The organism is Nocardiopsis alba DSM 43377 (genome assembly GCF_000341225.1).
In the GTDB taxonomy this organism is placed as follows: Bacteria; Actinomycetota; Actinomycetes; order Streptosporangiales; family Streptosporangiaceae; genus Nocardiopsis; species Nocardiopsis alba.
This window is the reverse complement of sequence record NZ_ANAC01000009.1, coordinates 1-57,671: the sequence shown is the minus strand read 5'-3', so window position 1 is coordinate 57,671 and position 57,671 is coordinate 1. Positions and strand designations below refer to the sequence as shown.

46 protein-coding genes are annotated in these 57,671 nt (G+C 69.8%); 32 read left to right on the top strand and 14 right to left on the bottom strand.

The features are described from left to right. Window positions 1-18: 18 nt before the first annotated feature. Window positions 19-789 carry a polyphosphate--glucose phosphotransferase gene (gene ppgK / locus D451_RS0106970; RefSeq protein ID WP_014910967.1) on the bottom strand — a complete coding sequence of 257 codons (771 nt, stop codon included), beginning with the start codon at window positions 787-789 and terminating at the stop codon, window positions 19-21. A gap of 199 nt (window positions 790-988) precedes the next feature. Here ppgK and D451_RS26310 point away from each other — a divergent pair, with 199 nt between their 5' ends. The 3 genes from D451_RS26310 (at window position 989) to dop (ending at window position 5,785) form a co-directional block, all read left to right on the top strand. Next, a complete protein-coding gene (locus D451_RS26310) occupies window positions 989-1,927 on the top strand; it encodes a tRNA (adenine-N1)-methyltransferase (RefSeq protein ID WP_017533885.1) in 939 nt (312 codons plus the stop codon). A 270-nt stretch (window positions 1,928-2,197) separates the two neighbouring features. Continuing rightward, complete coding sequence (gene arc, locus D451_RS0106960; RefSeq protein WP_081536535.1) at window positions 2,198-3,967, top strand: proteasome ATPase; 1,770 nt, start codon at window positions 2,198-2,200, stop codon at window positions 3,965-3,967. 294 nt (window positions 3,968-4,261) lie between these two features. Then, a complete protein-coding gene (gene dop, locus D451_RS0106955) occupies window positions 4,262-5,785 on the top strand; it encodes a depupylase/deamidase Dop (protein ID WP_036567840.1) in 1,524 nt (507 codons plus the stop codon). Between the two features lie 192 nt (window positions 5,786-5,977). On the opposite strand, the gene D451_RS0106950 is transcribed toward dop, so the two are convergent. Next, window positions 5,978-7,132: a S1 family peptidase gene (locus D451_RS0106950; RefSeq protein ID WP_014909500.1), complete on the bottom strand. Its 1,155-nt coding sequence runs from the start codon at window positions 7,130-7,132 to the stop codon at window positions 5,978-5,980. Between the two features lie 550 nt (window positions 7,133-7,682). On the opposite strand from D451_RS0106950, the gene D451_RS0106945 reads away from it, so the two are divergent. The 6 genes from D451_RS0106945 to D451_RS0106920 all read left to right on the top strand — a co-directional run bounded on the left by D451_RS0106945 (window position 7,683) and on the right by D451_RS0106920 (window position 13,658). Then, window positions 7,683-7,886, top strand: coding sequence for a ubiquitin-like protein Pup (locus tag D451_RS0106945; protein ID WP_014910028.1), 204 nt, complete (start codon window positions 7,683-7,685; stop codon window positions 7,884-7,886). A gap of 183 nt (window positions 7,887-8,069) precedes the next feature. Then, window positions 8,070-8,915, top strand: a complete 846-nt coding sequence (prcB, locus tag D451_RS0106940) for a proteasome subunit beta (RefSeq protein WP_017533884.1) — start codon at window positions 8,070-8,072, stop codon at window positions 8,913-8,915. A 56-nt stretch (window positions 8,916-8,971) separates the two neighbouring features. Continuing rightward, window positions 8,972-9,730, top strand: a complete 759-nt coding sequence (gene prcA, locus D451_RS0106935) for a proteasome subunit alpha (RefSeq protein WP_014912290.1) — start codon at window positions 8,972-8,974, stop codon at window positions 9,728-9,730. 107 nt (window positions 9,731-9,837) lie between these two features. Then, window positions 9,838-11,196 carry a Pup--protein ligase gene (gene pafA / locus D451_RS0106930; RefSeq protein ID WP_014912838.1) on the top strand — a complete coding sequence of 453 codons (1,359 nt, stop codon included), beginning with the start codon at window positions 9,838-9,840 and terminating at the stop codon, window positions 11,194-11,196. 167 nt (window positions 11,197-11,363) lie between these two features. Continuing rightward, on the top strand, window positions 11,364-12,464 hold the full coding sequence (locus D451_RS0106925) for an FKBP-type peptidyl-prolyl cis-trans isomerase (protein ID WP_187294480.1): 1,101 nt from the start codon (window positions 11,364-11,366) through the stop codon (window positions 12,462-12,464). Between the two features lie 156 nt (window positions 12,465-12,620). After that, on the top strand, window positions 12,621-13,658 hold the full coding sequence (locus tag D451_RS0106920; protein ID WP_014911045.1) for a methionyl-tRNA formyltransferase: 1,038 nt from the start codon (window positions 12,621-12,623) through the stop codon (window positions 13,656-13,658). A gap of 5 nt (window positions 13,659-13,663) precedes the next feature. Here the strand turns inward: D451_RS0106920 and D451_RS0106915 are convergent, their stop codons facing one another. Beyond that, window positions 13,664-14,761: a DUF3866 family protein gene (locus D451_RS0106915; protein WP_014911750.1), complete on the bottom strand. Its 1,098-nt coding sequence runs from the start codon at window positions 14,759-14,761 to the stop codon at window positions 13,664-13,666. Between the two features lie 96 nt (window positions 14,762-14,857). Between D451_RS0106915 and D451_RS0106910 the strand changes: the two genes are divergently transcribed. The 5 genes from D451_RS0106910 (at window position 14,858) to D451_RS0106885 (ending at window position 22,738) form a co-directional block, all read left to right on the top strand. After that, complete coding sequence (locus D451_RS0106910; protein WP_017533883.1) at window positions 14,858-16,861, top strand: helix-turn-helix transcriptional regulator; 2,004 nt, start codon at window positions 14,858-14,860, stop codon at window positions 16,859-16,861. Between the two features lie 354 nt (window positions 16,862-17,215). After that, on the top strand, window positions 17,216-17,539 hold the full coding sequence (tatA, locus tag D451_RS0106900) for a Sec-independent protein translocase subunit TatA (RefSeq protein ID WP_014911188.1): 324 nt from the start codon (window positions 17,216-17,218) through the stop codon (window positions 17,537-17,539). Window positions 17,540-17,848: 309 nt separating this feature from the next. Further along, a complete protein-coding gene (gene tatC / locus D451_RS0106895) occupies window positions 17,849-18,688 on the top strand; it encodes a twin-arginine translocase subunit TatC (protein ID WP_014908968.1) in 840 nt (279 codons plus the stop codon). Window positions 18,689-18,985: 297 nt separating this feature from the next. Further along, window positions 18,986-19,882: a diacylglycerol/lipid kinase family protein gene (locus D451_RS0106890; protein WP_014908414.1), complete on the top strand. Its 897-nt coding sequence runs from the start codon at window positions 18,986-18,988 to the stop codon at window positions 19,880-19,882. Window positions 19,883-19,894: 12 nt separating this feature from the next. Continuing rightward, entirely contained in the window at window positions 19,895-22,738 is a 2,844-nt protein-coding gene (locus D451_RS0106885; protein ID WP_017533882.1) for a DEAD/DEAH box helicase, read from the top strand. Here the strand turns inward: D451_RS0106885 and D451_RS0106880 are convergent. Then, window positions 22,720-24,075 (bottom strand): flavin monoamine oxidase family protein, encoded by a 1,356-nt coding sequence (locus D451_RS0106880; RefSeq protein WP_017533881.1) that lies wholly within the window; start codon window positions 24,073-24,075, stop codon window positions 22,720-22,722. The genes D451_RS0106885 and D451_RS0106880 overlap by 19 nt on opposite strands. A 96-nt stretch (window positions 24,076-24,171) precedes the next feature. After that, window positions 24,172-25,293 (bottom strand): DNA alkylation repair protein, encoded by a 1,122-nt coding sequence (locus tag D451_RS0106875; RefSeq protein ID WP_017533880.1) that lies wholly within the window; start codon window positions 25,291-25,293, stop codon window positions 24,172-24,174. Window positions 25,294-25,555: 262 nt separating this feature from the next. Between D451_RS0106875 and panD the strand changes: the two genes are divergently transcribed. From panD to D451_RS0106860, 3 genes are all read left to right on the top strand, one after another. After that, a complete protein-coding gene (panD, locus tag D451_RS0106870) occupies window positions 25,556-25,960 on the top strand; it encodes an aspartate 1-decarboxylase (RefSeq protein ID WP_014912032.1) in 405 nt (134 codons plus the stop codon). 129 nt (window positions 25,961-26,089) lie between these two features. Continuing rightward, the gene (locus tag D451_RS26305) at window positions 26,090-26,437 is read left to right on the top strand and encodes a hypothetical protein (protein WP_241463294.1); all 348 of its coding nucleotides are present in this window, start codon (window positions 26,090-26,092) and stop codon (window positions 26,435-26,437) included. A 306-nt stretch (window positions 26,438-26,743) separates the two neighbouring features. Then, window positions 26,744-27,445, top strand: a complete 702-nt coding sequence (locus tag D451_RS0106860; RefSeq protein ID WP_014908657.1) for a DUF4352 domain-containing protein — start codon at window positions 26,744-26,746, stop codon at window positions 27,443-27,445. Between the two features lie 7 nt (window positions 27,446-27,452). Here D451_RS0106860 and D451_RS0106855 read toward each other — a convergent pair whose 3' ends face one another. After that, window positions 27,453-28,313, bottom strand: a complete 861-nt coding sequence (locus D451_RS0106855; RefSeq protein ID WP_014912510.1) for a (2Fe-2S)-binding protein — start codon at window positions 28,311-28,313, stop codon at window positions 27,453-27,455. 343 nt (window positions 28,314-28,656) lie between these two features. On the opposite strand from D451_RS0106855, the gene D451_RS0106850 reads away from it, so the two are divergent. Then, window positions 28,657-29,451, top strand: coding sequence for a TetR/AcrR family transcriptional regulator (locus D451_RS0106850; RefSeq protein ID WP_014908181.1), 795 nt, complete (start codon window positions 28,657-28,659; stop codon window positions 29,449-29,451). A gap of 60 nt (window positions 29,452-29,511) precedes the next feature. On the opposite strand, the gene D451_RS0106845 is transcribed toward D451_RS0106850, so the two are convergent. From D451_RS0106845 to D451_RS0106830, 3 genes are all read right to left on the bottom strand, one after another. Then, a complete protein-coding gene (locus D451_RS0106845) occupies window positions 29,512-30,714 on the bottom strand; it encodes a JmjC domain-containing protein (RefSeq protein ID WP_017533878.1) in 1,203 nt (400 codons plus the stop codon). A 270-nt stretch (window positions 30,715-30,984) separates the two neighbouring features. Next, entirely contained in the window at window positions 30,985-33,081 is a 2,097-nt protein-coding gene (locus tag D451_RS0106835) for a prolyl oligopeptidase family serine peptidase (protein WP_026124879.1), read from the bottom strand. 195 nt (window positions 33,082-33,276) lie between these two features. Then, the gene (locus D451_RS0106830; RefSeq protein ID WP_014913088.1) at window positions 33,277-34,497 is read right to left on the bottom strand and encodes an ABC transporter ATP-binding protein; all 1,221 of its coding nucleotides are present in this window, start codon (window positions 34,495-34,497) and stop codon (window positions 33,277-33,279) included. A gap of 613 nt (window positions 34,498-35,110) precedes the next feature. Here D451_RS0106830 and lnt point away from each other — a divergent pair. The 3 genes from lnt to D451_RS0106815 all read left to right on the top strand — a co-directional run bounded on the left by lnt (window position 35,111) and on the right by D451_RS0106815 (window position 37,976). After that, window positions 35,111-36,766, top strand: a complete 1,656-nt coding sequence (lnt, locus tag D451_RS0106825; protein WP_017533875.1) for an apolipoprotein N-acyltransferase — start codon at window positions 35,111-35,113, stop codon at window positions 36,764-36,766. Between the two features lie 96 nt (window positions 36,767-36,862). Continuing rightward, window positions 36,863-37,450, top strand: coding sequence for an FxsA family protein (locus D451_RS0106820; protein WP_014912352.1), 588 nt, complete (start codon window positions 36,863-36,865; stop codon window positions 37,448-37,450). A gap of 199 nt (window positions 37,451-37,649) precedes the next feature. Further along, on the top strand, window positions 37,650-37,976 hold the full coding sequence (locus D451_RS0106815; RefSeq protein WP_017533874.1) for a nuclear transport factor 2 family protein: 327 nt from the start codon (window positions 37,650-37,652) through the stop codon (window positions 37,974-37,976). 169 nt (window positions 37,977-38,145) lie between these two features. Here the strand turns inward: D451_RS0106815 and D451_RS0106810 are convergent, their stop codons facing one another. Both D451_RS0106810 and D451_RS26300 read right to left on the bottom strand, forming a co-directional pair. Further along, entirely contained in the window at window positions 38,146-38,718 is a 573-nt protein-coding gene (locus D451_RS0106810; RefSeq protein WP_014913028.1) for an NUDIX domain-containing protein, read from the bottom strand. Between the two features lie 200 nt (window positions 38,719-38,918). Further along, on the bottom strand, window positions 38,919-41,438 hold the full coding sequence (locus D451_RS26300) for an HAD-IC family P-type ATPase (RefSeq protein WP_051067456.1): 2,520 nt from the start codon (window positions 41,436-41,438) through the stop codon (window positions 38,919-38,921). Window positions 41,439-41,716: 278 nt separating this feature from the next. Between D451_RS26300 and D451_RS0106800 the strand changes: the two genes are divergently transcribed. The 4 genes from D451_RS0106800 (at window position 41,717) to mshC (ending at window position 44,996) form a co-directional block, all read left to right on the top strand. After that, the gene (locus tag D451_RS0106800) at window positions 41,717-42,511 is read left to right on the top strand and encodes an NRDE family protein (RefSeq protein WP_017533873.1); all 795 of its coding nucleotides are present in this window, start codon (window positions 41,717-41,719) and stop codon (window positions 42,509-42,511) included. Between the two features lie 471 nt (window positions 42,512-42,982). Then, a complete protein-coding gene (locus tag D451_RS0106790; protein ID WP_017533872.1) occupies window positions 42,983-43,297 on the top strand; it encodes a hypothetical protein in 315 nt (104 codons plus the stop codon). A gap of 206 nt (window positions 43,298-43,503) precedes the next feature. Beyond that, window positions 43,504-43,665 carry a hypothetical protein gene (locus D451_RS28235; RefSeq protein WP_014911312.1) on the top strand — a complete coding sequence of 54 codons (162 nt, stop codon included), beginning with the start codon at window positions 43,504-43,506 and terminating at the stop codon, window positions 43,663-43,665. A 104-nt stretch (window positions 43,666-43,769) separates the two neighbouring features. Beyond that, a complete protein-coding gene (gene mshC, locus D451_RS0106780; protein ID WP_014910624.1) occupies window positions 43,770-44,996 on the top strand; it encodes a cysteine--1-D-myo-inosityl 2-amino-2-deoxy-alpha-D-glucopyranoside ligase in 1,227 nt (408 codons plus the stop codon). A gap of 64 nt (window positions 44,997-45,060) precedes the next feature. Here the strand turns inward: mshC and D451_RS0106775 are convergent, their stop codons facing one another. Continuing rightward, a complete protein-coding gene (locus D451_RS0106775) occupies window positions 45,061-45,600 on the bottom strand; it encodes a nitroreductase family deazaflavin-dependent oxidoreductase (RefSeq protein WP_017533871.1) in 540 nt (179 codons plus the stop codon). Between the two features lie 229 nt (window positions 45,601-45,829). Here D451_RS0106775 and D451_RS0106770 point away from each other — a divergent pair, with 229 nt between their 5' ends. The 4 genes from D451_RS0106770 to D451_RS0106755 all read left to right on the top strand — a co-directional run bounded on the left by D451_RS0106770 (window position 45,830) and on the right by D451_RS0106755 (window position 50,339). Further along, entirely contained in the window at window positions 45,830-46,654 is an 825-nt protein-coding gene (locus D451_RS0106770; RefSeq protein WP_017533870.1) for a helix-turn-helix domain-containing protein, read from the top strand. Beyond that, on the top strand, window positions 46,651-48,762 hold the full coding sequence (locus D451_RS0106765) for a HelD family protein (protein WP_017533869.1): 2,112 nt from the start codon (window positions 46,651-46,653) through the stop codon (window positions 48,760-48,762). Before D451_RS0106770 ends, D451_RS0106765 begins: the two co-directional genes overlap by 4 nt. 91 nt (window positions 48,763-48,853) lie before the next feature. After that, window positions 48,854-49,810: a hypothetical protein gene (locus D451_RS0106760; RefSeq protein WP_036567846.1), complete on the top strand. Its 957-nt coding sequence runs from the start codon at window positions 48,854-48,856 to the stop codon at window positions 49,808-49,810. Window positions 49,811-49,913: 103 nt separating this feature from the next. Next, window positions 49,914-50,339 carry an ABATE domain-containing protein gene (locus tag D451_RS0106755; RefSeq protein WP_014909143.1) on the top strand — a complete coding sequence of 142 codons (426 nt, stop codon included), beginning with the start codon at window positions 49,914-49,916 and terminating at the stop codon, window positions 50,337-50,339. A gap of 86 nt (window positions 50,340-50,425) precedes the next feature. Here the strand turns inward: D451_RS0106755 and D451_RS0106750 are convergent, their stop codons facing one another. Next, window positions 50,426-51,577, bottom strand: a complete 1,152-nt coding sequence (locus D451_RS0106750; protein ID WP_017533867.1) for a glycosyltransferase family 4 protein — start codon at window positions 51,575-51,577, stop codon at window positions 50,426-50,428. 236 nt (window positions 51,578-51,813) lie between these two features. Then, window positions 51,814-52,653: a PAC2 family protein gene (locus D451_RS0106745; RefSeq protein WP_014912367.1), complete on the bottom strand. Its 840-nt coding sequence runs from the start codon at window positions 52,651-52,653 to the stop codon at window positions 51,814-51,816. A 284-nt stretch (window positions 52,654-52,937) separates the two neighbouring features. On the opposite strand from D451_RS0106745, the gene metH reads away from it, so the two are divergent. From metH to D451_RS0106730, 3 genes are all read left to right on the top strand, one after another. Further along, window positions 52,938-56,411 (top strand): methionine synthase, encoded by a 3,474-nt coding sequence (gene metH / locus D451_RS0106740; protein ID WP_081536536.1) that lies wholly within the window; start codon window positions 52,938-52,940, stop codon window positions 56,409-56,411. Window positions 56,412-56,514: 103 nt separating this feature from the next. Further along, window positions 56,515-57,207, top strand: a complete 693-nt coding sequence (locus D451_RS0106735; protein ID WP_017533866.1) for an HAD family hydrolase — start codon at window positions 56,515-56,517, stop codon at window positions 57,205-57,207. Between the two features lie 121 nt (window positions 57,208-57,328). Next, window positions 57,329-57,671: hypothetical protein (locus tag D451_RS0106730; RefSeq protein ID WP_017533865.1), on the top strand; the 343-nt coding region annotated here is incomplete at its 3' end.

The following is a 57,671-nucleotide window of genomic DNA, read 5'->3' as shown; positions in this document are numbered from 1 at the left end:
AGACCCGGCTCCACCGTCCTAGGCGTGTCGGGCGTGGTCCTCGGTCGCGGCCAGGGCCGCGCCGACGATCCCGGCGGTGTTGCGCAGCGTCGCCGGCACGATCGGGGTGCGGATGTCCAGGTGGGGGAGGAAACGGTCGGCCTTGCGGCTGACCCCGCCGCCGACCACGATCAGGTCGGGCCACAGCAGGTCCTCGATCACCCGGTAGTAGCGGTTCAGGCGTTTTCGGGCCCACGCCTGGTAGGACAACTCGTCCCGTTTCCTGGCGCCGGACGAGGCTCGTGTCTCCGCGTCGTGCCCGTCGATCTCCAGGTGGCCGAACTCGGTGTTGGGGACCAGCCGCCCGTCCACCACCAGCGCCGTACCGATCCCGGTGCCCAGGGTCGTCATCAGGACCGTGCCGAGCACGCCCTTCGCGGCCCCGTAGCGGGCCTCGGCCAGAGCGGCGGCGTCGGCGTCGTTGAGCACGCGGACCGGCCGCCCGGTGGCCTGGGAGAACAGGGCCCGCGCGTCGGTCCCCACCCAGGGGCCGGGCAGGTTCGCGGCGGTGCGCACCGTCCCGTTCTGGACCACGCCGGGGAAGGTGACGCCGAGCGGGGTGCCCGCGGCCTCCGGGAAGTGGTCGGCGATCTCGGCGACGATCGCCGCCACGGCCTCGGGGCCGGGACGTTCGGGGGTGAGGATCTTGAGGCGATCGCGGAGGAACTCCCCGGAGTCCAGGTCGACCGGGGCCCCCTTGATACCGCTGCCGCCGATGTCGATTCCCAGGCCCGTGGTCGGCTCTGACATGGCTGGTGTCCCCCGTGGTCCTCGTGCGTCGATCGGATCGTGTGGGTCTGTCCCATGCCCGATCCTGCCCGAGAGAAAGGGTTTTCGCACGCCTGGTGGAGGGGGTCCGGGAGGGGCGGACGGTTCGGTCCGGTATCCGGGGGCCGATACGCTGGGCGACTGCCCCGAACAAACGCGACGTGGGAAGACGAGAGCGACGTTGACCGGTATCCATGGCCGCCGCGGCCCCTTCACCGACGGTGACACCGTGCAGTTGACCGACCCCAAGGGGCGCATGCACACGATCACACTGCGTGAGGGTGGCGCCTTCCACTCGCACAAGGGCAAGGTCGAGCACGACGATCTCATCGGCGAACCCGAGGGAAGCGTCGTCCGTTCCAACACGGGCACCGCCTATGTCGCGCTGCGCCCCCTGCTCATCGACTACACGCTCTCCATGAAGCGTGGGGCGACCATCGTCTACCCCAAGGACGCGGCCCAGGTCCTGGTGGAGGCCGACATCTTCCCCGGTGCCCGGGTGGTCGAGGCCGGCGCCGGATCGGGCGCCATGTCCAACTGGCTGCTGCGCGCGGTCGGCGAGAAGGGCATGGTGCACTCCTATGAGCGCCGCGCCGACTTCGCCGAGATCGCCCGCAAGAACGTCGAGAACTTCCACGGCGGTCCGCACCCGGCCTGGAGACTGACGGTGGGCGACCTGGTCGAGGAGCTCGACGAGACCGACGTCGACCGGGTCTTCCTCGACATGCTCGCTCCCTGGGAGTGCCTGGACGCCGTGGCCCGGGCCCTCATCCCGGGTGGCCTGGTGTGCTGCTACGTGGCCACCACGACCCAGCTCTCCCGGGTGGTGGAGGAGCTGCGCGAGGACGACCGGTTCTACGAGCCGCGCTCGTGGGAGACCATGCTGCGCACCTGGCACGTGGAGGGTCTGGCGGTGCGTCCGGACCACCGGATGATCGGTCACACCGGCTTCCTGGTGGTCGCCCGCCGCCTGGCCGACGGTGTCGAGGCCCCCGAGCGTCGCCGTCGTCCGGCCAAGGGCGCCTACGGCAAGGACTACGAGGCCTCCCGGAGCGCCGCGAAGGGCACCGAGGGCGCCGTGAACGGTGTGACGGAGGAGAGCTCCTCCACCGAGGACTGACGAGAGCCTCGCTTCGAGCCCGCCCGGGTACGCCCGGGCGGGCTTCTCCATGCCCGCCGAAGACGACGATGGGGGCTCCGGACGTGAACCGGGCTTTCCAGGTGATGGACACGGAGGTTACGTTCTCATTACGTCGCAGTGTGCTCTAGCACGATGACCTGCGGTTAAGCAAGACCTCAAAATGAGGCCTACGACACTCCCTCAAGCTGGGAGGTTAGGAAATGGGCAGGGGTAGGTACGCTCCCGAGTAGTCGTCCTTCTCATAGGGAGGTGGCGGACGTGGCCGAGCGCGAAGACGAGCGTCAGAGCGACCGGGACCGTGAAGTCGCTGAACTCACGGCCCAGGTCTCCTACATGGAAAAGGAACTCAGCGTGGTTCGGCGTAAGCTCGCCGACTCGCCCCGACATGTACGTCTGCTCGAGGAACGGTTGCGTGAGGTCCAAGCCGACCTCGCCGCGGCCAACGGGCAGAACGAACGGCTCGTCTCCACATTGAAGGAGGCGCGCGAGCAGATCGTGGCGCTCAAGGAGGAGGTCGACCGGCTCGCACAGCCGCCGTCGGGCTTCGGTGTCTACCTTGGGTCGCGCGAAGACGATACCGTCGAGATCTTCACCAACGGCCGCAAGATGCGCGTCAACGTCAGTCCCTCCGTGGATCTGGAGACGTTGCGGCCGGGCCAGGAGGTCATGCTCAACGAGGCGTTCAACGTCGTCGAGGTGGAGTCGTTCGAGACCGTCGGCGAGGTCGTCATGCTCAAGGAGATCCTTGAGGACGGCGAGCGGGCGCTGGTGATCTCACATCACGACGAGGAACGGATCGTGCGGCTGGCGGAGCCGCTGCGCGACGAACCGATCCGGCCGGGGGACTCGCTCCTGCTCGAACCCCGATCCGGGTACGTGTACGAGCGCATTCCCAAGTCCGAGGTCGAGGAGCTCATCCTCGAGGAGGTCCCCGACATCGCCTACACCGACATCGGTGGCCTGGCGGGGCAGATCGAGATGATCCGGGACGCGGTCGAACTGCCCTACCTGTACAAGGAGCTCTTCTACGAGCACCGTCTGCGTCCGCCCAAGGGTGTGCTGCTGTACGGCCCGCCCGGATGCGGTAAGACGCTCATCGCCAAGGCGGTCGCCAACTCGCTGGCCAAGCAGGTCGCCGAGCGCACCGGTCGGGACGTCGGCAAGAGCTTCTTCCTCAACATCAAGGGTCCGGAGCTGCTCAACAAGTACGTCGGCGAGACCGAGCGGCACATCCGCCTGGTCTTCCAGCGGGCCCGTGAGAAGGCCTCCGAGGGCACCCCGGTCATCGTGTTCTTCGACGAGATGGACTCGATCTTCCGCACCCGCGGTTCGGGGGTGTCCTCCGACGTGGAGAACACCATCGTCCCGCAGTTGCTCAGCGAGATCGACGGTGTCGAGGGGCTGGAGAACGTCATCGTCATCGGCGCCTCCAACCGCGAGGACATGATCGACCCGGCGATCCTGCGGCCCGGCCGTCTGGACGTCAAGATCAAGATCGAACGGCCCGACGCCGAGGCGGCCCGGGACATCTTCGGCAAGTACATCACCTCCGATCTGCCGCTGAACGAGGAGGACCTGGTCGAACACGGCGGGTCCGCCAAGGCCACGGTGGACGCCATGATCCAGCGGGTCGTGGAGCGGATGTACACCGAGGGGGAGGAGAACCGCTTCCTGGAGGTCACCTACGCCAACGGTGACAAGGAGGTCCTGTACTTCAAGGACTTCAACTCCGGCGCGATGATCGAGAACATCGTCTCCCGCGCCAAGAAGATGGCGATCAAGGACTTCATCGACAACAGGTCCAAGGGGATCAGGGTCTCCCACCTCCTCCAGGCCTGCGTCGACGAGTTCAGCGAGAACGAGGACCTGCCCAACACCACCAACCCGGACGACTGGGCCAGGATCTCCGGCAAGAAGGGCGAGAGGATCGTCTACATCCGGACCCTCGTGACGGGGAAGAAGGGCGCCGACGCCGGTCGCTCCATCGACACCGTCGCCAACACCGGTCAGTACCTGTGACCCGTGCTCGTCCGCGGTCACGGCCGCTGTGAGAGGGCCCGTCGGGACGTCCCGGCGGGCCCTCCCGCGTGTCGGGGGACGCCTCGTGTCGCGGCACACGAAGTATCCGGACAAAACGTTCCGGTCGAGTTTGTTCCTCTTTTCGTCTGTTTTTCTTGCGAATCCTCGCGAACCCGTTCCGAACTGCGCCGACACGCCGGTTCCCGCTCTTTCGAAACGCCCGGGAAGACGGCGCTTAGGCCACAATTGGCGCGGAAGCGTTCAAGACGGTGCCCCGGCGGATAACCTCTCATCATGAGTGTGCGGCGGATTATGGGTATCGAGACCGAATACGGGATCTCCGTGCCGGGAAACCCCGGCGCCAACGCGATGGTCACCTCTACCCAGGTGGTCAACGCCTACCTCGCCGCCTCGGCGGCCCGGGCCCGCAGGGCCCGTTGGGACTTCGAGGAGGAGAACCCGCTGCGCGACGCGCGGGGGTTCGATCTGGCGCGGGAGATGGCCGACCCGACCCAGCTGACCGACGAGGATCTGGGACTGGCCAACGTCATCCTCACCAACGGCGCGCGTCTGTACGTGGACCACGCGCATCCGGAGTACTCGGCCCCCGAGGTCACCAACCCGCTCGACGCGGTGCTGTGGGACAAGGCCGGAGAGAGGGTGATGGCCGACGCGGCGGCCCGGGCCGCGGCCACGCCCGGCGTCGAACCGATCCAGCTGTACAAGAACAACACCGACAACAAGGGCGCCTCCTACGGCTGCCACGAGAACTACCTGATGAACCGGTCGACCCCCTTCGGGGACATCGTCCGGCACCTCATCCCGTTCTTCGTCTCCCGCCAGGTGGTGTGCGGCGCCGGCAAGGTGGGGCTGGGCACCGACGGACAGGGCGGCGGTTTCCAGCTCTCCCAGCGGGCCGACTTCTTCGAGGTCGAGGTCGGTCTGGAGACCACCCTCAAGCGACCGATCATCAATACCCGGGACGAGCCCCACGCCGATCCCGAGCGTTACCGGCGTCTGCACGTGATCATCGGCGACGCCAACATGAGCGAGATCTCGACCTACCTCAAGCTGGGGACGACCTCCCTGGTGCTGTCGATGATCGAGGACGGCTTCCTCGAGGCGGACCTGTCCCTGGAGACGCCCGTCGCGGATCTGCGGGAGATCTCCCACGACCCCGGTCTGACCCACCGGGTCCGGCTGCGGGACGGTCGGCGCATGACCGCCCTGGAACTCCAGGGCGAGTACCTGGACCAGGCCCGCAAGTACGTCGAGGACCGTTTCGGTACGGACGTGGACCCCGATACCGCCGACGTGCTGGACCGGTGGGAGTCGGTGCTGGCCCGACTCGCGTCGGACCCGATGGACCTGGCCGAGGAGCTGGACTGGGTGGCCAAGCTGAAGGTCCTGGAGGGGTACCGTTCGCGCGATGGTCTGGAGTGGACCCACCCCCGACTCCAGATGGTGGATCTCCAATACTCCGACGTCCGTCAGGACAAGGGCGTCTACAACCGGCTCGCCGCCCGCGGGAAGGTTCGAAGGCTCGTGGAGGAGTCGGAGGTCGCCCGGGCCGTCACCGAGCCGCCCGAGGACACCAGGGCCTACTTCCGGGGCCGTTGCCTGGCCAAGTACCCGGACGAGGTCGCGGCCGCCTCCTGGGACTCGGTCATCTTCGACCTGCCCGGTCACGACTCCCTCCAGCGGGTTCCCACCCTGGAGCCGCTCCGGGGCACCAGGGAGCATGTGGGGGCCCTGCTGGACGCGGCGCCCACCGCCGTCGACCTGGTGGCGATCCTGGGCGGGAACCGACGGGGCTGAGGTCCGGTCGACGGGGGACCTTCGGGGCCGTTCGTGTCCGGCGCGCGAGCGTGCGGGACGGGCGGCCCCTCCGCGTTCGTCCGTTCCTCGCGTGCGAACGCGGGCGGCCCCGCCCGCTGACGCGGACGGGGCCGTCGGGAGCGCGGGCCCCGGGGTCGGGGACACCGATCTACCGAGAGGGTGATCCGTGGATCAGGTGCGCAGGGTCAGACCCCAGCTGCTCAGCATCGGGTTGACCTCCTGGTAGTAGGTGGTGCCGCCGAAGGAGCAGTTGCCGGAGCCACCGGAGGTGACGCCCTGGGCCTGGCTGCCGGAGATGAAGGAGCCGCCGGAGTCACCGGGCTCGGCGCAGACGTTGGTGCGGGTCAGGTTCTGCACGGTGCCCTGGGGGTAGCTCACCGTCTGGCCGCGGGCCTGGACGGTGCCGCAGTGCCAGCCGGTGGTGGAGCCGGAACGGCAGATCTGCGAGCCGATCGCCGCCTGCGAGGAGCCGGATACGGTCGCGTAACCACCGGTGTTGTAGCGGCTGACCAGGTTGGTCAGGGTGAAGTTCGAGGTGCCGCGGACGAAGGCGGAGTCGTTGCCGGGGAAGACGGAACGCTCGAAGACGCCCTGGCCGTTGCCGATGCTGACCGGGGTGCCGACGGTGCCGCAGTGGCCGGCGGTGACGAACCCGGGCTGGCCGGAGGCGTTGGTGGCCGCGAAGCCGACCGAGCAGCGCCCACCCATGGTGTAGGCGAGACCGCCGATGATGTCGGCGTACAGCTCGGGCTGCTCGGTGGTGCTCTCCACCTTGACGTCGGCGGTGTCCACACCGGCGTCGGCGAGCAGGGAGTCCACGTCGGCACCGGAGCCCTCGAGGACCTCGAGGACGACCGTGTCGGAGTGGATGTCGGGGTACCAGCCCACGACGCCGGGCTGAGCGTCGGCCGCGTTCAGGTCGGCGACGATCTCCTCCAGGCCCTCCATGCCGTGCGAGACCACCTTGGCCTCGGCGCCGGCGGCCTCGACCGCCTCGACGGCGGAGGCGTCGGTGACCAGGACGGTCAGGGTGAGGCTGTCGGTGTCGAAGATGGAGCCGCCGTAGGAGTCGGCTGCGGCCGCGGTGGCGGCCTCGTCGATCTCGAAGGACTCGGCCTGCGCCTCGAGGAGCTCGTCGGCCTGAGAGGGGGACAGGCCGAGGTCGCGCTGGAGGGCCTCGACCATGGTGGTGGCCTCGGCTTCATCCGGGGTGGGGGACTGGGGGAGGGGGCCGGTCGCCGCGAGGGCAGCCGGGGAGGTGGTCAGAGCCAGACCGAAGGCCAAGGCCGCGGTACCTATGGCGGAGACAACGGGGGAGGGTCTCATTGATCCCTACTCTCCAGGGGGACTGACGGGGGATCGGAGGTCGAACGTGTTCGCTCTCCGTTGTTCACCGAGACATTCGGTAAACAACGCCCAACCATAAGTGCACGTTTTGGTGAGGGAAAGACGGTCAAGCGGGGAAATCATTCAGGTTGACGCCCCATGATCGGGTCATCGGGTGATGACCGTCGCTGTCCGTCGCGAACACGGGGCGTCACCTAGTCGTAGCCGTACCGTTTGGTCACGGACTGAAGTGCATATGTGTGCGCAAGGGGGTATATCTGGCCAGATCCGGACAAAGGTACTGGGTTCCGAGCGGGTTCACGTGAACACGCCGTTACACGAAAAGGGCCTCACCGAGGGGAATCGTCGGGGGCGGCCTCGCCCCGCACCGGAGACACGCCCGGGGCGAGGGGCACCGGAACCGTCATCCGCCCGCTCCCCAGGGGACGATTCGAGGTAACTAGCGGGTATCGGGCCCCGGGAAGGGGGTTGAGCCGGGTGCCGTTGGGCCAAGATAAGGGCGAGAGCCCCGAACGGGAGGTAGCAAACGATGGCGACTAAGGACACCGGTGGTCAGAAGCACTCCTCGCGTCGTGACGAGGAGGTCGAGGAGACCGAGGCCTCCGCGGAGACCGTGGAACGCAACGAGGAACTCGACGAGAACGTCGACGACATCCTCGACGAGATCGACGACGTCCTGGAGAGCAACGCCGAGGACTTCGTGCGTCAGTTCGTGCAGAAGGGCGGTCAGTGACCGTCCTGGAACGGTTCGCTGACAGCGCATTCGGAGGCCCCCGGCCCCGTGACGCGCAAGGTTAAGGTCGATCCTGTCGGCCCGGTCGGGCCGGCCCCGACCGGAACGGCCGGTCGACGTACAACGGATGACGAGCGCCCCATCCATCCCGAGACGGGGTGGGGCGCCAGTGGAGGGAGTCGCGTGTTCGAAGGGTTCGAGGGCGGAGGGTTGCCGGCCGCTTTCATGAGTGCGGGTACCTCGTCCTTCACCGAGTTCCTCCGGGCGGTCAACCCCGAGTTGCTGCCCGGACAGCACCTGAACGCCACGGGAGGGGTCGTCGAACACCTCACACCGGACGCGACGACCATCGTCGCCCTGACCTTCCCCGGCGGTGTCCTGTTGGCCGGGGACCGAAGGGCCACCCAGGGCAACGTCATCGCCAACAGGGACATGGACAAGCTCTACCGCACCGACGAGTACTCGGCGGTGGCCATCGCGGGTTCGGCCGGCATCGGCATCGAACTGGCACGGCTCTACCAGGTGGAGCTCGAACACTACGAGAAGCTGGAGGGTCGCTCCCTCTCCCTCGAGGGTAAGGCGAACAAACTCGCCCAGATGGTCCGGGGCAACCTGGGCATGGCGATGCAGGGCTTCGTGGTGATCCCCCTGCTGGTCGGCTACGACGAGGCCACCGGCCAGGGGCGTGTCTTCAGCTACGACGCCGCGGGCGGCCGCTACGAGGAACAGCGCTACCACTCGATCGGGTCCGGTTCGGTCTTCGCCAAGGGCTCGATCAAGAAGCTCTACCGCGACGACCTCGACGAGACCACCGCGATCAAGGTCGCCCTGGAATCGCTCTACGACGCGGCCGACGAGGACTCCGCCACCGGCGGCCCCGACCTGCACCGCAGGATCTTCCCCCTGATCGACGTGATCACCGAGGACGGTCACCGTCGGGTCCCCACCGAGGACGTCGCCCGACTGGCCACGGAGGTGGTCGAGGGACGCGCCGTACATCCGGACGGACCCACGGCCCGACTGGACTGAGCGGCCCAGCGCCCCCACGACAGACCTCTCCCGACTAGGTAAGGAAACGATCCGCGGTGTCGATGCCGTTCTACGTCGCCCCCGAACAGCAGATGAAGGACAAGGCGGACTACGCGCGCAAGGGAATCGCGCGCGGCCGTAGCGCCGTCGTCCTCCAGTACGAGGGCGGAATCCTTCTGGTGGCGGACAACATGTCCCGCACCCTGCACAAGATCAGCGAACTCTACGACCGCATCGGCTTCGCCGCCGTCGGCCGCTATCCCGAGTTCGAGAACCTGCGTCTGATGGGCGTGCGCTTCGCCGACGTGCGCGGTTACCAGTTCGACCGCCGTGACGTCAGCGGACGTCAGCTCGCCAACATCTACGCCCAGACCCTGGGCACCGTCTTCAGCGAGAGCCTCAAGCCCTGGGAGGTCGAGATCGTCGTCGCCGAGGTCGGCGACACGGCCGCCGAGGACGAGATCTACCGCATCACCTTCGACGGTTCCATCGTCGACGAGCAGGGCTTCGTCGCGGTCGGTGGTTCCTCCGAGCACGTCGCGAGCGTGCTCAAGGACCACTTCGTCGCCGACGCCTCGCTCGCCGCGGCCCTCAACGCGGCCACCCAGGCCCTGGCCCGAGAGAACGGGGAGGAACGCGACCTGGAGGCCGGCAACCTGGAGGTCGCCGTGCTGGAACGCTCCAGGCAACACCGTAAGTTCCGCCGTATCCACGGCGACCGTCTCATCTCCCTCCTGGAGGAGGGCAAGGGGAACGGTCCCGGGGACGCCTCCGACGGCGAGAACGGTACCGATGGAGAGGCCGACCGGACCTGACGTACGAGGACGACGGTGCGACGCCACCGGAGCGTCGCACCGTCCGGGCGGGTGGGACGACGAGGCCCCGTCGTCTTCACCACGGTGACGGGAGTTGGTGAGGCCGCGTGGAACGACGGATCTTCGGGCTGGAGAACGAGTACGGGGTCACGTGCACCTTCCGGGGACAGCGCAGGCTGTCGCCGGACGAGGTCGCCCGCTATCTGTTCCGACGGGTGGTCTCGTGGGGACGCAGCAGCAACGTGTTCCTGCGCAACGGCGCCCGCCTGTACCTGGACGTGGGGAGCCACCCCGAGTACGCCACCCCCGAGTGCGACGACCTCGTGGACCTGGTGGCCCACGACAAGGCCGGCGAACGCATCCTGGAGGGGTTGCAGATCGACGCCGAGCAGCGCCTGCACGAGGAGGGCATCGCCGGCGACATCTACCTGTTCAAGAACAACACCGACTCCGCGGGCAACTCCTACGGTTGCCACGAGAACTACCTCGTGGGACGGCACGGCGAGTTCGGCCGCCTCGCCGACGTCCTCATCCCCTTCCTGGTCACCCGTCAGATCGTCTGCGGCGCGGGCAAGGTGCTCCAGACCCCCCGGGGAGCCCTGTACTGCGTCAGCCAGCGCGCCGAGCACATCTGGGAGGGCGTCTCCTCCGCGACCACGCGTTCGCGCCCCATCATCAACACCCGGGACGAGCCGCACGCCGACGCCGAGCGCTTCCGTCGTCTGCACGTCATCGTGGGCGACTCCAACATGAGCGAGACCACCACCCTCCTCAAGCTGGGCTCGACCGATCTGGTGCTGCGGATGATCGAGGCCGGGGTGGTCATGCGCGACTACACCCTGGAGAACCCGATCCGGGCGATCCGCGAGATCAGCCACGACATGACCGGGCGGCGCAAGGTGCGTCTGGCCAACGGCCGTGAGGCCAGCGCCCTGGAGGTCCAACGCGAGTACCTGGACAAGGTGCAGAGCTACGTGGACCGCCACGGCACCGACCCCGTGGGCAAGCGGGTCCTGGACCTGTGGCAGCGCACCCTGGAGGCGGTGGAGACCCAGAACCTGGAGTCGGTCTCCCGGGAGATCGACTGGGTCGCCAAGTACATGCTGCTGGAGCGCTACCGCGACAAGCACGACCTGTCGCTGTCCTCGCCCCGTGTGGCCCAGCTCGACCTCACCTACCACGACATCCACCGCGACCGCGGCCTGTTCTACCTCATGCAGAACCGCGGCCAGATGGAACGCGTGACCGGGGATCTGAAGATCTTCGAGGCCAAGTCGGTGCCACCGCAGACCACGAGGGCGCGACTGCGCGGCGAGTTCATCCGCCGGGCCCAGGAACAGCGGCGCGACTTCACCGTGGACTGGGTGCACCTCAAGCTCAACGACCAGGCACAGCGGACCGTTCTGTGCAAGGACCCGTTCAAGTCCGTGGACGAACGGGTGGAGAAACTGATCGCCGGTATGTGAGCGAGGTTTTCGGTCCCACGGATCGGACACGCGGAACCGGGCCCCGTCGGCGGTGGAGGACACCGTCCGACGGGGCCTTTCGACTTCCATCGGTTCCCCGGGGTGGCCGCACCCGCTCTTTTCGGTAGTGTGACCCTGTCCTGTGCCGGAAATCAGAGGTTGTGACCATGCACCGACGTGCCGCCGCCCTCGCGGTGCCACTGACCGCCATCGCCCTGGCGGTGTCAAGCTGCGGATCGATTCCCGAGGATTGGAAGACCCCCGCCTTCCTCCGTATGAACGAGGAGGAACTCGACCCCCGGCTGCCCGACGTCACCGGTGAGGTCGGTGAGGAACCGCAGATCACCTTCCCGGACGCCCAGCCTCCCGAGGAAGAGATCTCCGGCGTGGTCGACAAGGGGCCCGGCGAGAACGGCCTGGTCGGCGCGGACGACCTGCTCGTGGCCAACGTCGTCCAGTACCAGTGGACGGGGCCGGGCGAGGGCGAGGAGATGGAGGGCCAGTCCAGCTACGAGACCGGCGCCCCCGACCTCGTGCGCATGGCCGAGATGCCCGAGTACATCACCGACACGCTGGTCAGCCAGCCTCTGGGCAGCCGGGCGGTCTACGTCTTCCCGGCCCTGACCCAGGAGGAGCGGGAGCAGGCCGAGGCGATGGGGCAGGAGGCTCCCGAGGGGGCCAGCGTCCTGGTCATCGACATCATGGACCGCTACTCCAAGGGCGCCGTGGTGCCGGGCGAGCAGACCGAGGAGGGCGGCGGCGATCTGCCGACCGTCACCCAGGAGGGTCACAGCGAGCCCACCATCGAGATCCCCGACACCGATCCGCCCAAGGATCTGGAGGTCCTCCCCCTCATCGAGGGTCAGGGCGCCGAGGTCGAGGAGGGCCAGCAGGTCATCGCCCAGTACACGGGCGTGCGCTGGGAGGCCGACGAGAACGGCGGGCACGAGGTCTTCGACTCCACCTGGAGCCGTGGCGGTGATCCCTTCGACACCACCATCGGCGCCGGAGCGGTGATCGAGGGCTGGGACAAGGGCATGGTCGGCCAGAAGGTCGGCAGCCGTCTGCTGCTGGTCGTCCCCGGTGACCAGGCCTACGGCGAGACCGAGGAGGAGGCCATGGGCGGCCCGGTGGGCACCCTGGTCTTCGTGATCGACATCCTGGGCGCCTACGACAACCCGCCCCAGCCCGAGCCCGAGGAGCTGGAGGGCGACGGAGGCGAGCAGGCCGGCGACGGCGCCGCAGACGAGGAGGCGGAGGAGGAGTAACCCCCTTCTCCACGAAGGTCGACCGATCTCGAAGGCCCCGCGAGTACCGCTCGCGGGGCCTTTCCTCTGACACGCAGAACGAAGGGACCTGCGGGAACACGGCGATCCGTATGCGTAGAGTCGTCACCCGGAGTGACCACGGCCGGAGGGGGAGCCATGCCGGAGCGGAGGCGTTACTGCTACGTGTCGGGTCTGCGTCTGGGGATCCCGGCGCTGGAGGAGCTCTGCGCCCGGGGCCGGCCGCCGAGCCTGGTGATCTCCTACTCGGCCGAGCTGGCGCACCGCTGCGGCTACACCGACTTCGAGACCGTCACGCGCGCGCACGACCTGCCGCACCTGCGCGCGGCCGACATCAACGGCGACGAGGTCGGTGACGCGCTCTCCTCGCACGGGATCGACCTGATGGTCGTGGCCGGATGGTCGCAGCTCATCCACGAAGAGGTCCTGGACTCCCTGCCCCTGGGCGGGGTCGGCGTGCACCCCTCGCCGCTTCCGGTGGGCCGGGGCCGGGCCCCCATCCCGTGGACCATCCTGCGCGACATGAGCTCCAGCGCCGTCACCCTCTTCCACCTGGACGGTGAGGCCCAGGCGGGCGACATCGTGGACCGGATCCGGTTCGACGTGCCCTCCGACGTGACCGCCACCGGCCTGTACGAGCGGGTCGGGCATCTACAGTCCGAACTCATCCTGCGCAACCTGGACGCCCTCCTGGAGGGGCGCGCTCCCCGGCGTCCGCAGAGCGGTCACGCGTCGGTGTGGCCCCGGCGTCGCCCCTGCGACGGCCATCTGGACCTGACCGCGGCGGGGCGCGACGTGGACCGGATGGTGCGGGCCCTGGCCTCCCCCTACCCGGGGGCGTTCGCGATGTTCGGCGGGGCCAGGATCACCTTCTGCTCCGGAAACCTGGTGCCGGAGATCGTGGGTGGGGACCCCGGCCAGGTGGTCTCGGCCGGATCGGGGCGGGAATGGGGCGTCACCTGCGGGGACGGATCCGTGTTCGTGCCGGAGGTGGTGCGTGTGGACGAGGGCGTCAGGGCGGACCCGACCTCGTTGGCCATGTTCCGTCCAGGGAGGTACTTCGACGTCCCCTCCGCTCACATGCTCTCCGCGGCCGGGCGCGTGCCGGTTCAGGTCGAGTACGACACGGGCGGGCTCCACCCCACCGCGCACATGAACGGCGGCTCCGCCCTCTGACCGGCTCAGGGGCGCAGTAGAGAGGCCGCGTGACGTCCGGCCGCCGCCGAGCTCAGGAAGGCCGCGCGGTCCTCCTCCAATCCGCGTCCCATCGTGGAGACCTTCACCGGTAGGGAACGGATCTCGTCCTCCAGCCCGGTCACCGGGACCTCCACCAGCGTGTGCCGCTCGCCCAACGGCCAGGCCTGGTCGCGCACGTGTTCGCCGAAGATCCCCGGCAGATCCGGGACCACCACCTCCGAAGGGGCCAGGGCGACCCGGCCGTAGGCGGTCAGGCTGTGGTGCGAGACCCCCTGATGGCGTGGGCGCGGGTCGGCCTCGCTCACCCGCAGCGCCGCCACGGGGCGTCCTCCCAGGACCGCGGCGGCGTTGAGCGCCTCTCCACAGGCCACGCCGGAGAAACCCCAAGGGGTGCCGGTGCCCAGGTTCCCGGGGCCCTGGCAGACCACCGCGATCTCCGCGCCCAGGACGTGCCGGGCGGCCAGGAGCCCGGAGTGCACCGTGACGGCCTCCAGGTCTCCACCGAAGGCCTGCCCGGTGGTGACACAGCCGGCCAACAGGTCGTTCTCCCGTAGCACCCCGATCACCTGTGAGAACGCGGCGGGCAGGGCGCCGCCGTCGAGCATCACGTTGACCACGCGTGTTCCGGGACGCTCGGACCGGATCCCGGCCAGGACGGCGGGGAGCGCCGAGTGCAGGTCGGCCACCACCACCGGCATATCGTCCACGCCCCGGGCGGAGCGCAGGATCTCGTGGTGGGGGGAGCCCTGCTCGTCCGCCCCCAGGACGGTGGCCTGGAGCGGCGTGTAACGAGCCTTGACCAGGTGTCCGGGCCCCTCGTGGTCGGGCGGCAGACGGTCGGGCAGAGCCACCACCAACGCGTAGCCGCCGGTGCCCAGCCCCAGGTCCAGGGCGCCCGTGTTGAGGAGCACGGAATCACCCACCTCGGGTGTCCCGACCAGCTCGGGGTAGGCCAGGGCGCGGCAGGTGGGGGCCTCTTCCTCGTCGTTCGCTTCGTCGGTGCTCAGGGAGACCGAGCACAGGAGGACCCCCGGCCACGAGGGCAGGAGTCGACGGACTTCACCACGGCGCCACCGGATCATGATCGGGACGGTACCTTCGAAGCTGAACCGAAGGTGGGAGGACGCGCCCTCGCGGCCCCACCCGGTCCATCATCACAGGGCGAAGGAGTGCGGACGATGTCGCGCAGGAAGACCGAACGGCAGCTCAACCTGGTCATCTGCCTGTTGTCCACGCGGCGCCACTTGACCGCTCAGGAGATCAGGAAGACGGTCCAGGGGTACGCGGAGGCCGAGACCGAGTCGGCCTTCAAGCGCATGTTCGAGCGCGATAAGAGGGAACTGCGCGACAGCGGCATTCCGATCCAGGTGGGAACCGGTGACGCCTTCAGTGGAGAGGAGGGTTACCGCATCTCCCGCTCGGACTACGAACTGTCCGAGATCGAACTGATGCCCGACGAGGCCCTCGTACTGGGCCTGGCGGCACGGGCCTGGCGGCACGCCTCTCTGGGGGAGGCGGCGGCCAACGCCCTGTTCAAGCTGCGTTCGGCCGGCGTCCCGGTGGACGCCGAGGCCGCCCCCGGGCTGACCCCGACCATGCGGACCGACGAGCCGGCCTTCGGCCCCATCTGGCAGGCGGTGCGGGACCGACGTCCGGTCGTCTTCTCGTACCGCAAACCGGGGCAGGCCGAACCGCAGCGGCGTGAGATCGAGCCGTGGGGCATCGTGAACCGGAGCGGTCACTGGTACGTGGTCGGCCACGATCGGCTGCGAGAGGACCGTCGGGTCTTCCGGCTCGGGCGGATCCAGGGCGAGGTGACCGTGGTGCGCACCGGTCCGGACGTGAGCGTGCCCGCCGGTGTCGATCTGCGCTCGGTGGTCTCGGAACAGAGCGTCGAACCCGAGCACACCGCCACCGTGCGGGTGCGGGCCGACTCCGCGCACGCTCTGCGCCGCAGCGCACTGCGCGTGGTCCCCGGGGAGCGTGAGGGAGGGGGACGGGCCTGGGACACCCTCACCCTTCCCTACACCGACACCGCGACCCTGGTGCGGCGGGTGGCCGAGCAGGGGGCCAACGCCGAGGTCGTGGAGCCCGCCCAGGCGCGCGCCGCCGTGGCCGCCCACCTGGCGGGCATCGTCGCGGCCCCGACGGGGGAGCCCGGGCCGAGGGCCGAGCCGGTGGAGGGCGAGACGCCCGGACGCGGCCCCCGTTCGGCCGACCAGTTGCGCCGGTTGCTGATGCTGGTCCCCTACGCGCTGGGGCGCGACGTCCGGGTACCCGAGGTGGCCCGGCACTTCGGCCTCAGCGAGAAGCAGGTGGTGTCGGACCTGAGCCTGCTGTGGATGTGCGGGCTGCCCGGTTACACGCCCGGCGATCTCATCGAGGTGGACCTGGACGCCGCCAAGGAGACCGGCGAGATCATCATCGGCAACGCCGAGACCCTGGCCCAGCCGCTGCGGCTGACCGCGGACGAGGCGGCCAGCCTGGTGGTGGGCCTGTCCCTGCTGGAGGCGCTGCCCGAGGCCCAGGGGGTGGAGGGCGAGGTCCTCAAGCGGGTGGGGGAGAAACTGCGCGGCGCCGCCGGTACGGCCGTGGGCGACCTGGCCGACGCGGTCCAGGTCAGGGTGGAGACCGACGAGCAGGTGGCGCAGACCCGGCGGCGCTGCTCCCAGGCTCTGGAGGCCGGACAGCGTATGCACCTGCGCTACCTGTCGGGCTACCTGGACCAGGTCACCGAACGCGATGTGGACCCGATGGGGCTGGTGGTGCAGGACGGTCAGACGTTCCTGGAGGGGTACTGCCACCTGCGTCAGGACGTGCGCCTGTTCCGCCTGGACCGGGTACTCGAACTGACGGTGCTGCCCTACGCGGCCCAGGTGCCCGAGGGTGTGGGGCGCAGGGACCTGTCCAAGGGGATCCTTCAGCGCTCCGACCGCGACGCCCTGGTCACCCTGGCCCTGGAACCGTCCGCCCGTTGGGTCACCGAGGACTACGTGTGCGAGTCGGTCGTCGAGTCGGCCGACGGCGGGGTCTTCGCGACCCTGCGCACCCCGGCCCCGGCCTGGGTGGCGAGGCTGGCGTTGTCCCTGGGGGCCGAGGGACGTGTGGTGTCTCCCACGAACCTGGCCGACGAGGTGCGGAGCGAGGCGGAGCGGGCTCTGAAGCCCTACGAGGAAGGGTGAAACCACCTCGAACAGGACGAGACCGTTTTGTCGTCGGAGTGAGTCTCAGCCGTTCATCGGGGGGCGAGGTGTAGGTCATCTGGAAAGGGATAAGGTGAAACCGTGATCGCCCTCGCTGTCCTTTTCGGCACGGTTATCGCCGGCCTGTGCGTCGTCGGGTCCCTCACATCGAGGGTCCGACACGAGGCCGCCGTGCTGTCCGAGAAGGTGTCCCGGGCGACGGACGGGCGCCAGGTGAGCAGCGCTGACCTGCGCGAGCGCATTCAGAGGGAAGGGTCGCGGCGATGACGGCCCACCGAGTCGATGCGCGTACCATCAGAGGCGCTCGGTCGCGCCCCACAGAGAGGTAGAACCATGGGACCGTTCAACGGACCTACCATCGTCATCCTGGTGTTCCTGGCCATCCTGCTGTTCGGAGCCAAGAAGCTCCCGGACCTGGCCCGCTCCCTGGGCCGTAGCGCCCGTATCCTCAAGGCCGAGAGCAAGGGCCTGATCGACGAGGAGAACGAGAACGGGAACGAGGCCGCCGGCGAGCAGAACCGGCAGCAGGCGCAGCAGCAGCCTCAGCAGAACCCGGCTCCGCAGCAGAACCAGCAGCAGGGCTACCCGCAGCTTCCCCCCGGTCAGCGCATCGTCAACGAGTCCGGTGAGACCACCGACCGGACCTACAACCAGTAGTCCGGGGATGCCGTCGCCTTCGAGCGGCGGTCCTCCCGCCGCCCGTCACCGGCGAGCGACGGGATTTCCGGGTGTTCGCGAGGCCCGTGAGGACGGTACGGTCCGGCAAGGCCGTGGCGGTGTCCTCGGGCGGGCGACGGTTCCGCCGGCCGACGTCTCCAGGACCCCCTACCGGTGGGATGGCGCCGTGTCGCTTGGGCGCCGCCCCGGACGTTCGTGGCAGACGGGGCCCGCGTGGGCGGGCCGGGATGAGAAGAGAGTGACCAGACGATGAGCCCCCGAGGGCGAACAGCCAACCCGGACGCCCGGATGCCGCTCATGGACCATCTGCGCGAGCTGCGCAACCGTCTGGCCAAGGTCCTGGTCATCCTGTTGCTGGGCGCCGTGCTCGGTTTCGTGTTCTACGACCGGATCTGGGCCTTCCTCACCGAGCCCTACTGCTCGCTGCCGGCCTCCCAGGTCGTGGACGGCGGTGGCTGCTCCCTCATCGTCACCGGTCCCTTCGACGGCTTCTTCGTCGCCTTCAAGGTCTGGTTGTTCTTCGGGGCCCTCGCCACCACGCCGCTGTGGCTCTACCAGCTGTGGGCCTTCGTCGCCCCCGCGCTGCACAAGAACGAGAAGAAGTACGCCTACATCTTCGCCCCGCTGGCCGCGATGCTGTTCATCCTCGGCGCGGCCCTGGCCTACACGATCACCTCGTTGGCCTTGCAGATGCTCTTCGGCTTCCTGCCCCAGGACGCCGACCCCTATCTGACCATCGGGGAGTACCTGAACTACATGCTCATCATGATGGGCATGTTCGGGCTCGGCTTCATCATGCCGCTGCTGGTGGCGCTGCTCAACATCCTAGGGCTCCTCGAACACGCGACCCTCGCCAAGTGGCGTCGCGTCATCATCTTCTGCGCCTTCCTCGTCGCCGCGATCGTCACCCCGGCCGAGCCGATCTCCATGCTGGCGCTGGCCATCCCCCTGGTGGTGCTGTTCGAGATCGCCGAGCTGTTCTGTTTCCTCAACGACCGCCGCCGGCGCAAGAGCGATCCCACCTCCGAGTTGGGCGACGACGAGATCTCCGAACTCGATGACCGCCCCTCCGACCTGGGAGAACTCGAGGACACCGGTTCGGGTGAGAGCGGCGGCAAGGGCGCCTGAGCGTTCCTCGCGAAGCGGTGTGGCGCGACGCCGCACGCGCTAGTGTTCGGGTCCAGGGGCGGAGGAACGCCGCCCCGGGAGCGACGAGCGGCATGTCGTCGACCCGGTGTGGACGGGCGCCTCCTCGTCCGTGACGATGGGGGAGTACCATCGCCGCCAACGTGAGGAGGCCGATCGGGAGGTCTCGGCCGAGGATCCCCGAATCGGTACGCACATCCGGGCGCGAGGGTGTGCGGGTACCTCACTCGCCCCCAGTCACATCCCGCATCCCAGCCCTGGGTAGCTAAGGACAGGCATATGTCCCCTCATATCGCCCTTCTTGTCAACCCGGCCTCCGGTCGACGTCGCGCCGCCGTCATCGCGGTCCGGCTCAAGGAGGCCCTGCGCGCGGCCGGAGCCCGCGTGCACGTCTATACGGGCCGTTCGGCCGCCGACAGCCGCCGCCTGGCCCGGCTGGCCGTCTCCGACCGTCCCGACGCCCTGGTGGCGGTGGGCGGTGACGGCCTGGTACACCAGGCACTCCAGGCGGTGGTGGGCAGTGGAGTGCCCCTGGCGGTCGTCCCGGCCGGCAGCGGCAACGACATCGCCCGGGCCTTCGGCTCGCGGCACACCTCCGCCCGTCGGACGGCCGAGACGATCCTGGCCGGACGCACCCGCTCCAGCGACGTCATCCGGCTGACCCTGCCCGACGGCGGGAGACGCTATTACATGAGCGTCCTGGCCTGCGGTTTCGACGCCCGTGTCAACGAGAGGGTCAACGGTCTGCGCTTCGGCATGGGTCGGGCCGGTTACCTGTACGGGATCGTGGCCGAGACGCGCTCCTTCGATCCCATCGACTTCGAGATCGACATCGACGGCAGACGGATCAGCGAACGCGGCATGCTCGTGGCGGTCGGCAACACCGACTCCTACGGCGGCGGCCTGAAGATGTGCGCCGGGGCCGAACCCGACGACGGCCTCCTCGACGTGGTCCTGATCCGCGAGGCCCCGCTCTCCCGCTTCGTCCGCCACTTCCCCAGGATCCTCAAGGGATCCCACGTGGAGCTGGAGGAGGTCCGTGTGGAACGCGGGAGCAGTGTCACCGTTCGTGGAGACGCCGGGATCGCCTACGCGGACGGTGAACGTATGGGGCCCACGCCCCTGATGTGCCAGGTGGTGCCTAAAGCGGTCGAGATGTTGGAGCCGACCTCATAGTCTGAGAGACCTATGAGTAGTCACGCTGAGCGGTACGCCGCCTTCCGTCGGCGCCAGAGCGCGTCCAGCGCCGCCATCGAGGCCTTCCAAGGGCTCTACGGCTTCGAGTTCGACCCCTTCCAGATCAAGGCCTGCAAGGCCCTGGAGGGCGGACACGGGGTGCTGGTCGCCGCTCCCACCGGTTCGGGTAAGACCGTGGTCGGGGAGTTCGCCGTGCACCTGGCCCTGAACGAGGGCACCAAGTGCTTCTACACCACCCCGATCAAGGCCCTGTCCAACCAGAAGTACAACGACCTGGTCGCACGGTACGGCGCCGAACAGGTCGGTCTGCTGACCGGTGACAACAGCGTCAACGGCGAGGCTCCCGTGGTGGTGATGACCACCGAGGTGCTGCGCAACATGCTGTACGAGGGGTCCTCCACCCTGGGCGGGCTCGCGTACGTGGTCATGGACGAGGTGCACTACCTCGCCGACCGCTTCCGCGGCGCGGTCTGGGAGGAGGTGATCATCCACCTGCCCGAGTCGGTGCGGATGGTCGCCCTGTCCGCCACGGTCAGCAACGCCGAGGAGTTCGGCGAATGGCTCCAGCAGGTCCGCGGCGACACGACCGTCATCGTCGACGAGAAACGCCCCGTCCCGCTGTGGCAGCACGTCATGGTGGGCAAGCGCATGCACGACCTGTTCGTCGACCAGGAGGCGGAGTCCACCGAGGAGGGCGACGAGGGGTCCGAGGGCGGACGGAGCAGGCGCAAACGCGAACGCCGCCGTTCCCACCAGCAGCGCCCCCGGGAGATCAGGGTGGGTGGACGCACGCTCCTGATCAACCCGTTCCTGTCCCGCGCCGCCGAGGAGGACGCGCGTACGACCCAGCTCGCCAACCGGCGGCGCCACCCGCAGTCCCGGGCCCGGGGCAACGTGCGCCCGCGCACCCGCTTCGCCCCGCCCAGCCGGCCCATGATCATCGAGGAGCTGGACGCCGAGGGGCTGCTCCCGGCGATCACCTTCATCTTCAGCCGGGCCGGGTGCGACGACGCCGTCCGTCAGTGCGTGGCCTCCGGGCTGGTGCTCACCACCCCGGACGAGGCCGACGTCATCCGCGAGTACGCGGAGAGCCGCTGCGCCGACATCCCGCGCGCCGACCTGAACGTGCTCGGCTTCGACTCCTGGCTGCGCGCCCTGGAGTCGGGGATCGCCTCTCACCACGCGGGCATGCTGCCCACGTTCAAGGAGGTCGTGGAGCACCTGTTCTCCCGAGGGCTGATCCGGGCGGTGTTCGCCACCGAGACCCTCGCGCTGGGCATCAACATGCCGGCGCGCACCGTGGTCATCGAGAAGCTCGACAAGTGGAACGGCGAGACCCACGCGTCCCTCACACCGGGCGAGTACACCCAGCTCACCGGGCGTGCCGGCCGACGCGGCATCGACGTGGAGGGCCACGCGGTCGTCATCTGGCAGGCCGGCACCGACCCGGAGTCCGTGGCCAGTCTGGCCGGAACCCGCACCTACCCGCTCAACTCCAGCTTCCAGCCCTCCTACAACATGGCGGTCAACCTGGTCGGCCAGGTCGGCCGGCGCCGTAGCCGGGCCATGCTGGAGGCCTCCTTCGCCCAGTTCCAGGCCGACCGGGCCGTGGTGGGCCTGGTCAAGAAGCTGCGCAAGCACGAGGAGGCCCTGGAGGGGTACGCCCGGGCCGCCGAGTGCCACCTGGGCGACTTCATGGAGTACGCCGGGCTTCGGCGCGCCCTGAGCGACCGTGAGTCGTCTCTGGCCAAGACCCGCTCGATCCGCCGTCGTGACGAGGCCCTGGAGAGCCTGGAGGCGTTGCGTCCGGGCGACATCATCCGGATCCCCTCGGGGCGCTACTCCGGACACGCGGTCGTGCTGGACCCGGGGCTGCGCCATGACCTGCCCGCGCCCCTGGTCCTGACGGTGGACAAGCAGGTCAAGCGGATCAACTCCGGCGACTTCACCGTCCCGGTGCGGGCGTCGGGGCGGATGCGCATCCCCAAATCGTTCTCGGCCAAGTCGCCGCGCTCGCGGCAGGACCTGGCCTCGACCCTGCGCAACAAGCTCAAGGAACAGGGCACCGAGCCCACCTACGAGCGGGGCCGGGACCGGGGAGACCGAGAGGACTCCGAGGTCAAGCGGTTGCGCGCGGAACTCCGGGCGCACCCCTGCCACGGTTGCGCGGACCGCGAGGAGCACGCCCGCTGGGCCGAGCGCTACCACCGGACGAAGAAGGACACGGACGCGCTGCGTCGCAGGGTGGAGGGGCGGTCGCACGTCATCTCCCGCACCTTCGACCGGGTGTGCGGCGTCCTGGAGGACCTGGAGTACCTCTCCGGGGACTCCGTCTCCGAGGACGGCGGCCGGCTGGCCAAGATCTACTCGGAATTGGACCTGTTGGTCGCCGAGTGCCTGCGCCGCGGGGTGTGGAAGGACCTCACCCCCGTGGACATGGCCGCCGTCGCCGCCTCCCTGGTCTACGAGGCCAGGCGTGGAGACGACCTCTACCCCCGTGTTCCCGAGGGACGCGTGGAGGAGGCGCTCCAGGAGATGCTGCGTCTGTGGGGCGAGCTCAACGAGGTGGAGACCCGTCACCGGGTGTCGTTCCTGCGCCAACCCGACCTGGGCTTCGTGTGGACCGCCCACCGTTGGGCCCGGGGCGACCGCCTCGACGCGATCCTGAGTCGGACCGAGATGACGGCGGGCGACTTCGTGCGCACCGCCAAGATGCTCGTCGACATGCTCGGGCAGATCGCCGTGGCCGCCACCGACCAGCAGGTCAGGTCCAACGCCCGTAAGGCCGCCGACCTGGTACGCCGGGGCGTGGTGGCCTACTCCTCGCTGACCTGATCGTCGAGTGAGGCCCTGACCTCGGTCGCCGCGCGGCGCCCCGAGGACAGGGCGCCGTCGAAGTAACCGTTCCAGCGGGTGGCCGTCTCGGTTCCGGCCCAGTGCACCACCTCCACCGGGGTGCGCAGGGCCGGGCCGAAGGTGACGGTGGTGCCGGGCACCATGTGGCCGGAGAAGCAGCCGCGGGTCCACTGCTCGCCCATCCAGTCGAACTCCACGTAGTCCTCCGGCGAGCGGGCCCGGTCGCCGAACAGATCGGCCATCCGCTCCAGGACGATACGGCGCCGTTCCTCCAAGGGGCGAGCGCGCAGGAGCACCGCCTCCTCCCCGTAGACGAACCCGGTCAGGACCGCACTCGGTCCGCCCGGAGGCGTGTTGTCGACGGTCTCGGTCAGCACTCCCGTCGCCGAGGTGGACACACCGGACAGGCCCTGATCGCGCCAGAACGGCTCCGAGTGGATCGCGTGCACCTTCAGGGCGCTGCCGGCCGGGGTCCGTTGCAGGGCCCCGTCGTTGAGCGGGGGCAGGGCCGGGTCGAAGCGCAGGCGCGCGGCCAGGGTGGGCGGCAGTGCGACGATCACCCGATCGGCCGTGTAGGCGTGGGTGGTCGTGGTGACCCGGGCGTCGGTGGAGCCGTACTCCACCGAGGTCACGGGCTCGTTCAGACGCAGCACCCCGGGTGGCAGGTCGGAGGCCATGTGCTCGGCGACGATCTGAGCGCCGCCGGTGATCCTGGTCTGTTGGGCACCGCCCTCGTAGCCCATTAGCGGTCGGATCCCGCCGGCGGAGGCGATGTAGAAGAGCGTCTCCAGGAGCGAGGTCTCGGACGGGGCTCCCGCGAGCAGTCCGCCGGAGACGATCCGGGCCACGTAGCGGATGGTCGTCTCGGAGTACTCGGTGCCGACCAGCCAGGAGGCGAAGGTCTGCTGGTCCCAGGCGCGGGCCTCGGGCGCGTCCCATGGACGTTCGGGGGTGACCTGGAGGGCCAAGAGGTCGATGTCCTCCAGCAGGGCGTCGACCTCGGCCGGAGGCGAGGTGAGACGCTCCCCGCCCATGTCGACCACCGGGTCGCCGATCCGAGGGGTCGGATAGGTCTCGACCCCGTAGTGCTCCACGAGCTCCAGGATCAGCTCCTGGGTGGGGCCGATCCACTGTCCGCCCAGGTCCAACTGGGTGCCGTCGGAGAGGTAGCGGGTGAAGGCGCGCCCACCGACCCTGCCCCGGGCCTCCAAGAGCTGCACGGACGCCCCCGCCCGGAGCAGGTCGCGGGTCGCGCCGAGTCCGGCGAAACCCGCGCCGATCACGATCACGTCGTGGTGTCGGTGTCGTTCCAGCACTGTCGGGCCCCGTCCCTCGCACGCCCCCGCGGCGTCTCGGGACGATCCTCACACGGGACGGGGGCCGCGCCTCCTCTCACACGCGGAAGGCCCCTCTCACGGGAGGAGCTCGAAACCGTCCCGGGCCAGGGGGAGGCCGTTGACCTGGATCTCGACCGGGTGCTCGCCCGGGTGGTACCGGCGGGTGCTGATCGGGCGGATCGTGTGCGCCTTCTCCAGGTGCCGGGTCTCGCCGGGGGCGAGTTCGAGTTCGGTGAGCTTGAAGACCTTGGGGATCGGCCGACGGTTCTCGCGTACGTGGTGGACGACGTAGTCGACGGTCACCCGGTGTGGACGCGTATCGGTGTTCTCGACGGCGAAGCGCAGGGTGACGGTGTCGCCGAGGCGGATCGCGGCCGGCCGTACCGTCAGGTCATGGACCCCGATGTGTTCGCCTCCGGTGTTGCCGAGCAGGGCGAGGGCCTCCTGGTCCCCTTTCTTGACCAGGGTCCGCAGGGCGTGCTTCACGATCCACCGGGTCTCGGGGACCGGGCTCTCCCGGAGCCAGCGCCGGGCGGTGGCCAGGGCGAGGTCGGGGTGGTCCTTGGAGATGTCGTTCAGGTTGTTGGCGACCGAGGTGCGCACGTAGTTCGAAGGGTCGGCGCGCAGGTGCTCCAGGATCTCCAGGACGGGGGAGGGGGCCTCGACGAAGAAGGGGAGCGTGCCCGCCCAGGGCAGCCGTGGCCGGATTCCCTCGCTCGCCAGCCTTCTCACGTTGTGGCCGGGGTCGACCGCCCAGCGGGCGAAGCGGGCCATCGTGATCTCACGGTGGTGGGTGACGAACGGCCGGACGGCGTACTCGGCGGTGTGGCAGCGGGTCACCTCCTCCAGGAAGTCCAGGGACTCCTCGGGGTGGTCCAGGCCGTACTCCTCCACATAACGGGCGACCGGCATCAGGAACCAGCTCGTCTTGAACATCCCCCGGCCCTCGGAGAGCTCCTCGACCAGGGTGCCGCGCAGGATGTCCAGGGCCTTCGGATAGGAGTCGGGAAGGCGTGAACGCAGTCCTTCGCACAGGACCAGCACACGGTCCTTCAATTCCAGGTCGGGGACCCGACGGTCGACCTCGACCGCGTAACCCGCGGTGTCGAACCCGGGCAGGGCCGTCCGGATCCCCTCGCCCAGGATGAAGGCGGTCTCTCCGGTGAAGTGCTTCTTCAGGCCGTACTCTCCGGACATCGTCCTGCTCTCTTTCGAAGGGGAGGCCCGCACGGGGCCGGGGCGCGCACGGCCCCCCGCCATCGAACAGCAGACCTCGGACATCCGCGCCGCGCCTCGCACCCGCACCGACGGAACGGAACAAGCGTGATGAGAGTGGCGTTGGAGGGCGTAGTGGCGACCCGGTGTGCGAAACGGTTCGTATGGGGCGTCATCATGGGAGAGGCACGGGACCCCACCGGGGCCTGTACTCCGTAAGTCACCCTGAAACGAGGCTTGAGCTGTGCTGCGCACCCTCATGAACGGCAAGATCCACCGCGCCACGGTCACCCAGGCCGACCTGCACTACGTGGGTTCGGTCACCATCGACGCCGACCTGATGGAGGCCGCCGACATCGTCGACGGCGAACAGGTCCACATCGTCGACATCGACAACGGCAACCGTCTGGTCACCTACGCACTGGTGGGAGAGCGGGGCAGCGGTGTCATCGGGATCAACGGGGCCGCCGCCCACCTGGTCCGACCCGGCGACCTGGTCATCATCATCGGCTACGCCCAGGTGGACGAGAAGGAGCGGGCCGACCACGTCCAGCACATCGTCCACGTGGACGGCGACAACCGGATCGTCGCCCTGGGCAACGACCCCGCCGAGCCGGTCCCCGGAAGCGACCAGATCGCCGGTCGCTGACCTCTCCCGCCTCTTTCGAACGCCCGCGTGGACGCGCGGGCGTTCGTGTTCTCCGAGGTGAGGGACGCGCTCGCGACAAGTCCCTCTTACTGGCCGATTCCGGCCGGATCGGCCCATCCTCGTCCGGGTATGCCCAGGGGCGCCATGGAGGAACAGGACGAGGAACGGCGCCGGGTCGCCGAGCACATCGAATGGCAGAAACAGGGGGCGTGGGTCGTCCTCTGGGGGGTCCACAGCCGCCGCTTCTGGGCCTTCGCCTGCTGGCCGGTGATCCCGGAGGCCGGCGTGGTCGTCGACGCGGGCGATTCCGAGGCGCTCTACAGCGTGATGCGCTACGTCGAGCGTGAACACGACTTCCTGCGTTGGCGCTACGGGCGATCCCGAGGCGCCCGTTCGCCCGGCCCACGACGGTACACATCCGGACCTTTACCGGAAACACCCCCGGACCTTCCCCGAACCCCCTCTTGTGGCGGTTAACGTGCGGTTTCGGGGGCTCGTCGGTCCGGGCGGGCCGTCACACCGGACGAAGGGGTGTTCTCAGTGAGCGATCGGGAGCCCGAAGAGGGGCCCGAGGGGCGGCCGGGAGAGGATCCGGTGAACCACCATCCGCCCGAGGAGTGGCGGCCGGGGGACCCGGGAGACCCGTTCGGCGGAGGCCCCCGACCACCGGGGGAACCGCCGCGCTCGGACGGGCCGGGCGACCCGTACCACGACCCTTCCGGATATGGGGGCGCCGCGCCGGGACCGCCCTCCGGGACGGAGGGTTCCGGAGGGCGGCCCACGATGCGACCTCCCCGGGGAGAGGAGACCGGAGAGCTCTCGGAGGGGCCCAACGGGCCGGGCGGGGCCGGCTACGAGAACTCCGGCTATCCGCCGGGCCAGGGGGGTTACCCGGACACCCCCTACGCCTACGGGAATCGCGGCGGATACGAAGGTCGGGGGAGCGGCTTCTCCGGCCCGCCCCCGGTCCCTCCCACTCCTTGGGGCAAGATCCTCGGTATCGGATGCGGGGTTCTGCTCCTGTTGCTCCTGGTCCTGGGTGGATGCGGGGCGGTGATGATCTTCATGTCCGGGACGGGCTCGCCCGAGGGGCCCGGCGGCCCGGTCGGACCGGGAGAGGGGGTGCAGGAGGACCCCCGGGGCGAGGAGACCCCTTCGAACGCCACCCTGGACGCCTCCTCGACCGACTTCCAGCCCAGTTCGCTGTACGTGGAGGGCGAGTTCACCAGCGTCCGGGTGCGGATCACCAACGACGGGGAGCGCTCGCTGGACGTCAACCCGCTCTACTTCACGGTCGTGGACACCTCGGGGGAGGAGCACGCCCCGGGCGACGCCATCGCGATGGACGCGCGGGAGATCAGCGTGCAGACCCTGGAGTCGGGTCAGAACGCCGAAGGGGTGATCACCGTGGAGGGAACGGTCGAACCGGAGAGCGTCGTCTTCGAGCCCTTCCACACCATCCCGGTGGAGGTACCGGTCGAATGAGGCGGGGTCAGGGCGCCAACGCGGGGTCGCGCAGCCATTCGTTCAGGTCCTGCCGGCGTTCGCCGTCGCACTTGAGCGGGCAGGTGGTGCAGTAGCCGTGCTCCGGGTCGCCCTTGTAGTCGAAGCAGCAGGTGCCGCGGACGGCCCAGGTGCCCTGGGGGTGGTCCGGCGCGAAGGGGAACAGACGGGGACGCCTACGGGTGACGGCGCCGGCGGCGATCACCGCGTCGCCCAGGCGGGTGGCCAGCTCCCAGGCCTGTTCGGCGTCCCGGCCCAGGTAACGGGCCGGGTTGAGCATGTAGAAGTGCAGGGTGTCGAGCACCCACCCCCACAGGGTGCGCTTCCCCGCACGCGAGTGCGCGTGCAGTGCCTCCACCAGCGGCTCGACGGTGGCGAACAGGGCCTCGGCGGTCAGCCGGATCTGTTCGGCCTCGTCTCGGGCGACCAGGGTGTCGGGGTGGTCGGCGGCGGGGTCGTCGGGCAGGACCACGGTGCGGGCGTCGACCACGATCGGGGTCTCGAAGCGCGAGTGGGAGAGGTTCCAGGGCAGGCGGAGCGTGTCCGGGGCGAGCAGCGGGGCTCGGCCCGTCAGGTACAGCGAGGACGCCACCAGGAAGATCGGCTCGCGCAGGGTGACCCGGAGCAGGTTGGTGGCGGCGGGCAGGCGGTGACCGGGGCCGTGTTCGGTCCGCAGTTTGTCGAACAGGACCGGCAGATGCCCCTCCTCGACCAGTGAGGCGACGCTGTGGTACTCCGTGCGGATCGTGGGGCGGCGGTGGAGTTCGGCCAGGTCCAGCAGTTCGGGCAGGGGAGCGAACTTCAATCGTGCGCAGACGGAGCGGAGCGCGTCGAGTGGATCTGGTGACACCGCGGAACCTGCCCTTCGTCGCGTGGTGGGACCGTGTCGTCTCCGGCGGATGTGATGGCCGCGGGGCCGCCGGGAGGCGGGTAACCCCACGCCTGCTTAAGTGAGGCTACCCTAACGAAGATTCCCGGGGCAATCGGTGACGGAACGTGTTTGCCGAAAAGTGGCGTCTCGATGTCCAGGTAGGGCGCTTTCGGAGGGTTCGGGGCCGAGGCGTCCGTCGGTCCTCCCATATATCTGTGTGCGTGGTACACGGTTCTAGGATGGGTGTCGACGGACGAAGACGGGGAACGGGCCCGTCCGGCCCGACCGGCGGTCTCGAAGCGGTACCGACGACTGGTGGGACATGACGAGCGAGCGACAGCCGACGCCCGGGTTCGCCCGGGAGATCGAACTGCTCTGGGGGCTGAAGGAGGCCCCCAGGCGCGGCCCCAGACCGAAGCTCAGCCGGGAGGCGATCGTGGACACCGCGATCGCGCTGGCCGACGCCGAGGGGTTGGAGGGCGTCTCCATGCAGCGTGTGGCCAAGGAGCTCGGTTACACCACCATGTCCCTGTACCGGCACGTGGACAGCAAGGAGGACCTGCTCGCCCTGATGTCCGACGCGGCCGTCAAGGGCATGCCGGTGCCCGAACCCCGTACCGACGGAGATTGGCGGGCCGGGGTGGAGGAGTGGTGCCGCAGCGCGATCACCATCTACCGGGCCCATCCGTGGGCGGTCCACATCCCCTTGTCCGGCCCGCCCGGAGGACCCTACGGACTCAGGTGGATGGAGGCCGGCCTCCGTGAGCTCGTCGCCTCGGGGCTGCGCGCGGACGAGGCGATCCAGACCCTCATGCTGTTGGCCTGCACCCTGCGGGACGCTCTCCGGATAGAGAACGACATGCGGCGTACGGCCGCCGAACGCGGCATGTCCCTGGAGGAGTCGACGAGGATGTGGGCGCAGAGCGTGCGGCGGGTCATCGACCCGCGGGAGTTCCCCACGATCTCCCGGGTCTTCGAGGAGGGCGTCTTCGAAGAGGAGCCCACCGAGACCGCGGACCCGGGACCGGCGGAGGACATCGACTTCCCCGTCCAACGCATCCTCGACGGGATCGAGGCCTACGTACGCGACAGGAAGGCCGGTGGCGACGCGCCCTGACCCGCCGACACGACGAGGCCGCGCCCGGTCCACCGGACACGGCCCCGCGCACGCTTCGGATCAGTGGATCAGGACGAGGTGATGGCGGCTCAACACGGCGACCACCTTGGCGCACACCTCGACCTCCACGCCCGCGTGTCCGGCCAGCTCCGCCACGGTCGCCTCCCTGTGCTCGGCGATCGCCTCCAACACCGGAGCGGTCACCTCGGGCAGCCGGTACCGCTTCCCCGCCACGGTCAGCGCCACCTTGCCGCCCTCCCGGATCATCGGCGGCGGCAGGATCGGCACGAACTCCACCCGTGACCCGGCCGAGGGAACGGCGTCCTCGACCGGCCAGGGAAGGGAGAACGAGGTCCGACGGGGGAAACGTCCGTCACGTTCGGCCAGGAAGTCGTCCAGGTCGGCCCGTTCGGCCGCCTCCACCAGGCGCGACACCAGTTCGTGCCGGTGCTTGCGGCGAGTGTCCGGGTCGGCGAACCGCGGCAGGTCGCGGCGGAACGCCTCCTCCTCGTACAGGCCCCGCACCAGCGACTCGGCCCAGTCGATCCCGGTCGCGCGCGTGAACCCGAAGGTCAGATGCATGCTCATCTCGCCGGTACCGGTCACCGTGTGCCACCAGCCGCGGGGAACGTGGAGCACCTGCCCCGGACGCAACACGCCCTCCCAGACCAGGTGGAGTCCTCCGTCGGCGTCCCTCGGCGGGGTGTGCGCGTGGTCGGTGTCGTTCTTCATCGGGAACGGACGGGTGCCCGGTCCGTGCACCTGCCAGTGCTTGGAACCCTCCACCTGGACGATCATCGTGTCGTGGTCGTCCCAGTGGGTGTCGAACCCGCGGGACTCGCCCCAGATCAGGTACAGGTTGGCCTGCGCGCGTTCGCGTACCAGCCGCATCAGGTCGTCGGCGGCCTCCCCCACCGGGGCGTGCATCCTGTCCACACTGTCCAGGACCAGGCTGGCCCCGGCCCTCAGCTCTCGGTACAACGACTCGGGTCGGACGATCCGACGTGTGTCCCGAGAGGCGGTCCCCACGTCGGTGTAGCGGTCCAACGGCACCGGTGAACCGTCCCGGTGCAGACGAAGACGCGGCGGTTCGGGCGCGCAAATGGCCAGCAGGCGGTTCAGGTCCTCCAGGGAGAACAGGGAACGTACGGCGTCCGCCCCCAGGTCGGCGAAGACGAACTCCTCCGACAACCGGGTGGTGAGGGCGTCGCGTCCCACGACGTCGCACAGGGCGCGGGTGAACAGACGACCGGGCTCGGTCACGGCGATCCTTTCGGAAGGGAAGGGGTGTGAGGGCGCGCGGACGCCGAAGGGAGAGGGGACCCGTCCGGCCCGGGGCGAGGCCGCCGGACCGGACGGGTCGGATCAGATGAAGTCGGAGCTGGAGTCGGTGCCGTCGTTGTCGCCGCCCGCCGTGATGTCGCGGGAGGTCACCTCCGCCAGGTCCTCGACCTCGACCTCGATGGGGTCCATATCGCACCTGCTTTCTGTACGGGTGATCGATCCTCATGAACCGGGGTGTCCCGGGCGCGTTCAACGCCCGACCAGCCCCGTCCTGTGGGCCGCGAACGCGTGGGCGTCGGCGGCCAGTCCGACGGCCCTGCCGACCGAGCGCGGGCCGTGCCCGACGTCGTGCTCGTAACGCAGCAGGGCGGGTGGACGTCCCCCTTCGCGCGGGGCCGCCGCGAGCAGGGCGGCGCACATCTTGCGCGGGTGGGCGGCGTCGGTCCTGGTGTCCCCGGCGAATCCGGTGAGCAGGATCTCCGGGTGGGGGCGTCCGGGTGCGCGCAGGGCGCTCTCCAGAGCCCGGTGGTAGGGGGAGTAGGACATCAACGCGGCGAAGTCGTCGGGATCGGAGACGCTGCCGAACTCGCGTGTCCACAACCGGCCCAGGCCCATCCGCTCGAACCGGACCATGTCGGCGAGCGGCGCGGAGGCGATCACCGCGGCGCACAGGTCGGGCCGGGCGGTGGCGGCGGCCAGGACGAGCAGCCCTCCGGCCGAACCGCCCGAGAGGCACAACTGGTCGCGCGCGCACCAGCCGCCCTCGACCAGGGAGTCGGCGGCGGCCACCAGGTCCCGGACCGCCTTGGGCTTATTGCGCCCCGAGCCCTCCAGGTGCCAGTGGCGGCCCCCGTCGCCCCCACCGCGCACGTGGGCCACCGCGTAGCGTCCGCCGTGGAGCAGCCAGGCCAGTACGGTGGCGCTGAAGCCGAACTGTCTGGGACGTCCGAAGCCGCCGTAGGCGTGCAGGAGGGTGGGGCCGGGGCCCGAACGTTCCGAGAGTCCGAAGACGGTGACCGGGACACGGGTGCCGTCCGGGGATCGGCTCCACAGCACGCTCCGTTCCACTCGGGGCCGGGCCGGGGCCGCGGGCCCGCCGGGGGGCCAGGGGAGGGGCGTCCGTTCACCCGGGGGCAGGCTCAGCACCCGTTGCTGGGAGGCGACGTCGGCGTAGCCCAGGTGTACCGTGCCGTCCGGCGCTTCGACCGGGGTCGAGACCATACCCTCGCCGGGAAGCTCCACCCGGTACAGGCGCCTTCCGGTGGAGGCGTCGTGCACGGCCGCCTCACTGATCCCCAGGCGGGTGCGGGCCACGAACAGGGCGGTCCCGCCGTCGGGTGCCGGTTGTGGACAGAACGCGTCCAGGGTCGCGCCGGCGTCCTCGGGCACGATCTCGCGCCAGTGTTCGGGACCCGGGGCGTCGGGGCGGGCCGCGCAGATCCGACGTCGGGCGGCGCCCAGGGTGGTGCGCAGGTACAGCAGCCCGTCCGGTCCCCGCCGGACCTCGGTCTCGGCCTCGTGGCCCACCTGGAAGGGGCGTGTACGCGGGCTCTCCGGTGGATCCTCGGACAGGTCGGCCGTCCACAGGTCGGTGCGGTGGCCGGTGCCGTGGCTCTCGGAGATCAGGAGCGTCCGTCCGCCGAGCACCCGCACACCGGGCACGGTCCCCGCCCCGGAACAGGCGTGCACGAGGGTCTCGGAGCCGTCGCCCACCCGGCGTCCCCATACTCCGCGTACCCCTCGGGCGCCGTCCCTGCGCACGTAGTAGAAGAAGGGCTCGTCGCCGGGGACCCATGCCACGTGCGAGTAGCGGACGCCGGGCACCTCGGGGCCCACCGGAGAACCGTCGGAGACCCGGACGACCCGCAGGCCACCGCGTTCCACGCCGTTCGAGGAGGTCTGGAGGGCGACCAGGGTCCCCGTGGGGTCCGGCTCCCACGCGTCCAGGGTGGTACGTCCGGTGGGGTCTTCGACGCAGGGGTCGTAGACGGTGCGGGCGTCCTCGGGGCGGAGGGGACCGTCCCCCTCCGTCGTGTCGAACACCACCAGACGCGGGTGCTCGGCGCCGGCGGAGCGCAGGGTGGCGAACACGGCCCCGGGCCGGTGGACCGGTGGGGTCCACAGGTCGGTGGCCACGAGCTCGCGGATGAGGGAGGCCAACCGGTCGCGCAACGGCCAGCCGGAGGCCTCGAACTCGTATTCGAGGGAGCGCTCTCGAAGCCAACGGAGGGTCTCGGGGGAGTCCGCCGTCTCCAACCAGCGGTAGGGGTCGGGGACGGGCCTGCCGTGCAGGGTGTCGACGTCCGGTGAGGGTGATGAGGCTCCGGGGGCTCGGTTGCGCACCATCACATGGTTCAAGCGCCGTGACACGGCGGTCAAGGAAGAGATCTCTCCCGCCGGTGGGCCCTGAATGTCACCTTCGGGGAAGGTTTGTCGAGGTTGCCTGCCGGGATGACCGCCCATCGACCGATCATGGGACCCGCGAACGACGGCGGGCGACGCCGTGGCCGGCGTCGCCCGTGTCGCTACAGGAGGGGAGGATCAGACGTTGTCGGGGTGGCCGATGGCCAGACCGCTCGTCTGGTCGAAGAAGTGGAGCTGGCTGACGTCCACCGCGAGGCTGATGGTGCTGCCCGGCTTGACGGAGCTGCGCGGGCTCACCCGAGCGGTGAACTGGGTGCGGTCGTCCCCGAGGGGCAGACCGGCCTCGGCGCTCTCCTCGTCGTCGCCCGCGGCGTCCTTGGCCAGGGCCGCGGCGTCCTCGTGGCGGACCGGGGGAGCGTTCACGCTGAAGATCACGTTGATCTCGGTGCCCAACTCCTCGGTGACCTCGGCGGTCACCTCGACGCGCGGGTCGCCGTTGCCGTCGAGCTCGGCGTCGCTGAAGTCCGAGGGGCGGATGCCCAGGATCAGCGAGCGGCCGACGTAGTCGCTCAGGTTCGGCCGCGAGTCGATGACGGAGGCCGGGACCGGGAGCCGGTGCTCGGCGAACTTCAGGACGACCTCGTCGTTCTCACGGACCAGCTCGGCGTCGATGAAGTTCATCGCGGGGGAGCCGATGAAGCCGGCCACGAACAGGTTGACCGGGGCGTCGAAGAGACGCTTGGGGGTGTCCACCTGCTGGAGACGACCGTCGCGCAGCACCGCGACCCGGTCGCCGAGGGTCATCGCCTCGACCTGGTCGTGGGTGACGTAGACGGTGGTGACGCCCAGACGCTCGTGGAGCTGGTTCAGGGAGGCGCGCATCTGGACGCGCAGCTTGGCGTCCAGGTTGGACAGCGGCTCGTCCATGAGGAAGGCGCGCGGCTCGCGCACGATGGCCCGACCCATGGCCACACGCTGACGCTGACCACCGGAGAGGGCGCCCGGCTTGCGCTTGAGGTAGGGCTCCAGGCCGAGCATCCCGGCGGCCTCGTTGACGCGACGGGCGATCTCGGACTTGGCGACCTTGCGCAGCTTCAGACCGAAGGCGAGGTTCTGCTCGACGGTCATGTGGGGGTAGAGCGCGTAGTTCTGGAAGACCATCGCGATGTCGCGGTCCTTGGGCGGACGGTCGTTGACGATCTCGTCGCCGATGACCAGGGTGCCGTCGGAGATCTCCTCCAGGCCCGCGATCATGCGCAGCGCGGTGGACTTACCGCAGCCGGACGGGCCGACGAGCACCATGAACTCGCCGTCCTCGATCTTCAGGTTCAGGTTGTCGACGGCCTTGACGTCGCCGCCGTAGATCTTGTCGACGCCCTCGAGGACGATCTCCGCCATGGTGTTCAACTCCCGATCGGTGTGGCCTGCACGGGGTGGAGGAGGGAAGGGGACTTCGGTCTCCACCTCGACCCGATGTTCGAACTTGATCGAAACGGGTCGATTCGTTGATCACATCAGACAGGATTCTGATCGAATTGTCCATAGCGGGGTCGGTTTCGATCTGGTTGCGACCAGGAGACGATCACCGGTGGTCAACTGGCGTGCCGGCCCCAGGTGCGTTAGCCTGGCCGACGGTTCATCGCTTGCTCACCGGCCGCCTCCGCGACCGACGGCCACGACACGGCCGCCGGGTTGAGGCAACAGGTCGGAGAGTCTGGGTAACCTAACGACCAGTCCAGCACTGGACGGACCGGTTGTGCGGCCCCCGCTCGTCCGATCGGACGCTGCATCACGCGCCAGGTGCAGTTGGGATCGGGTGAGGGGCGGAGTACCGCGACCGGGCGGGGGGTTGGACCCGGAAAAGGCCCGAACATCCAGTAGACAACGGTATTCCGAGCTCGCCGCCGACGGGACGGAGCCGGTCCGAAGGGTGGCTCGGGCCTTTTCCGCGTCCCCCCAATATGCTGACCGTCAGCACCCTTCCATCGCCGGCGGAAAGCGAGCACCCCACGTGGTTGCCGAGCACACGGGGTCGGGCACCGCCCCGAGCCCCGAAAGATCCTCGCGGGGCACCACCGTGCCCGAATCGAGGGCGGGCGCGACCACATGGTCCCCCCTGTCCCCGGGGTACCGCTGGGGTCGCCTCGACCCCCTCTGGCGCGCGCTGGTCGCCACCACCTCGGGACTGGCCCAACTCCTGGCCCTGCCGCCCTACGGGCTGTGGTGGCTGGGGCCGCTCAGCGCGGCCCTGCTCCTGCTCGCGGTCGGAGGGACACGACCCCGCCGCGCCCTCTGGCTGGGAGCCCTGTCCGGGGCAGCCCTCATGGTCCCGCTCATCCATTGGCAGAGCGTCTTCGGCGTCGACGTGTGGCTCGCCATCGCGGGTGCCGAGACCGTCTACTTCCTTCCCCTCGCCGCGGGCCTGGCCGTCGTCGCCCGCCTGCCCTACTGGCCGCTGTGGACCGCGGCCCTGTGGGTGGCCCAGGAGGCCGTACGCGCGCGCTGGCCGCTCGGAGGCTTCCCCTGGGGCAAGCTCGCCTTCGCTCAGCCGGACACGCCCTTCTCCGGCTACGCCGCCCTCGGCTCCTCTCCACTGGTGACCTTCGCCGTCGCCCTCACCGGAGCCATGCTCCTGTGGACCCTCATCCGGGCCGTGGCGACCCGGGGGCGCCCCCGGCTCCTGCTGCCCGCCATGGGCCTGGCGACCACCGCGGCGATCGTCCTGGGCGGTCTGGTCGCCCCCGCGATCGGTCGACCCGCCCCGGACGGGACCGTCACCCTCGGCATGGTCCAGGGCAACGTGCCCAACACCGGCGAGATGTCCGTCCTCGGCGAGCGCATGCAGGTCCTGCGCAACCACGCCGACGGCGTCCACGAACTCGCCGAGGCCGTCCGTGAGGGCGAGTACCCCGAGCCGGACATGGTCCTGTTGCCGGAGAACGCCAGTGACATCGACCCCTTCCACGACGAGGAGGCCGCCGCGATCATCGAGGCGGCCGCGGACGACGCGGGTGTGCCCCTGCTCTGGGGGATGAGCCGCTTCAACGACGACGGCACCCGTTACGTCCAGAGTGTGGTCTGGGACCCCGAGACCGGCCCCGGTGACACCTACGACAAGCGTTACCTCGTCCCCTTCGGCGAGTACATCCCCTACCGCGACTTCTTCACCCGGTTCGTCTCCCGGCTGGAGCAGGTGAGCTCCGACGCGATCCCCGGCACCGAACCCGGCGCGTTGGAGATCGCCGACACCACGCTGGCCGTGGGCATCTGCTTCGACGTCGCCTTCGACCCGCCGATCCGCGAGTCCGTGGCCGCCGGCGGACAGATCATCGTCGTGCCCACCAACAACGCCAACTACAACTTCACCGGCCAGTCCGACCAGCAGTTGGCCATCACCCGACTGCGTGCCGTCGAACACGGGCGGCCCGCCATCGTCGTCTCCACCAGTGGCATCAGCGCCGTGGTCGAACCGAACGGGGTGGTGACCTACCGATCGCCCGAGGCCGAGCCCGATATCCACGTCGCCGAGCTGACCGCGATGGAGGGGCCCACCGTCGCGACGCGGCTCGGGGCGGTCCCGGAGGCCCTGCTCGCGGTGGTCGGTCTGGCCGCCGCCGTCGCCTCCACCGTGATCACCCGACGTTCACGCGCGCGAATCGAACGGTGAGAGGGTTCCGAACCCGGGAACCATTGACCATGAGGGCGCGTTCTCTCCTAGAGGGAGACGAACGAGCCGGCCCACGACTCTGAGGATGGTTGAGCGATGCCGCTGCTGACGGTACTGGCGCTGATGGCACTGCCGTTCCTGGAAGTCTGGCTGATGATCGTCGTCGCCGGTCGGATCGGCGTCCCCTGGACCCTGGCGGCCCTGGTCTCGCTGATGATCCTGGGCTTCGCGGTGCTCCGCCACACGGGACACGCCTTCCGCGAGGTGGTCAAGGAGGCCGACGAGGCCATGCGCACCGGCGAACAGCCGCGCAAGGGCCTGCTGGACCCCCTGATGCTCATGGCCGGCGGCATCCTGTTGGTCGTTCCCGGGTTCATCACGGCGGCCCTGGGCCTGCTGATGGCCACCCCCTTCACCCGGCCCGTGCTGCGCTGGGTCTTCGCGGGTTGGGCCGCCCGCCGGATGCGCAGGATGCAGGAACGCGTGAACGAGGAGTTCGCGGCCCGCGGCGCCACCATCCCGGGCCAGGGCCCCTTCGGTCCCGGTGGTCCGGCCGGCGGTCCCTTCGGCCCGGAGCCCGGCGCGGGAGCCCCCGGGCGGGGCGGTCCCGGTGCCTCCACCGACCGTGGACGTGTCATCCAGGGCCACTTCGAGCCCGTCGACGACGACAACGACAAGAACTGATCGGACCGGCTTCGCGGGGCGGCGCGCCCCCGCCGAGCCGGGGCCCGTCGCGGAGACGCTCCGCGGCGGGCCCTTCTTCGTCCGCGCCTCGCGCCGGCCCCGACCCTCCGGCCCGTCCTGACGGGATTCGGCTCCTTCGGATGTGAGGATGGCGAAGGGGCCGGTCAGGGCCCCGAACGGTGGGACGGAGACGCGAATCGTGAGTGAGAACATCCCCGAGCCGGTGGCCTCGTTCGTCGCCGGGGTCAACGAGCACGACGAACGGGCGTTCTTGGACGCCTTCACCGAGGACGGCGTCGTCGACGACTGGGGGCGGGAGTTCCAGGGGCGTGAGGCGATCAAGCGCTGGAGCGACAAGGAGTTCATCGGAGCGCGAGGCGTGTTGCCCCCGCGCTCCGTCGAGATCACCGACGACGGGGTGACCGTGATCGGCGACTGGCGTTCCGAATACGCCAACGGGCTCAGCTCGTTCGCCTTCACCGTCGACGGGGATCGGATCGCCCGCATGACCATCCGGGAGGGGTGAGTCGACCGGAACCCGGAATCGAGGGGCCGAGGACCCGGCACCGACGTGTCCGATCGATTCGATCAGGTTCGATCAGGGGCACGGTGCGCGGGTCTTCCGTCTCGACCGAGGGTGTGTCGAGGAACCCGACCGACCGCGTCGGCTCCGGGAGGGTGCCGGAGCGACGACATCAGGCTCTGACGGCCTCGCGTGCCGTCGCCAGGACCTGCGCGATCTTCGCCGCCAGCCGGGCCGAGGGGAGGTCGGTGTGCGGGCGCCAGGCCGGGGCACCGAGGGCCCCGGAACCGGCGGGCACCGTGGCGGCGGTCGCCCGGTACAGGTACAGGAACGTGAAGTGCCGTCCTTCGGGCTCCTCCGTGTCCGACGTTCCGGGGACCGGACGTACGTCCAGGTCCAGGGGAAGGGGATCGGACGCGGATCCGTCCTGTTCGGGGGTCAGACCGGTGGCCTCCTCCAGGCGGGCCCGGGCCGCCTCGTGCAGGGCGGTGTCGGCGTCGGTGGGAGGACCGCCCGGAAGGGACCACGCCTCCCGCTCCGCGTCGCGGACCATCAGCACCCGCCAACACGGATCCAGCACCACCGCCCCGACGGTCACGTGCCCGACCCGGGGCGTCTCGGGGGAGGACGTCGCGGGCTCACCGCCCAGAGCGCGGATCAGGGGGGCGGCCGCGTCCCCCTCTTTGGGGAAACGCTCCAGATAACCGTCCAGGACGGCGCGGATATGCGTGTTCGGGATGCTCAATGTCGCTCCAGTCATTCCAGCCACGTAGCGCACCCAGAATCGCGGGGGACGAGCGCTATGCACAGTTCCCACGCTGGCCGGGGAACAGGTGATCCCCGAACTCGTTCGGAGACCGGCCCGGAACGGGGCATCGTGACGGACCGGAAAGCCGCGACGGGGCGGGTGGGGACCGACCACCCTCGGTCGGTCCCCACCCGCCGTCAGGCCCTCTCGGTCGCGTGGACCCGATCCTCCTCGGCCGAGGAGCGCGCCGTCATCCGGTCGTCCACCACGCGGATCACCGTGATCGCGACGATCGCCACCCCCGCGACGGCGAGACCGGTCAGCAGCTTCGTCGGATCGCTCACGTCGAGGTCGAAGAACCATCGGCCCCACGGGGTCACCATCGCCAGGGTCAACAACCCCACCATGGAGCCCACCAGGACGACCTTCCACCACACGTACGGCTTGGCCACCAGCAACAGCACCCACAGAGTGGTCGCGCACAGCGTGATCACCACGGCCGTACGGTCCGAGGGGTCGGGGACCGTACGGCCGCCCAACACCATCAGGTAGGTGGTCACCGCCGCCACACCCGCCACCAGGCCGGAGGGGATCGCCAGACGCAGGGTGCGCATGACGAACCCCGGCCGGGCGATGTCGGTGTTGGGCGCCAACGCCAGGAAGAACGACGGGATGCCGAAGGTCACCGCGTTGATCAGTGTCGCGTGGCGGGGGAAGAAGGGGTAGGAGACCGCCAACAGACCCACGACGATCGCCAGGGTCATCGTGTACACGGTCTTGGTGAGGAACAGGCTCGCCACCCGCTCGATGTTGCCGATGACCCGACGACCCTCGGCCACCACCCGGGGCAGCACCGCGAACCGGTCGTCCAACAGCACCAACTGCGCCACCGAGCGCGAGGCCGGGCTGCCCGAGCCCATCGCCACACCGATGTCGGCCTCCTTCAAGGCCAGGACGTCGTTGACACCGTCACCGGTCATCGCCACCGTGTGGCCGCGGTCGCGCAGGCCGCGCACCATGTCGCGTTTGCGCTCCGGGGTCACCCGGCCGAAGGCCGTCCCCTCCTCCACCTCGCGCGCCAGGGTGGCGGGGTCCTCGGAGAGGGTCCGCGCGTCCACGGGCCGGTCCGCCCCGCGCATCCCCAGCCCGCGGCCGACCGCGCCCACCGAGGCGGCGTGGTCGCCCGACACGATCTTGACGTCGACCCCCTGGTCGGAGAAGTAGTCCAGGGTAGGACCGGAGTCCTCGCGCACCCGTTGGTCCAGGACCACCAACGACACCGGTCGCAGAGCGCCCGGGGCCGAGGCCTCGTCCACGCGTACGTCCCCGCGGGCCAGCAGCAGGACCCGCAGGCCCTGTTCGCCCAGGCGGGCCGCCTCCAGAGCGGCGGGGGAGTCCGCGGGGACCAGGACGTCGGCGGCGCCCAGCACCCAGTGCTCCTCGCCGCCGGGCGCGAGCAGGCTCGCCCCGCTCCATTTGCGGGCGGAGGAGAACGGCGCCAGCGCGGTCGCCTTCCAACCCGGATCCTCCTGCCCCTGGGCCGCGCAGCCCTCGGCGATCGCGGCCATGCTCGGGTTGGGGTTCGGGTCGGTGGCGGCCAGCGCGGCCAGTACACGGGTCGGGGAGACCGGGACGCCGTTGGAGCCGGAGGCCCCGCCCAGGTCGCGGATCTCGGTCAGCCTCATACCGACCTCGGTCAGCGTGCCCGTCTTGTCGGTGCACACCACGTCCACACGGGCCAGGCCCTCGATCGCGGGCAGCTCCTGGACCAGGCACCGGTGCCGTCCCAGCCGGATCACCCCGACCGCGAACGCGATGCTGGTCAACAGGATCAGCCCTTCGGGGATCATCGACACCAGCGCCGCCACCATGCTGCGCAGAGCGTCGGCGAAGGGCCCGGAGATCCCACCGGAGGCCGTCTCGGGCTCCAAGGCGACGTGACCGCCCAGGAAGAGCTGGCTGTAGATCAGGAGGGCGCCGATCGGGAACAGGGCGAAGGTGATCCATCGCAGGATCCGGTCGATCCCCGAACGCAGCTCCGAACGGACCAGGGAGAACCGGCTCGCCTCCTCGGCCAGACGGGCCGCGTAGGCGTGACGCCCCACCTTGGTGGCCCGGAAACGCCCCGAGCCAGCCACCACGAAACTGCCCGACATGACGGTGTCGCCCGGCGCCTTGACCACGGGGTCGGCCTCGCCCGTCAACAGGGACTCGTCGACCTCCAGCCCGCCGGCCCAGGTCACCACGCCGTCCACGACCACCTGGTCGCCGACGCCGACGTCCAGGACCTCGTCCAGGACGATCTCCTGGGCGGACACCCGGACCACGGCCCCGTCGCGGACCACCCGGGGGCGGGCCGCGTTGACGATCGCGAGCCGGTCCAAGGTGCGCTTGGCCCGTAGTTCCTGGACGATCCCGATCAGGGTGTTGATCACGATGACCATGGCGAAGAGGCCGTCCTGCACCGGGCCGATCACCGCGATGATCGCGAACAGTACGGCGATCATCGCGTTGATCCGGGTGAAGATGTTCCCTCGGATGATCTGGGCGACGCTGCGGCTCGCACGGACCGGAACGTCGTTGGTCCTGCCCGCGGCGACCCGCTCGGCGACCTCGGGCCCGGAGAGTCCGGGCTCCGGCGGGGCCCCGGTGATCGGCCTCCGATCCGTCGTCGAGGAGGCCCGACCACGGTCGGTCCGGTCTGCTTCTTCGGGCACGCGTGACTCCTGATCGAACGGAGAGGGCGAGAGCGGGGCCGGAACGGTTCTCACGAGGTGTGTGCCGTCACACGGGCCCCTGTGTCGACGAGAACAAGAGTAGAGAGCCTTCAGCCTAGAAGAGCACCGACCGGGGCGGACTGGAGACGACACCCGAAGTTCCGTAGGGTCGTCCCCCCCAGATGGCACGGGGGTGTGCACCACCCCCGGCCCGAGGGAACCACCACCACAGGGCCCCGAACGTCCGAGAGGGGACCCACGACCCCCGGAGGGGCATCATGTGCACCGTCATCGTCGGTTTCGATCCCGAGGCCGCCACACCCCTGGTCGTGGCCGCGTTACGCGACGAGATGCGTTCGCGACCCTGGGACGGTCCGGCCCGCCACTGGCCGGAGCGGCCCACACTGGTGGGAGGCCGTGACCGTCTGGCCGGGGGCACCTGGCTGGCCGTGGACCCGGAGCGGCCTCGGGTGGCGGCACTGCTCAACGGCTGGCCCTGGGACGGTCGGATGCCTTGGGAGGGCACCTATCCGGCGAGTCGGGGAGATCTGCCGTTGCACGCGCTGGGACGGGGGAACCGAGACCCGTTGGCCGGAGAGGACCCGACCCGGTACGCGCCCTTCCACCTGCTGGACGCCGACGCCCACCGGGCCACCCTGTACAGCTGGGACGGGCGGTGCCTGGACGTCCGTTCCCTGCCTCGAGGGGTGACCACCATCGTCAACACCGGTCTGGATCCGGCCGATCCTCGAGCGGTCCGGCACACCCCGGAGTTCGCCCGGACCCGGCCCGACCCGGATCCGGACGCCGGAGACGGGCCCCGAACGGTCGAGGAGATCTGGGGGGAGTGGCCGGGGCTGATCACCCGGGCCGCGCACGAGACCCCGCGCTCGCCCGGTGTGGGGCTCACCGAGGGGGACCCCTCCGCCCTCATCGCCCACGCCGACCTGGGGGACGGTCAGGTGTGGTCGACGGGATCGGTCACGTTGCTGGCGCTGGGGCGGGACTCCCTGAGCTACGCCTTCACCGCCGACCCCGCGGATCCGAAGGCCTGGCGGACGATCGAGGTCTGAACCCGCCCCATGGGAGGGGAGGGCCGTTGCGGCCCTCCCCGGGGGCGATCAGAACAGGAGGAGGAAGGCCAGGGCCCCCAAGAGGGTCACGCCGACGAAGGCGACGATCGAGATGAGGGCGTTGGATCGGAAACGCGTGTCGTCTCCGGGGGCGAAGGTGTCGTTCATCCCCCCATCATGGCCTCCGAAGCGCACGCGAGGGGTCGGCGGGCCGATGTCGGACGGCCAACGGGGGACCGGATCCCGGGTTACGGAGAAGCCGTACGGGTACGGTCACCGGTCACGACCCATCGACGGCCGAACGTCCGGAACGCCCTGAGGAGCGCGGATGTCGCGAGGTTCGGCCGGGTTCACGGCGACTCGGAGATTTTTCGACGGAAGTTTTTCGAAAGCGCGTCATAGGCGCCGTGCGGGAGCGTCTCATCTGAGACAACAGTCCGAAGACCACGAGACCCTTCCGAGGAACACGCCATGATGAGCGCCCGCTCCGCCGCCACCCCCGCCCTGCGTCCGATGGGCGACCCCGCCCACCTGGTGGGGCAGTGGGTCCGGGTGTACGACGACGGCACCGTCGGCCTGCTTCTGGAGGCCGACGACACCTCTTGGAGCATGCGCACCCCCACCGGGATCCGCTCCGGCCGAGGGCGTCTGGCCGCCGAGCCCGTCACCCACAGGGAGCAGAGCGGCCCCACGCGTCGGCGCCTGCGCGCGGTGATGGACGACCCCGGTCTCCCCGGTGCGGAGGACCTCGACCTCCTCGACCTCCAGCTCGCCGCCCACCCCTAGGGGGTGTACCGGTTCCGGGGTGTCGTCCCTGTTCATCCAGGGTGCGACGGCCCCGGGACTGTTGATCGGGTCACGCCGGCCGTGACGCGTAAACCCTCTGCGTGAACGCGACGTCTCCCAGAGAGACGACTCTTCCGTCGTCGAAGACGCGTGAGACCCGCGCGTACACGGCAGGGGGCACCATGACGGGCCGAGGGACCGATCGTATGGAGACCGGAGCGTACTGGCTGCTCTACGTCGTCTCCTTCAGCGGGGCACTCCTGCACTGGCGTCTGGGGAACGAGCTCCTCGCGGCGCTCTGCGGGATCACGGCGTTGCTGAGCGCCCTCCTCATCGGAGGGATCAGGATCACGCCGGTGCCCAGGTGACCGGGAGGATCCTGGTATTCCCACTCCACCTGCGTTGATCATCACCCGGGACCACACCCGATATCGGTGCGTTCCGCACGGGCACGTGCGGATAGTCTTCCCTCATGCGTTCATGGTCTGCGCCTGACATCGTCCCCCTGCCGGGTACCGGCGGCCCCCTGCGTATCCACGACACCGCCACGGGTCGGATAAGGACGACGACGCCGGGTCCCACCGCCGGAATGTACGCCTGCGGGATCACCCCCTACGACGCCGCGCATCTGGGCCACGCCTTCACCTATCTCACCTTCGACCTGGTCAACCGGGTGTGGCGCGACGCCGGTCACGACGTCGACTACGTCCAGAACACCACCGACATCGACGACCCCCTCCTGGAGCGGGCCGAGGCGACCGGGGTCGACTGGCGGGACCTGGCCCACCGGGAGATCGACGTCTTCCGTGAGGACATGGCGGCCCTGTCGATCATCCCGCCGACCTCCTTCGTCGGTGTGGTGGAGTCGGTCGACCTCATCAGCGAGCTGGCCCTGCGGATCAAGGAGAGCGGTGCCGCCTACGACGTCGACGGCGACCTGTACTTCTCCGTGGCCGAGGCGTCCCGCTTCGGCGAGATCGGGCACCTCGACCGCGAGGAGATGCTGACGCTGTTCGGTCAGCGCGGCGGCGACCCCGACCGTCCCGGCAAGAAGGACCCCCTCGACTGGCTGCTCTGGCGCGCCGAACGCCCCGGCGAGCCCGCCTGGGACAGCCCCCTCGGCCGAGGCCGGCCCGGCTGGCACATCGAGTGCAGCGCCATCGCCCTGGACCGTCTCGGCCCGGAGTTCGACCTCAACGGCGGCGGCAACGACCTGATCTTCCCGCACCACGAGATGGGCGCCGCCGAGGCCCGATGCGTCACCGGTCGACCCAACGCCCACAACCACCTGCACGTGGGCATGGTCGGTCTGAACGGCGAGAAGATGTCCAAGTCCCTGGGCAACCTCGTGTTCGTCTCCAAGCTGCGGGCCGAGGGGGTGGAGCCGGGCGTGATCCGCCTGGCCATGCTCACCCACCACTACCGCGCCGCCTGGGAGTGGACCGACGCCGAGCTGTCCACCGCCGTCGAGCGGGCCGGACGCTGGCGTGCCGCCTTCGCCCTGGGGTCCGCGCCCGACGCGGCGCCCCTGCTGGCCGAGGTGCGCGCCGCCCTCGCCGAGGACCTGGACTCTCCGGCCGCCCTGGCCGCCGTGGACCGCTGGGTCGACCTCGCCCTGACCGAGGGCGGTGGCGACACCGGGGCCCCGGCCCTGGCGCGCACGACCGTCGCCACTCTGCTCGGCGTCGAACTCCCCTGATCGTCGGACACGCTTCCGCGCCCGCCCCGACCGGTTCTTCTGGGGCGGGCGCGGATCCTCTCCGTCACCGCGGTACGACGTCGGCCGGGGCCTCGCCCAGAAGATCGTTCGGCCGGGGCGGCACGGACGGTGACAGACGTACGATCGGGATCCCGTTCTCGGGGTCGGCCCCCAGCTCTTCGAGGAGTCGCGAGGACGGATCGTCCCCGTGCCCCAGCGCCCGAAACAGCCCCCGCGCGGATCCGGGGTGGCGCCGCGCGTAGTGCGCCAACGCCGCGCTCGACTCCTCAGGCGGCAGCAACTCGGCCGTCCCCCTATGCCGGTGGCGGCCCGTCTGGAAGAGCACCTTCGGCTCTCGACGGATGTTACGGAACCACTGGGAGCGTCCTCCGTACCCGGAGGCGACCAGGATCGCCCCGGTCGCGTCGTTGCGCCCCACCACCTCCAGCACCGCCTGGCGGGCCTCGCCGCTGTTGCGTCCCCTATGGGTGAGCAGCACGAACCGGCGTCCCAACAGCGAGCCCAGCCCCAGCCGGTAGATCCAGATCGGCGCGCGGTACAGGGCGCGTTCGAGGGGGGTGTCCGGTGGCCTGGAGAACGTCATGGGATGGTCCCTTCGCTGGTGGGAGCGGGTCCGGGCGGCATGAGTGTAAGCACGGACCGTCCCGAAGAGGCGCACGCCACGCCATTCCAGAACGTCCTTCCGAGCGGGCCGTCCACCGCAAGGGACGGGGGAAGGGCGCAAGATCGCGCAAACGGGTCGGATCGGCCCGAGAGTAGCCTCGGACGCGCCGAGAACACCGAGATCGGTCGGCCTATCACCAGGGGGGAGCATGCAGTCGATCGATTTCGCCGCGACGGTCGACTTCGTCGAACGCTCCCTCCACTCCGACCTACGGCTGGAGCGCATCGCCGAGCACACCGGGTACTCGCCCTACCACCTGCACCGCTCCTTTCGCGCCGCCTTCGGCCTGACCCCGCACGCCTACGTCCATCGGAGACGGCTGACCGAGGCGGCACGGGAGCTGTCCCTGACCTCGGAACCGGTCATCGACATCGCGACGAGCCATGGGTTCCGCAACCAGCAGTCCTTCACCAACGCCTTCACGGCGGGTTACGGACTGTCCCCGGCCCTCTGGCGGCGCACACGGCCGTTCTTCCCGCTTCTGTCGCCCTACCACTTCGCCGAGTCCGAATGGGGGATCGGTCGGGCCACGGACGGTTTCGAGATCACCGATCGGGTCGACGTCGGCCGACTCCTTCCGCTGTCCCACGCCTCGGTGGACATGCTTCCGGTGCTCGTGCCCGAGCAGCACACGGAGGCCTTGAACCTGCTTCTCGACTCGTGTCGGGTCCTTCTCGCCCACGTCGACGGACATCCGGCGGCGGCGATGATCGTCGATCCCGGGAACGGTCACATCGAGTACCTCGCCGTCCACCCGCTGGCCCGAGGTTCCTCGGTGGTGCGAGCGCTGGTGGACAGGGCCCGACGGCATCACCGGCGCCTGTCCGTCACCACCTTCCGGGAGGGGGACAAGGCCGATCTCGGCCACCGTCGGGCCCTGCTCTCCCTCGGGTTCGGCCCCGCTTCGCTGCGAACGGAGTTCGGCCACCCCACGCAACTACTCGAACTCGATCCCTCTGGAGGGCCGCTGTGACTTCCGTCTTCCCCGACGTCCACGAAGAGGAGGCCGCGCACCTCGCCCGGACTCTGGAGCTCCTGGAGAGCAGGATCGAGGCGCTGACCGGGGCGCTCGACGGCCACGACACCGACTACAACGACGTGAAGTCCTATATGTCGGACAACAGGGGTGAGATCGACCCCGCCGAGATGTACCAGAACGAGCTCATCCTGCGTGATATCGATGCCAGGGGCGCGCACGCCATGCGTCTGCGCGAGCGCCTCGAGACGATGCGCGGCTCCCCCTACTTCGCCCGCCTCGACTTCGCCCCGGACGGTGCGTCCGCCGCCGAGGCCCACTACATCGGACGCCAGGGGCTCCAGAGCGCCGAGGGGACGGCGGTGGTGGACTGGCGCACCCCGCTCGGCGGAATGTTCTACGAACGCGAACCCGGACGGGCCTCCTACGAAGCGCCCTCGGGGACGATCGGCGGGACGATCGAGCGAAAGCGTCAGTTCAAGGTCGAGAACGGGAGGCTGCGGTTCGTCTTGGACACCGCCGAGGCCATCCGTGACGAGATCCTGCTGGAGGAGATCGGGCGCACGAGCAGCGCCCACATGCGTTCGATCATCGCCACCATCCAGCGCGAGCAGAACGCCATCATCCGTAACGAGTCGGACGGCACGCTCATCATCCAAGGGGTCGCCGGTTCCGGGAAGACCTCCATCGCCCTGCACCGCATCGCCTACCTGCTGTTCCGTCGGCGCGGGCGGCTCAAGGCGGAGAACATCGCCATCATCTCGCCCAACGGGCTCTTCGCCGAGTACGTCTCCGACGTGCTGCCCGAACTGGGCGAGGAGGCGGTGGTCGCGCTCGACCTGGCCGCCGTGGCCCGGGGCAGGCTGGAACGGCACCGTCTGGGGTTCACCGATCCGATCGATCCGGTGGAGCCGCTCGGTCCCGGCGGAGCGGCGGCGCGTGAGCGCGCACGGGCCAAATCGACCCTGGCCTTCCACCACTGGCTGGAACGGGCCTTGGACGAAGCGATCCAGGACTGTTTCGTCCCCCGGGAACTACGGCTCGGGGACCTGCGTATCGACGCCGAGGAACTGCGCGCCCACTTCGACCGGCTGTCCGCCCTGGGGGTCGCGGAACGTCTGCGGGTGATGGCCGAGCACCTCTGCCAGAGGGCCCGGTCGGAGAGCCCGCTCTTCTCCTCCACTCCGAAGGTCGGCGAGGTCGGGAAGCGGCTCACCGCCATGCTGACCGTGAAGAGCGCGCGTGCGCTGTACCGAGGACTGTTCCGAAGAGAGGACGCCCCGACGGTGTTCCGGGCGCCGGGGCCGGGCCTCCTGGAATGGGAGGACGTCTACCCCTTCCTCTTCGTGGCCGGAAGGTTCGGTGGGTGGGAGACGGACCAGGACGTCCTGCACCTCGTGATCGACGAGATGCAGGACCACTCACCGACCCAGTACGCGGTGCTGAGACGGATCTTCCGCCATGACATGACGATCCTCGGCGACGTGGCGCAGGCGCTGGGCAACACCGAGGACTACACCCTGGAACGGCTCGGCGGGCTGTTCGAGGGCGCGCGGGTGATGGAGCTGACCCGCGGCTACCGGTCCACGGTCGAGATCGCACGGTTCGCCTCGGCGATCCGCGGCACCGCCGTCACGACCATCGATCGCCACGGCGACCGGCCGAGGGTCCTCGGCTTCGACACCCCGGTCGAGGAGGTCGACCGGATCGCCGCCGAGATCGACCGCTTCCGCTCCACCGGAGCCCCCGACGGTTCCGGCGACGAGGGCGACCCCGGTCGGCTCGCGATCGTGACCAGGTCGCGGGCGGGTGCGAGGGAACTGCACGGGGAACTCTCGGAGAGGCTGGAGGGGGTCGTCCTGGCGACGGCGGACTCGCGGGGGGTCCTCGGAAACGACGTCACGGTCCTGCCGGTCGGTCTCGCCAAGGGGCTGGAGTTCGACGAGGTGATCGTGGCCCGGGCGTCGGAGCGGGAGTACGGAGCCGAGGCCGACCGCTCGTTGCTGTACATCGCCTGCACCCGTGCGTTGCACCGACTCACCCTGACCCACAGCGGACGGCCGAGCCCGCACCTGCCCGGGGACGAGACGACCGTGGAGCCCTGAGGGGCCGAACGGCGTGGGCGCCGGCATGGGCGGCTCCGAGAGTGGACGCCGCATCCGTGGACCGTCGGTGGAGGGTGCCATGATCCGGCGTATGGACACAGGACCGGACACACTCCGGAACAGCGACTGGGACCGTACCTTCCACGCATACGGGTGCGCGGCCGACCTTCCGGGGGCGCTGGCCGCCGTGCTCTCGGGAGACGCGGTAGCCTTCGGCGGGGCCTTGGACCACCTCTACGGCGCCGTCCTCCATCAGGGGACCGTGTATCCGGCGACGGCCCCGGCGGCGCTGTTCCTCGCCGGAGGGCTGGGCCTCTCCGCCCTGGACACGGTGGTGGAGGAGCGGGTGTCGGGGCCGATCACCGGAAGGGTGGTGCTCCTGGAGTTCCTCGCCGGAGCCGCGCTCGCCTCCCTGATCGACCACGACACGGGCACCCCCGCGCCCGCCCCGGTCCCCGAGACGGAACGCGACCGTGTGATCGCCATGATGCGCTCGGAGGACGAGGAGGAGGCGATCGCCGCCTGGGACGAGCCCGTGGTGGAGCGGCTCATGCTCGACGGGCTCGCCGACATGCGCGCCGCCGCGCCGGCCCTCGCCGACGCGGTCCGTCCGTTCTTGACCCACCCCGACCGGTCGACGCGGATCCGCGCGGTGGAGGCGGCGGCCGCGCTCTGCCGTCTGGGCGCCGGGACGCCGGACCTGTCCGGCGCCGCCGACCTGGCCGAGTGCCGTGACGAGGGAGCGGTGATCGTCCTGGCGCTGGGGGACATCGGCGAGGACACCACCGAGTTCCTCTCCCACGCCGATCCGGTCGTCCGGGTCTGTGCCGCCCTGGCACCGGCCCTGCGGAACGACCCGGCGGCCCTCGCCGAACTGCGCTCCGCCCTGACCGATCCCGACGCCGTGGAGGCCTGGTTCACGACACCGCCGAGCCTCTTCGCGCTCGGGGGACGCGACGTCCTGGTCGAGGCCCTGGCCGCGTCCTCGAACGCGACACGGGCCGTTCCGGACCCGTCGGTCGGGGCCGGAACGGGGGCCCCGGGGTGAAGATCCACGGATGTCCGATTCCCCGATGCCTTTGTGACCACCTTTGGCCACGGTCTCGTGGAAACGCCACCGATGGTCGGTTCTTCGTGATGGGATGGCGCGCATGACCACGACCACGACCAGTACCCCCACCCGGCCCAGCGCCGCGGCAGAGCTCATCGCGGACTTCGTCTCCACCGGCGGACGCCTCACCGACCGGGCCGACCTGGCCCGGTTCCTGCGCGACCACCGCCTGGTCACCGAAGGGGCCATCCCGATCACCCTCGCCGACCTGGACGAGGCCATCACCCTGCGTGACGGCATCCGGGCGTTCCTCGACGCCTCCGACACCCCCGACCCCGAGGTCCTGGGGCGTGCCCAGAAGGTGCTGGACGGCCTGCGCGTCACCGTCCGTCTGGAACCGACCGAGCAGGCCGAATCGCCGCTGGCCCCCGCCGTCGTCGACGAGGTCCGTCGCGGCCTGGCGCGTATCGCCGGAGCCTGGGCCGCCGTCCTGGCCACCGGCGAGTGGTGCCGTATGCGTCGGTGACCTCCTCGCCCCACGGTGGGTCCCGGTTCCCGGTTCCCGGGGGCCCGGGACCACGCCGTGGGACGACGAGGGCCCGGGCGGTCGGTTCAGCGGCGGCGGTCCTCCAGGAAACGCTCCCAACGGGCGACGCTGTCCTCCAGGCCGTAACGCTCCGCGGACTTCAGGGCGTGCGCTCCCATCCGGTGCCGCTCCTCGTCGTTCTCGACCAGACGCAGCAGGGCCCGGCCCAGCCCCTCGACGTCCTGGGGCGGTACGAGCAGCCCGTCGTGGCCGTCCTCGATGATCTCCCCAGGGCCGTGCGGGCAGTCGAAACTCACCACGGGCAACCCCACGGAGAAGGCCTCCACGATGGTCATCCCGAACCCCTCCACCTTGGAGCTCACCGCGAGGATCGACGCCTTGGACAGTTCCGAGGTGAGGTCCTTGGTCTTGCCCATGAGGTGGACGTTGTCCTCGACGCCCAGCCGTTCGGCGGTCTCCCGGATCTTGGCGGCCTTGTCACCGTCGCCGTAGATGCGCAGGGTCCAGTCGGGGTGTTCGGCGACCACGTGCGCGAACGCCTTGACCAGGGTCGGGTACTGCTTGACCGGCGACAGGCGGCCCGCGGCGGCGATCACCGGCTCGTCCAGGGTCGCCTGTGGCGGGGTGCCCGGCTCCAGCGCGTTGGGCATGACCGTGAGGAAGTCGTCCCCACGCCCCAGTAGTTCGCGGTAGGCGTTCCGGTCGGCCTCGGTGAGGACGCTCAGCCCGTCCATCCTCCGGTAGCGGCGGTCGATCGCCTTGACCAGGTCGGGCTTGTGCTCGGCCAGGTTGAGGTGCTCCTGCCCGATCACGCGCAGGCGTTTGGGCGACCACGCGGCCAGCATCAGGTTGATGCCGGGGCGGGTTCCGATGACCACGTCCGCGTCGGTGGTCTTCAGGTAGCGGTGCAGGGCGGAGACGGCCTCGGGCGTGAAGTTCTGGTTGCGGGCCAGCTCCGACGGGGGGATCACGGCGGCGGCGCGCCGCTCCCACCACGTACGGGAGAACCGGCTCATGACGCGTTTCTCCCCGGTCCGGTCCTCCATCGGCACGAGGGGGACCCGGTCGGTCAGTGGGAAGAAGGGCTTGACGCGCCTACGGACCAGACTGACGATCTCGACCTCGTGCCGCTCGGACAACCCGCGGGCGAGATTGTGCACGGTCCGTACCGTGCCGCCCATGGTGTAGCCGTTGGCGATGACGAAGGCGATTTTCACAGCGCTGTCCCCCGATCCCTCCTCTCGCGGGCCGAAGGGACGATCGGTCCGGGTCCACCGGAGGGCGTGCCCTCGGAACGTGGGCGGGAACGGGCGCTCAACGCGCCTCCACGCCGGGGCAAGTGCTCCCGTACCCCTCCGGTCCGCGAGCCGTGTCCTCGGAACGTACCGCCCCGGAGCTAAAGACCGTGTAATAAAGGGGATATCCGCAGTCGGCGACGGCGCGTCGGATCGGGTCAGCCGTCCTCGCGGCCGCGCAGGTAGCGCTCGAACTCTTGGGCGATCGCGTCCCCGGAGGCCTCGGGCAGGTCGACCGTGTCCTTGGCCTCCTCCAGACCGCGGACGTAGGCGGCGATGTCCTCGTCCTCGGCGGTCAGGTCGTCGACCCCGGCCTGCCAGGACACCGACTCCTCGGGCAGATCGCCCAACGGGACCTCGGTCTCGATGAGGTCCTGCACCCAGCCCAGCAACGCCAGGGTCGCCTTCGGGCAGGGAGGTTGCGCGACGTAGTGCGGGATGGCCGCCCACAGCGACACCGTCTCGATCCCGGCGGAACCGAAGCGCTCGTGCACGACCCCGATGATGCCGGTCGGCCCCGTGTAGGTGGCGGTGTCCAGCCCGTGCCGGTCGCCCAGCCCCGGGGGAACGGCCATACCGGTCACCGGGATGGGACGGGTGTGCGGGGAGTCGGCCAACAGGGAACCCAACAGTACCGCGCGGCGCACACCGAGCTCACGGGCGATCGCCAGCAGGTCGGAGGCGTAGGAACGCCAACGCATGTTGGGCTCGGGGCCGCTGACCAGGACCACGTCGCGGCGTGAGCCCGGAGGCCGGACCACGCGCACACGGGTGGTGGGCCACTGGGTCTCGGTCAGGCGTCCGTCGACCACGGACATGCGCGGCCGGGCCACCTGGAAGTCGTAGTAGTCATCGGGCTCGAGGGAGCACAGCTCCTCGGCCTCCCACTTGCGGGCCAGGTGGTCCACGGCCAGGCTCGCGGCCTCACCGGCGTCGTTCCACCCTTCGAACGCCGCGACCATGACAGGCTCGACGAGCTCGCGGTCGAGCTGGATCATGGCGGCCCCTTTCCGGACGTGGACGCCCACCACCCTACGGGGTGGCGCCGCGACCGGGAAACCGTCCGAGGCGGGCCCGCTTCCGGGACGATGGCGTCCACCACTTCGGGACGCCCGTCTCACGTGCCGAAACAGCCGATGGGGTAGCCTCGCGATCAGCGACCGAACCGGACGACGACGTCCCAGGCGCTTTCACACAGCCGTGTGTCGTGGTCCGCTCGACGAGTTCCTCACGGGACGCTCGGTGTGGGGCCGCGGCGCACCAGAGAACTAGAGTTGCCGATATGAGAGATCGACGGACATTCCGTGAAGCACTGTCCCAGCGCGTGGTCGTTGCGGACGGGGCGATGGGCACCATGTTGCAGGCGCACGATCTCGACCTCGACCAGTTCGAGGGGCACGAGGGTTGTAACGACATCCTGAACCTCACCCGGCCGGATATCGTCCGGGACACCCACGCAGCCTTCTTCGAGGTCGGGTCCGACTGCGTCGAGACCAACACCTTCTCCGCCAACTACGGCGGCCTGATCGAATACGGGATCCAGGACCGTACCTACGAGATCGCGGAGGCGGGCGCCCGTATCGCCCGCGAGGCGGCGGACGAGTACTCCACGCCGGACCATCCCCGCTACGTGCTGGGGTCGGTCGGTCCCGGTACCCGACTGCCGAGCCTGGGGCATTCCCCCTTCGCCCTGCTGCGCGACTACTACGAGCAGGCCGGACGAGGGCTCATCGACGGCGGCGCCGACGCCATCCTGATCGAGACCTGTCAGGACCTGCTCCAGGTCAAGGCCGCCGTGATCGGCGCCAAGCGGGCGCGTCACGCCCTGGGCCGGGACATCCCGATCATCGCCCAGGTCGCCGTGGAGACCAGCGGCACCATGCTCATGGGATCGGAGATCGGCGCGGCGCTGACCTCTCTGGAGCCGCTGGGCATCGACGTGATCGGGATCAACTGCTCGACCGGCCCGGCCGAGATGAGCGAGCACCTGCGTTACCTGTCGCACCACTCGCCGATCCCCATCTCCTGCATGCCCAACGCGGGTCTGCCGGAGCTGGGACCCGACGGGGCGGTCTACAACCTCTCCCCGGAGGACCTGACCGACGCCCACGACACCTTCACCTCCGAGTTCGGGCTCAGCCTGGTGGGCGGCTGCTGCGGCACCACCCCAGAACACCTGCGCCAGGTCGTCGAGCGGGTACAGGGCCGCGGCATCAAGAACCGCCGGCCGCTGGTCGAACCGTCGACATCCTCGCTCTACCAGAGCGTTCCCTTCCGGCAGGACGCCAGCTATCTGGCGGTGGGCGAGCGGACCAACGCCAACGGCTCCAAGAAGTTCCGCAAGGCCATGCTGGCCGAGGACTGGGACGCCTGCGTGGAGATGGCCCGCGACCAGATCCGCGACGGCGCCCACGTGCTGGACCTGAACATCGACTACGTGGGTCGCGACGGTGTGGCCGACATGCGCGAGCTCGCCTTCCGGTTCGCCACGGCGTCCACTCTGCCGCTCATGCTCGACTCCACCGAGCCCCCCGTCCTGGAGGCGGGACTGGAGGCGCTCGGCGGGCGCGCGGTGATCAACTCCGTCAACTACGAGGACGGCGACGGTCCGGACTCGCGCTTCACCCGCATCATGCGCCTGGTCTCCGAGCACGGCGCCGCCGTGGTCGGTCTGTGCATCGACGAGGAGGGGCAGGCCCGTACCGCCGAGTGGAAGGTCCGGGTGGCCACCCGCCTGATCGAGCAGCTCACCGGCGAGTGGGGGATGCGTACCGGCGACATCGTCATCGACTGCCTCACCTTCCCCATCACCACCGGGCAGGAGGAGACCCGCCGGGACGGCATCGAGACCCTCGAGGCCATCCGCGAGCTCAAGCGCCGTTACCCGGAGGTGCAGACCACCCTGGGTCTGTCCAACCTGTCCTTCGGCGTCAACCCCGCCGCCCGCATCGTGCTGAACTCGGTCTTCCTGCACGAGGCGACCCAGGCGGGGCTGGACTCGGCGATCGTGCACGCCTCCAAGATCGTGCCGATCAACCAGATCCCCGAGGACCAGCTCAAGGTCGCCCTGGACCTGGTCTACGACCGTCGCGCGGACGACTACGATCCGCTGTCCACCTTCATCGACATGTTCGAGGGCGTGGACGCCAAGTCGATGAAGGCCTCGCGCGCCGAGGAACTGGCCTCGCTGCCGCTCTGGGAGCGGTTGGAGCGTCGGATCATCGACGGTGAGCTCACCGGGATCGAGGCCGACCTCGACGAGGCGCTGGCCGAGCGCCCCGCGCTGGCGATCGTCAACGACACCCTGCTGGAGGGCATGAAGACCGTCGGCGAGCTGTTCGGCTCCGGTCGGATGCAGCTGCCGTTCGTCCTCAAGTCCGCCGAGGTGATGAAGGCGGCCGTCGCCTACCTCGAACCGCACATGGAGAAGACCGACGACGACGGCAAGGGCCGGATCGTGCTCGCCACCGTCAAGGGCGACGTCCACGACATCGGCAAGAACCTCGTGGACATCATCCTGTCCAACAACGGTTACGAGGTCGTCAACCTCGGTATCAAGCAGCCGGTGTCGGCGATCCTGGAGGCGGCCGAGGAGAAGCGGGCCGACGTCATCGGGATGTCGGGTCTGCTGGTCAAGTCCACGGTGATCATGAAGGAGAACCTGGAGGAGATGAACTCCAGGGGGATGTCCGAGCGTTTCCCGGTCCTGCTGGGCGGTGCCGCGCTCACCCGCTCCTACGTGGAGCAGGATCTGGCCGAGATGTTCTCCGGCGAGGTCCGCTACGCCAAGGACGCCTTCGAGGGTCTGCGTCTGATGGACACCTTCATGGCGGTCAAGCGCGGCGAGGAGGGCGCCAAGCTGCCCGAGCTGCGTCAGCGGCGGGTCAAGCGGGGCGCCACGCTCAAGGTCACCGAGCCGGAGGAGATGCCGGCCCGCAGCGACGTGTCCACCACCAACGCGATCCCCACGCCGCCGTTCTGGGGCGACCGGATCAGCAAGGGCATCCCGCTGGCCGACTACGCGGCCTTCCTCGACGAGCGGGCCACCTTCATGGGCCAGTGGGGGCTGAAGGCCTCCCGGGGCGGTGACGGTCCCACCTACGAGGAGCTCGTGGAGACCGAGGGGCGTCCGCGCATGCGGATGTGGCTGGACCGGATCCAGACCGACGGTCTGCTGGAGGCCGCGGTCGTGCACGGCCACTACCCCTGCTACAGCGAGGGTGACGACCTGGTCGTGCTCGACGAGGACGGGGTCACCGAGCGGACCCGGTTCACCTTCCCGCGTCAGCGCCGTGACCGGCACCTGTGCCTGTCGGACTTCTTCCGGCCCAAGGAGTCGGGGGAGTTGGACGTGGTCACCTTCCAGGTGGTGACGGTGGGCGCGGCGATCAGCCGGGCCACCGCGGAGCTGTTCGAGAAGAACGCCTACCGCGACTACCTGGAGCTGCACGGTCTGTCGGTCCAGCTGACCGAGGCCCTGGCCGAGTACTGGCACACGCGGGTCCGCGCGGAGCTGGGCTTCGCCGGGGAGGACCCGGCCGAGCTGGACGCCTTCTTCAAGCTCGGTTACCGCGGCGCCCGTTTCTCCCTGGGTTACGGGGCCTGCCCCGAGCTGGAGGACCGGGCCAAGATCATGCGGTTGCTGGAACCCGAGCGGGTGGGGGTGACGTTGTCCGAGGAGTACCAGCTTGTTCCCGAGCAGGCCACCGACGCGATCGTCATTCATCATCCCGAGGCGACATACTTCAACGTCTGACCGGCCCTGACCAGGGGAGAGGCCCTACCGGAGTCCGACCCGGTGGGGCCTCTCCCCGTGCGGGGGCGGTCGGTCATGAGCCGATATGAGCGAATTGAGCACTATGAGTACCGAACCGACCGAGACCGCCCGGACCCCGGAGCGCCGCCTCCAGGCGGTGCTGATGGACATGGACGGCACCCTCATCGACAGCGAGCATCTGTGGGACGAGGCCGAGGCCGAGCTCGTCGCCGACCTCGGCGGTGTGTGGACCGAGGAGGACCACCTCCGCAACGTCGGCAACGCCGCCGAGCCGGTGGGCCGTTACATCATCGGTCTGACCGGGTCCGACCTCACGCCCCGACAGATCGCGGACCGTCTGTACGAGCGCTTCCTCGCCAAGCTGGAGGAGGGTGCCGAGCTGCGCCCCGGCGCCAAGGAACTGGTGGCGACGCTGACGGCGGCCGGTGTGCCGCTCTCCCTGGTGACCTCGACCGAGCGTTCCCTGATCTCCACCGCCATCGGCGGGATCGGTCTGGAGAGCTTCGACGACTCGGTGGCCGGGGACGAGGTGAGCGCGAACAAGCCCGACCCGGACCCCTACCTCCGCGCGGCCCGCAGGTTGGGCGTGGACCCGAGGCGTTGTGTGGCCCTGGAGGACTCCGTGGTCGGTGTGGCCTCTGCGTCGGGGGCCGGATGCGTCACGGTGGCGGTGCCCCACCACGTGGAGATCGAACCACGTGAGGGCGTGGTCATCAGGGACAGCCTGGTCGGGATCGACCTGGAATGGCTGGAGTCGCTGGTCGCCGACCGCTGAGCGGCGGTCGACGCCCCCTGGGCCTCGAGAGGATCACCTGTGAGGACACTCCCTAGGGGATGAGCCGGATGTGTGTTCGGGCGCGAGATGGGAGACTGGGGTCATGCCTGAGACTCTGACTATGACGTCCGGACTCACCCTGGGGGCCGCGCTGGCCGCGGTCGGCCTGATCATCACGTTCTTCGTGTGGCGGCGCAAGGGCCTGGCCTACGGTCTGCGCGGGCTGGCCTGGTCGATGCTCCCCCTGGTGGTGGGGCTGCTCGGCCTGATGACCGTGGTGATGCAGTTCTTCACCGGGCTGTTGGGGGTCTTGGCCGGTCTGGTCTTCAACCCGATCGTGTGGGCCGGTGTGGCCCTGGTGCCGATCATGGTGGTCCTCTACGTGGTCTCGGGCCTCATGAAGGCCAGGGGGATCGGGGTGCGCGGGGCCAAGGCGGGTTCCTCCGAGGGCGCGAAGCCCAAGG

Coding starts and splice junctions, on each gene's coding strand:
- D451_RS0106770 (WP_017533870.1), top strand. CDS start 45,830: ATGCAGTCGATCGATTTCGCCGCGACGGTCGACTTCGTCGAACGCTCC.
- D451_RS0106850 (WP_014908181.1), top strand. CDS start 28,657: ATGACGAGCGAGCGACAGCCGACGCCCGGGTTCGCCCGGGAGATCGAA.
- D451_RS0106920 (WP_014911045.1), top strand. CDS start 12,621: ATGCCGGAGCGGAGGCGTTACTGCTACGTGTCGGGTCTGCGTCTGGGG.
- metH (WP_081536536.1), top strand. CDS start 52,938: ATGAGAGATCGACGGACATTCCGTGAAGCACTGTCCCAGCGCGTGGTC.
- D451_RS0106910 (WP_017533883.1), top strand. CDS start 14,858: ATGTCGCGCAGGAAGACCGAACGGCAGCTCAACCTGGTCATCTGCCTG.
- D451_RS0106950 (WP_014909500.1), bottom strand. CDS start 7,132: ATGAGACCCTCCCCCGTTGTCTCCGCCATAGGTACCGCGGCCTTGGCC.
- tatA (WP_014911188.1), top strand. CDS start 17,216: ATGGGACCGTTCAACGGACCTACCATCGTCATCCTGGTGTTCCTGGCC.
- D451_RS0106915 (WP_014911750.1), bottom strand. CDS start 14,761: ATGATCCGGTGGCGCCGTGGTGAAGTCCGTCGACTCCTGCCCTCGTGG.
- D451_RS0106875 (WP_017533880.1), bottom strand. CDS start 25,293: ATGTCCGGAGAGTACGGCCTGAAGAAGCACTTCACCGGAGAGACCGCC.
- D451_RS0106890 (WP_014908414.1), top strand. CDS start 18,986: ATGTCCCCTCATATCGCCCTTCTTGTCAACCCGGCCTCCGGTCGACGT.
- D451_RS0106945 (WP_014910028.1), top strand. CDS start 7,683: ATGGCGACTAAGGACACCGGTGGTCAGAAGCACTCCTCGCGTCGTGAC.
- tatC (WP_014908968.1), top strand. CDS start 17,849: ATGCCGCTCATGGACCATCTGCGCGAGCTGCGCAACCGTCTGGCCAAG.
- D451_RS0106755 (WP_014909143.1), top strand. CDS start 49,914: ATGACCACGACCACGACCAGTACCCCCACCCGGCCCAGCGCCGCGGCA.
- D451_RS0106835 (WP_026124879.1), bottom strand. CDS start 33,081: ATGGTGCGCAACCGAGCCCCCGGAGCCTCATCACCCTCACCGGACGTC.
- D451_RS0106800 (WP_017533873.1), top strand. CDS start 41,717: ATGTGCACCGTCATCGTCGGTTTCGATCCCGAGGCCGCCACACCCCTG.
- D451_RS0106790 (WP_017533872.1), top strand. CDS start 42,983: ATGATGAGCGCCCGCTCCGCCGCCACCCCCGCCCTGCGTCCGATGGGC.
- ppgK (WP_014910967.1), bottom strand. CDS start 789: ATGTCAGAGCCGACCACGGGCCTGGGAATCGACATCGGCGGCAGCGGT.
- D451_RS0106820 (WP_014912352.1), top strand. CDS start 36,863: ATGCCGCTGCTGACGGTACTGGCGCTGATGGCACTGCCGTTCCTGGAA.
- D451_RS0106885 (WP_017533882.1), top strand. CDS start 19,895: ATGAGTAGTCACGCTGAGCGGTACGCCGCCTTCCGTCGGCGCCAGAGC.
- mshC (WP_014910624.1), top strand. CDS start 43,770: ATGCGTTCATGGTCTGCGCCTGACATCGTCCCCCTGCCGGGTACCGGC.
- D451_RS0106830 (WP_014913088.1), bottom strand. CDS start 34,497: ATGGCGGAGATCGTCCTCGAGGGCGTCGACAAGATCTACGGCGGCGAC.
- D451_RS0106745 (WP_014912367.1), bottom strand. CDS start 52,653: ATGATCCAGCTCGACCGCGAGCTCGTCGAGCCTGTCATGGTCGCGGCG.
- D451_RS0106760 (WP_036567846.1), top strand. CDS start 48,854: ATGGACACAGGACCGGACACACTCCGGAACAGCGACTGGGACCGTACC.
- D451_RS0106775 (WP_017533871.1), bottom strand. CDS start 45,600: ATGACGTTCTCCAGGCCACCGGACACCCCCCTCGAACGCGCCCTGTAC.
- D451_RS28235 (WP_014911312.1), top strand. CDS start 43,504: ATGGAGACCGGAGCGTACTGGCTGCTCTACGTCGTCTCCTTCAGCGGG.
- D451_RS26305 (WP_241463294.1), top strand. CDS start 26,090: ATGCCCAGGGGCGCCATGGAGGAACAGGACGAGGAACGGCGCCGGGTC.
- D451_RS0106925 (WP_187294480.1), top strand. CDS start 11,364: ATGCACCGACGTGCCGCCGCCCTCGCGGTGCCACTGACCGCCATCGCC.
- D451_RS0106735 (WP_017533866.1), top strand. CDS start 56,515: ATGAGTACCGAACCGACCGAGACCGCCCGGACCCCGGAGCGCCGCCTC.
- D451_RS0106860 (WP_014908657.1), top strand. CDS start 26,744: ATGCGACCTCCCCGGGGAGAGGAGACCGGAGAGCTCTCGGAGGGGCCC.
- dop (WP_036567840.1), top strand. CDS start 4,262: ATGAGTGTGCGGCGGATTATGGGTATCGAGACCGAATACGGGATCTCC.